At 67.6% G+C, this 57,671-nt stretch carries 47 protein-coding genes and 2 pseudogenes (1 of these 49 running past the window's edge); 31 read left to right on the plus strand and 18 right to left on the minus strand.

All coding sequences use genetic code 11. The annotated features are described in order from the left end of the window. The 11 genes from dnaA (at position 1) to M3M27_RS00055 (ending at position 12,594) form a co-directional block, all read left to right on the plus strand. Positions 1–1,338: a chromosomal replication initiator protein DnaA gene (gene dnaA / locus M3M27_RS00005; RefSeq protein ID WP_140724487.1), complete on the plus strand. Its 1,338-nt coding sequence runs from the start codon at positions 1–3 to the stop codon at positions 1,336–1,338. Positions 1,339–1,612: 274 nt separating this feature from the next. Continuing rightward, the gene (gene dnaN, locus M3M27_RS00010; protein ID WP_140724490.1) at positions 1,613–2,713 is read left to right on the plus strand and encodes a DNA polymerase III subunit beta; all 1,101 of its coding nucleotides are present in this window, start codon (positions 1,613–1,615) and stop codon (positions 2,711–2,713) included. 540 nt (positions 2,714–3,253) lie between these two features. Then, positions 3,254–4,354 (plus strand): DNA replication/repair protein RecF, encoded by a 1,101-nt coding sequence (gene recF / locus M3M27_RS00015; RefSeq protein ID WP_434026755.1) that lies wholly within the window; start codon positions 3,254–3,256, stop codon positions 4,352–4,354. Positions 4,355–4,487: 133 nt separating this feature from the next. Further along, positions 4,488–6,926: a DNA topoisomerase (ATP-hydrolyzing) subunit B gene (gyrB, locus tag M3M27_RS00020; protein WP_434026756.1), complete on the plus strand. Its 2,439-nt coding sequence runs from the start codon at positions 4,488–4,490 to the stop codon at positions 6,924–6,926. 73 nt (positions 6,927–6,999) lie between these two features. After that, the gene (locus M3M27_RS00025; protein WP_434026757.1) at positions 7,000–7,836 is read left to right on the plus strand and encodes a lysostaphin resistance A-like protein; all 837 of its coding nucleotides are present in this window, start codon (positions 7,000–7,002) and stop codon (positions 7,834–7,836) included. 62 nt (positions 7,837–7,898) lie between these two features. Then, positions 7,899–8,705: a M48 family metallopeptidase gene (locus M3M27_RS00030; protein WP_140724503.1), complete on the plus strand. Its 807-nt coding sequence runs from the start codon at positions 7,899–7,901 to the stop codon at positions 8,703–8,705. Positions 8,706–8,839: 134 nt separating this feature from the next. Continuing rightward, complete coding sequence (locus tag M3M27_RS00035) at positions 8,840–10,036, plus strand: tetratricopeptide repeat protein (RefSeq protein WP_434026758.1); 1,197 nt, start codon at positions 8,840–8,842, stop codon at positions 10,034–10,036. Positions 10,037–10,185: 149 nt separating this feature from the next. Further along, a complete protein-coding gene (locus tag M3M27_RS00040) occupies positions 10,186–10,857 on the plus strand; it encodes an energy transducer TonB (RefSeq protein ID WP_140724509.1) in 672 nt (223 codons plus the stop codon). 88 nt (positions 10,858–10,945) lie between these two features. Next, a complete protein-coding gene (exbB, locus tag M3M27_RS00045) occupies positions 10,946–11,707 on the plus strand; it encodes a TonB-system energizer ExbB (protein ID WP_140724513.1) in 762 nt (253 codons plus the stop codon). Between the two features lie 50 nt (positions 11,708–11,757). Then, on the plus strand, positions 11,758–12,180 hold the full coding sequence (locus M3M27_RS00050; RefSeq protein WP_140724516.1) for an ExbD/TolR family protein: 423 nt from the start codon (positions 11,758–11,760) through the stop codon (positions 12,178–12,180). Between the two features lie 3 nt (positions 12,181–12,183). Further along, entirely contained in the window at positions 12,184–12,594 is a 411-nt protein-coding gene (locus M3M27_RS00055; protein ID WP_140724519.1) for an ExbD/TolR family protein, read from the plus strand. A gap of 100 nt (positions 12,595–12,694) precedes the next feature. On the opposite strand, the gene M3M27_RS00060 is transcribed toward M3M27_RS00055, so the two are convergent. From M3M27_RS00060 to cls, 3 genes are all read right to left on the minus strand, one after another. Continuing rightward, entirely contained in the window at positions 12,695–13,462 is a 768-nt protein-coding gene (locus M3M27_RS00060) for a pyridoxine 5'-phosphate synthase (RefSeq protein ID WP_434026759.1), read from the minus strand. Continuing rightward, positions 13,459–13,731, minus strand: coding sequence for a hypothetical protein (locus tag M3M27_RS00065; RefSeq protein WP_140724525.1), 273 nt, complete (start codon positions 13,729–13,731; stop codon positions 13,459–13,461). The genes M3M27_RS00060 and M3M27_RS00065 overlap by 4 nt, the downstream gene beginning before the upstream one ends. A gap of 136 nt (positions 13,732–13,867) precedes the next feature. After that, positions 13,868–15,328 carry a cardiolipin synthase gene (gene cls, locus M3M27_RS00070; protein ID WP_434026760.1) on the minus strand — a complete coding sequence of 487 codons (1,461 nt, stop codon included), beginning with the start codon at positions 15,326–15,328 and terminating at the stop codon, positions 13,868–13,870. Between the two features lie 149 nt (positions 15,329–15,477). On the opposite strand from cls, the gene M3M27_RS00075 reads away from it, so the two are divergent. Beyond that, positions 15,478–16,572, plus strand: coding sequence for a PA0069 family radical SAM protein (locus M3M27_RS00075; RefSeq protein ID WP_434026761.1), 1,095 nt, complete (start codon positions 15,478–15,480; stop codon positions 16,570–16,572). 162 nt (positions 16,573–16,734) lie between these two features. Here M3M27_RS00075 and M3M27_RS00080 read toward each other — a convergent pair whose 3' ends face one another. Next, the gene (locus M3M27_RS00080) at positions 16,735–17,433 is read right to left on the minus strand and encodes a 2OG-Fe(II) oxygenase (protein WP_140724534.1); all 699 of its coding nucleotides are present in this window, start codon (positions 17,431–17,433) and stop codon (positions 16,735–16,737) included. An 88-nt stretch (positions 17,434–17,521) separates the two neighbouring features. After that, positions 17,522–18,949 carry an outer membrane protein transport protein gene (locus tag M3M27_RS00085; protein ID WP_140724537.1) on the minus strand — a complete coding sequence of 476 codons (1,428 nt, stop codon included), beginning with the start codon at positions 18,947–18,949 and terminating at the stop codon, positions 17,522–17,524. Between the two features lie 213 nt (positions 18,950–19,162). Here M3M27_RS00085 and M3M27_RS00090 point away from each other — a divergent pair, with 213 nt between their 5' ends. The 10 genes from M3M27_RS00090 (at position 19,163) to M3M27_RS00135 (ending at position 29,733) form a co-directional block, all read left to right on the plus strand. Further along, the gene (locus M3M27_RS00090) at positions 19,163–19,855 is read left to right on the plus strand and encodes a rhomboid family intramembrane serine protease (protein WP_140724541.1); all 693 of its coding nucleotides are present in this window, start codon (positions 19,163–19,165) and stop codon (positions 19,853–19,855) included. 122 nt (positions 19,856–19,977) lie between these two features. Further along, the gene (locus M3M27_RS00095; protein ID WP_140724544.1) at positions 19,978–20,298 is read left to right on the plus strand and encodes a DUF1820 family protein; all 321 of its coding nucleotides are present in this window, start codon (positions 19,978–19,980) and stop codon (positions 20,296–20,298) included. A gap of 5 nt (positions 20,299–20,303) precedes the next feature. Continuing rightward, on the plus strand, positions 20,304–21,281 hold the full coding sequence (locus tag M3M27_RS00100) for a D-2-hydroxyacid dehydrogenase family protein (RefSeq protein WP_434026762.1): 978 nt from the start codon (positions 20,304–20,306) through the stop codon (positions 21,279–21,281). A 212-nt stretch (positions 21,282–21,493) separates the two neighbouring features. Continuing rightward, positions 21,494–24,331, plus strand: coding sequence for a DUF6531 domain-containing protein (locus M3M27_RS00105; protein ID WP_434026763.1), 2,838 nt, complete (start codon positions 21,494–21,496; stop codon positions 24,329–24,331). A gap of 23 nt (positions 24,332–24,354) precedes the next feature. Then, a protein-coding gene (locus tag M3M27_RS00110) for an IS5 family transposase (RefSeq protein ID WP_130531530.1) occupies positions 24,355–25,160 on the plus strand; the annotation gives its coding sequence in 2 pieces (ribosomal slippage) (positions 24,355–24,685 and positions 24,685–25,160; 807 coding nt in all). 376 nt (positions 25,161–25,536) lie between these two features. Continuing rightward, a complete protein-coding gene (locus tag M3M27_RS00115) occupies positions 25,537–26,790 on the plus strand; it encodes a hypothetical protein (protein WP_434026764.1) in 1,254 nt (417 codons plus the stop codon). A 23-nt stretch (positions 26,791–26,813) separates the two neighbouring features. After that, positions 26,814–27,619, plus strand: a protein-coding gene (locus M3M27_RS00120) for an IS5 family transposase (RefSeq protein WP_130531530.1) whose coding sequence is annotated in 2 segments (ribosomal slippage) — positions 26,814–27,144 and positions 27,144–27,619 — 807 coding nt in all. Because the reading frame shifts where the segments join, the coding sequence is not laid out codon by codon here. Further along, on the plus strand, positions 27,613–28,770 hold the full coding sequence (locus M3M27_RS00125; protein WP_434026765.1) for an RHS repeat-associated core domain-containing protein: 1,158 nt from the start codon (positions 27,613–27,615) through the stop codon (positions 28,768–28,770). Before M3M27_RS00120 ends, M3M27_RS00125 begins: the two co-directional genes overlap by 7 nt. 14 nt (positions 28,771–28,784) lie before the next feature. Next, a complete protein-coding gene (locus tag M3M27_RS00130; protein ID WP_434026766.1) occupies positions 28,785–29,141 on the plus strand; it encodes a hypothetical protein in 357 nt (118 codons plus the stop codon). Positions 29,142–29,349: 208 nt separating this feature from the next. Then, the gene (locus M3M27_RS00135; protein WP_434026767.1) at positions 29,350–29,733 is read left to right on the plus strand and encodes a hypothetical protein; all 384 of its coding nucleotides are present in this window, start codon (positions 29,350–29,352) and stop codon (positions 29,731–29,733) included. Positions 29,734–29,891: 158 nt separating this feature from the next. Here the strand turns inward: M3M27_RS00135 and M3M27_RS00140 are convergent. Both M3M27_RS00140 and M3M27_RS00145 read right to left on the minus strand, forming a co-directional pair. After that, positions 29,892–31,265, minus strand: a pseudogene (locus M3M27_RS00140) (S41 family peptidase); the annotation flags it as partial. A gap of 316 nt (positions 31,266–31,581) precedes the next feature. Then, complete coding sequence (locus M3M27_RS00145) at positions 31,582–32,823, minus strand: murein hydrolase activator EnvC family protein (protein WP_434028060.1); 1,242 nt, start codon at positions 32,821–32,823, stop codon at positions 31,582–31,584. A 125-nt stretch (positions 32,824–32,948) separates the two neighbouring features. Here M3M27_RS00145 and M3M27_RS00150 point away from each other — a divergent pair, with 125 nt between their 5' ends. Together M3M27_RS00150 and M3M27_RS00155 are read left to right on the plus strand one after the other, a co-directional pair. Continuing rightward, entirely contained in the window at positions 32,949–33,611 is a 663-nt protein-coding gene (locus tag M3M27_RS00150; protein WP_140724553.1) for a hypothetical protein, read from the plus strand. Positions 33,612–33,652: 41 nt separating this feature from the next. After that, positions 33,653–35,359: pseudogene (locus M3M27_RS00155) on the plus strand (M28 family metallopeptidase); the annotation flags it as partial. Between the two features lie 71 nt (positions 35,360–35,430). Here the strand turns inward: M3M27_RS00155 and M3M27_RS00160 are convergent. The 4 genes from M3M27_RS00160 to M3M27_RS00175 all read right to left on the minus strand — a co-directional run bounded on the left by M3M27_RS00160 (position 35,431) and on the right by M3M27_RS00175 (position 39,736). Further along, positions 35,431–35,871 carry a PepSY domain-containing protein gene (locus M3M27_RS00160; protein WP_434028061.1) on the minus strand — a complete coding sequence of 147 codons (441 nt, stop codon included), beginning with the start codon at positions 35,869–35,871 and terminating at the stop codon, positions 35,431–35,433. A 161-nt stretch (positions 35,872–36,032) separates the two neighbouring features. After that, the gene (locus M3M27_RS00165) at positions 36,033–37,355 is read right to left on the minus strand and encodes a substrate-binding domain-containing protein (protein WP_434026768.1); all 1,323 of its coding nucleotides are present in this window, start codon (positions 37,353–37,355) and stop codon (positions 36,033–36,035) included. A gap of 312 nt (positions 37,356–37,667) precedes the next feature. Next, positions 37,668–38,552 (minus strand): methylglyoxal synthase, encoded by an 885-nt coding sequence (locus M3M27_RS00170; RefSeq protein ID WP_434026769.1) that lies wholly within the window; start codon positions 38,550–38,552, stop codon positions 37,668–37,670. A 134-nt stretch (positions 38,553–38,686) separates the two neighbouring features. Further along, complete coding sequence (locus M3M27_RS00175; protein ID WP_140724566.1) at positions 38,687–39,736, minus strand: glycoside hydrolase family 5 protein; 1,050 nt, start codon at positions 39,734–39,736, stop codon at positions 38,687–38,689. A gap of 293 nt (positions 39,737–40,029) precedes the next feature. On the opposite strand from M3M27_RS00175, the gene M3M27_RS00180 reads away from it, so the two are divergent. Beyond that, positions 40,030–41,088, plus strand: a complete 1,059-nt coding sequence (locus M3M27_RS00180) for an NAD(P)-dependent alcohol dehydrogenase (protein ID WP_140724569.1) — start codon at positions 40,030–40,032, stop codon at positions 41,086–41,088. Position 41,089: 1 nt separating this feature from the next. Beyond that, positions 41,090–41,488, plus strand: a complete 399-nt coding sequence (gene arsC / locus M3M27_RS00185; protein ID WP_434026770.1) for an arsenate reductase (glutaredoxin) — start codon at positions 41,090–41,092, stop codon at positions 41,486–41,488. Positions 41,489–41,744: 256 nt separating this feature from the next. Here arsC and M3M27_RS00190 read toward each other — a convergent pair whose 3' ends face one another. From M3M27_RS00190 to M3M27_RS00200, 3 genes are all read right to left on the minus strand, one after another. Then, positions 41,745–43,214, minus strand: a complete 1,470-nt coding sequence (locus M3M27_RS00190; RefSeq protein ID WP_140724575.1) for an FAD-dependent oxidoreductase — start codon at positions 43,212–43,214, stop codon at positions 41,745–41,747. A 132-nt stretch (positions 43,215–43,346) separates the two neighbouring features. Further along, positions 43,347–47,819 carry a glutamate synthase large subunit gene (gene gltB / locus M3M27_RS00195; protein WP_434026771.1) on the minus strand — a complete coding sequence of 1,491 codons (4,473 nt, stop codon included), beginning with the start codon at positions 47,817–47,819 and terminating at the stop codon, positions 43,347–43,349. A 206-nt stretch (positions 47,820–48,025) separates the two neighbouring features. Next, the gene (locus M3M27_RS00200; protein WP_434026772.1) at positions 48,026–48,421 is read right to left on the minus strand and encodes an I78 family peptidase inhibitor; all 396 of its coding nucleotides are present in this window, start codon (positions 48,419–48,421) and stop codon (positions 48,026–48,028) included. 135 nt (positions 48,422–48,556) lie between these two features. Between M3M27_RS00200 and M3M27_RS00205 the strand changes: the two genes are divergently transcribed. Further along, positions 48,557–49,636 carry a DNA topoisomerase IB gene (locus tag M3M27_RS00205; protein ID WP_434026773.1) on the plus strand — a complete coding sequence of 360 codons (1,080 nt, stop codon included), beginning with the start codon at positions 48,557–48,559 and terminating at the stop codon, positions 49,634–49,636. 29 nt (positions 49,637–49,665) lie between these two features. On the opposite strand, the gene M3M27_RS00210 is transcribed toward M3M27_RS00205, so the two are convergent. Then, positions 49,666–50,010 carry a hypothetical protein gene (locus M3M27_RS00210; protein ID WP_434026774.1) on the minus strand — a complete coding sequence of 115 codons (345 nt, stop codon included), beginning with the start codon at positions 50,008–50,010 and terminating at the stop codon, positions 49,666–49,668. 145 nt (positions 50,011–50,155) lie between these two features. On the opposite strand from M3M27_RS00210, the gene M3M27_RS00215 reads away from it, so the two are divergent. The 4 genes from M3M27_RS00215 (at position 50,156) to M3M27_RS00230 (ending at position 53,504) form a co-directional block, all read left to right on the plus strand. Continuing rightward, entirely contained in the window at positions 50,156–50,389 is a 234-nt protein-coding gene (locus M3M27_RS00215) for a hypothetical protein (protein WP_140724593.1), read from the plus strand. A gap of 29 nt (positions 50,390–50,418) precedes the next feature. Continuing rightward, positions 50,419–51,423, plus strand: coding sequence for an SDR family oxidoreductase (locus M3M27_RS00220; protein ID WP_434026775.1), 1,005 nt, complete (start codon positions 50,419–50,421; stop codon positions 51,421–51,423). Between the two features lie 110 nt (positions 51,424–51,533). Continuing rightward, the gene (locus M3M27_RS00225) at positions 51,534–51,920 is read left to right on the plus strand and encodes a BlaI/MecI/CopY family transcriptional regulator (RefSeq protein WP_140724599.1); all 387 of its coding nucleotides are present in this window, start codon (positions 51,534–51,536) and stop codon (positions 51,918–51,920) included. 3 nt (positions 51,921–51,923) lie between these two features. Beyond that, positions 51,924–53,504: a M56 family metallopeptidase gene (locus tag M3M27_RS00230; protein ID WP_434026776.1), complete on the plus strand. Its 1,581-nt coding sequence runs from the start codon at positions 51,924–51,926 to the stop codon at positions 53,502–53,504. A 238-nt stretch (positions 53,505–53,742) separates the two neighbouring features. Here M3M27_RS00230 and M3M27_RS00235 read toward each other — a convergent pair whose 3' ends face one another. The 3 genes from M3M27_RS00235 to M3M27_RS00245 all read right to left on the minus strand — a co-directional run. After that, positions 53,743–54,015, minus strand: coding sequence for a hypothetical protein (locus M3M27_RS00235; RefSeq protein ID WP_434026777.1), 273 nt, complete (start codon positions 54,013–54,015; stop codon positions 53,743–53,745). 12 nt (positions 54,016–54,027) lie between these two features. Further along, positions 54,028–54,885: a ribonuclease H-like domain-containing protein gene (locus M3M27_RS00240; RefSeq protein WP_434026778.1), complete on the minus strand. Its 858-nt coding sequence runs from the start codon at positions 54,883–54,885 to the stop codon at positions 54,028–54,030. Positions 54,886–55,238: 353 nt separating this feature from the next. Further along, positions 55,239–57,671: the 3' portion of a DEAD/DEAH box helicase gene (locus M3M27_RS00245; RefSeq protein WP_434026779.1), read on the minus strand. It continues 6 nt past the right edge of the window; 2,433 of the gene's 2,439 nt are visible here — the last part of the coding sequence; the start codon falls outside the window, past its right edge; the stop codon is at positions 55,239–55,241.

Here is a 57,671-nt window from a genome sequence, read left to right on the forward strand (position 1 = left end):
ATGGAAGCTTGGCCCCGCTGCCTTGAACGTCTCGAAGCCGAATTTCCGCCGGAAGACGTCCATACCTGGTTGAAACCGCTGCAGGCCGACGAACGCGCCGACAGCGTCGTGCTGTACGCCCCGAACGCCTTCATCGTCGAGCAGGTGCGCGAGCGCTACCTGGTCCGCATCCGCGAGCTGCTCGCCCACTACGCCGGCAACGGCGAGGTGGCCCTGGCGGTCGGCTCGCGCCCGAAGCCGGCCGAACCGCTGCCGCCGCCCGCGGCGGCGGGCGCCACGCCGCATGCCGCGCCCGCGCCGGCGATGGTGCCGTTCACCAGCAACCTCGATCCGCACTACACCTTCGCCAACTTCGTCGAGGGCCGCAGCAACCAGCTCGGCCTGGCGGCGGCGTTCCAGGCGGCGCAGAAGCCGGGCGACCGCGCGCACAACCCGCTGCTGCTGTACGGCAGCACCGGCCTGGGCAAGACCCACCTGATGTTCGCGGCCGGCAACGCGATGCGCCAGGCCAACCCGAGCGCGCGGATCATGTACCTGCGGTCGGAACAGTTCTTCAGCGCGATGATCCGGGCGCTGCAGGACAAGACCATGGACCAGTTCAAGCGCCAGTTCCAGCAGATCGACGCGCTGCTGATCGACGACATCCAGTTCTTCGCCGGCAAGGACCGCACCCAGGAAGAGTTCTTCCACACCTTCAACGCGCTGTTCGACGGTCGCCAGCAGATCATCCTGACCTGCGACCGCTATCCGCGCGAGGTCGAGGGCCTGGAGCCGCGGCTGAAGTCGCGCCTGGCCTGGGGCCTGTCGGTGGCGATCGATCCTCCCGATTTCGAGACCCGCGCGGCGATCGTGCTGGCCAAGGCGCGCGAGCGCGGCGCGGAGATCCCCGACGACGTGGCGTTCCTGATCGCCAAGAAGATGCGATCCAACGTGCGCGATCTGGAAGGCGCGCTCAACACGCTGGTGGCGCGCGCCAACTTCACCGGCCGCGCGATCACCGTCGAGTTCGCGCAGGAAACCTTGCGCGACCTGTTGCGCGCGCAGCAGCAGGCGATCGGCATTCCCAACATCCAGAAGACCGTAGCCGACTATTACGGGCTGCAGATCAAGGACCTGCTGTCCAAGCGCCGCACCCGCTCGCTGGCGCGCCCGCGCCAGGTCGCGATGGCGCTGGCCAAGGAGTTGACCGAGCACAGCCTGCCGGAGATCGGCGACGCCTTCGCCGGGCGCGACCACACCACGGTCCTGCACGCCTGCAGGCAGATCAAGAGCCTGATGGAGACCGACGGCAAGCTGCGCGAGGACTGGGACAAGCTGATCCGCAAGCTCAGCGAGTGATCCATGCCACGCACCGCGCATCTCAAGGACAATTCGGTGCATGATCGGCGGGCAAATCGGGGAGAATCTGTGGATAAACTGGCGCGCGGGATCCGGGGAAAAACTATCCACAGCTTTTCCCGGAACTCCGCAGGCAGTCATCCAAAGGGTTTCAAGGACGAAAAATCCTTTAAAAACATATAGTTAAGGTAGTTTTCCGCGAAATCTGCAACTACCAGCACCACCAAGCTTTTGATTTATTCCACATCTTTAAAGCATAGGGACACGGAACCACATGCGTTTCACACTGCAGCGCGAAGCCTTTCTCAAGCCGTTGGCCCAGGTCGTCAACGTGGTCGAACGCCGTCAGACCCTGCCGGTCCTTGCCAACTTCCTGGTGCAGGTGCAGAACGGCCAGCTGTCGCTGACCGGCACCGACCTGGAAGTGGAAATGATCTCGCGCGCCGCAGTGGAAGACGCGCAGGACGGCGAGACCACGATCCCGGCGCGCAAGCTGTTCGACATCGTGCGCGCCCTGCCCGACGGCAGCCGCGTCACGGTGACGCAATCGGGCGACAAGGTCACCGTGCAGGCGGGACGCTCCCGCTTCACGCTGGCCACGCTGCCGGCCAACGATTTCCCGTCGGTCGACGAGGTGGAAGCCACCGAGCGCGTGGCCGTGCCGGAAGCTTCGCTCAAGGAGCTGATCGAGCGCACCGCGTTCGCGATGGCGCAGCAGGACGTGCGCTACTACCTCAACGGCCTGCTGTTCGACCTGCGCGACAGCACGCTGCGCTGCGTGGCGACCGATGGCCACCGCCTGGCGCTGTGCGAGACGCCGCTTGAAGGCGAGACCGGCACCAAGCGCCAGATCATCGTGCCGCGCAAGGGCGTGACCGAGCTGCAGCGCCTGCTCGAGGGCGGCGATCGCGAGCTGGAACTGGAAGTCGGCCGCAGCCACGTGCGGGTCAAGCGCGACGACGTGACCTTCACCTCCAAGCTGATCGACGGCCGGTTCCCGGACTACGAGGCGGTGATCCCGATCGGCGCGGATCGCGAGGTCAAGATCGACCGCGAATCCCTGCGCGCGGCGCTGCAGCGTGCGGCGATCCTGTCCAACGAGAAGTACCGCGGCGTGCGCGTGGAAGTCTCGCCGGGCCAGCTGAAGATCAGCGCGCACAACCCCGAGCAGGAAGAAGCGCAGGAAGAAGTCGAGGCCGAGACCAAGGTCAGCGACCTGGCGATCGGCTTCAACGTGAACTACCTGCTGGACGCCTTGTCGGCGCTGCGCGACGAGTTCGTGATCATCCAGCTGCGCGACGCCAACTCCTCGGCGCTGGTGCGTGAGTCGAGCAGCGAGAAATCGCGCCATGTGGTGATGCCGCTGCGCCTGTGACATCCGGTTCCACGTGGAACACGCAGGATCGAACGCCCGGCCATGCCGGGCGTTTCGTTTTTCGGGGCAGCATTGGGCGGGATGCGCGTTGCCATCCGTTGTAGCGCGGCTTCGTTCGACTTCATGCCGGCGGGCGATCGAGCGTACGGGATGCGCCTGGAAGGTCCAGGTTCCGGCATGCGAAGCGATGCCCGGGGTGCCGGGCCGAGCGGCTTCATCATGCTTCAAAGCTTTAAATATCTTGGATATCTGCTGTGGTGGTAGAGCCAGATTTCGTGGAAATCATGCCTATCTGTTTGATATTCAAGATATTTATGGTCCCGAAACCCGGTCTATTTCCCGCCCTGAGGCTGAGGATAGGGTGTGGATAAGCTCATCATGGCCTGGATCTCCCCATTGCCCGCCGGAGTTGTCCACAGCTTGCCTACAGTGGCGGCCGCCGTGCGAGTCGCACCTCCCGCGCCCGGGCAGCCCCGGGACGGTTTCACGTATGCTGTCGCGCCGCGCGGATTCGCGGGCGCGAACCCGTGATCGACCTGCATGCGCATCCACCGTCTCGCTCTCCATCACATGCGCCGCTTCGAGGCGGCCGAGCTGCGTCCCGCCGCCGGGTTGAACCTGATCGTCGGCGACAACGGCGCCGGCAAGACGACGCTGCTGGAAGCACTGCACCTGATGGCCTATGGGCGCAGCTTCCGTGGCCGGGTCCGCGATGGCCTGATCCGGCAAGGCGCACCGGCACTGGACGTGTACGTGGAGTGGGAGGAGCCGCTCGAAGGCGCGGACTCCGGTTTACGGCGACGGGTCGGCCTGCGCCACACCGGTCAGGACTGGAAGGGGCGCCTGGATGGCGAGGACGTCAGCCAGATGAGCAGCTTGTGCGCGGCCTTGGCGGTGGTGACCTTCGAGCCCGGCAGCCATGCGCTGATCAGCGGCGGCGGCGAAGCCCGGCGGCGCTTCCTGGATTGGGGGTTGTTCCACGTGGAACCTGACTTCCTGCCGCTCTGGCGCCGCTATGCGCGGGCCCTCAAGCAGCGCAACGCCCTGCTCAAACAGGGCGGATACGCGAACGCGGCGCTCGACGCCTGGGATCGGGAGCTTTCCGACGCCGGGGAGCTCCTGACCTCGCGGCGCCTGCGTTACCTGGAACGGCTGCAGGAACGGGCGGTGCCGCTGGCGCAACGGATCGCGCCGGGGCTCGAGATCACCGGCCTGGAGTTCGCCCCGGGCTGGCGCCGCCAGGAATTGCCGCTGTCGGACGCCCTGCTCCTCGCCCGCGAGCGCGACCGGCAGTACGGCTACACCTCGGTGGGCCCGCACCGCGCCGACTGGAAGACCGAGTACGCCGCGATCCCCGGCCGCGACGCCCTGTCGCGCGGGCAGGCCAAGCTGACCGCCCTGGCCTGCCTGATGGCGCAGGCGGAGGACTTCGCCGGAGTGCGCGGGCAGTGGCCGGTCGTCGCCCTGGACGACCTCGGCTCCGAACTGGACCGCCACCACCAGCGGCGGGTGCTCGAGCATCTGGCAGAGGCCCCGGCGCAGGTCATGATCACCGCGACCGAAATTCCCGCGGCGATCGCCGAACTGGCCTTGCCGCATGCCTTGTTCCACGTGGAACAAGGCGTCGTGTTGGCGGCCTGACCGGCGTCGCCGCTCGCCCGGGGACCGGCCGGACGGGCCCGGCTGGTATACTCGGCACCACTCCTTCCTTTCTTCCCCGGCGTGTCGCGACAGCCGTCGTGACATGCGGTGCAGTGGAGCCCACGGCAAGCGAATGACCGAAGAACAGAACACCACGCCGTCCAACGGCACCTACGATTCCAGCAAGATCACCGTGCTGCGTGGCCTGGAGGCCGTCCGCAAGCGACCGGGCATGTACATCGGCGACGTCCATGACGGCACGGGCCTGCACCACATGGTGTTCGAGGTGGTCGACAACTCGGTCGACGAGGCCCTGGCCGGGCACGCCGACGACATCGTGGTGAAGATCCTGGCCGACGGCTCGGTCTCGGTCTCCGACAACGGCCGCGGCATCCCGGTCGACATCCACAAGGAAGAAGGCGTCTCCGCGGCGGAGGTGATCCTCACCGTGCTGCACGCCGGCGGCAAGTTCGACGACAACAGCTACAAGGTTTCCGGCGGCCTGCACGGCGTCGGCGTGTCGGTGGTCAACGCCCTGTCCGAGCACCTGTGGCTGGACATCTGGCGCGACGGCTTCCACTGGCAGCAGGAATACGCCCTGGGCGAACCGCAGTACCCGCTCAAGCAGCTGGAGCCCTCGACCAAGCGCGGCACCACGCTGCGCTTCAAGCCGGCGGCGGAGATCTTCACCGACGTCGAGTTCCACTACGAGATCCTGGCGCGGCGCCTGCGCGAGCTGTCGTTCCTCAACTCCGGGGTCAAGATCACCCTGGTCGACGAGCGCGGCGAAGGCCGCCGCGACGATTTCCACTACGAGGGCGGCATCCGCAGCTTCGTCGAGCACCTGGCGCAACTGAAGAACCCGCTGCACCCGAACGTGATCTCGGTGACCGGCGAATCCAACGGCATCGTCGTGGACGTGGCGCTGCAGTGGACCGACGCCTACCAGGAAACGATGTACTGCTTCACCAACAACATCCCGCAGAAGGACGGCGGTACCCACCTGGCCGGCTTCCGCGCGGCGCTGACCCGCACCCTGACCAACTACATCGAGCAGAACGGCATCGCCAAGCAGGCCAAGATCAGCCTGACCGGCGACGACATGCGCGAGGGCATGATCGCGGTGCTGTCGGTGAAGGTGCCCGACCCGAGCTTCTCCTCGCAGACCAAGGAAAAGCTGGTCAGCTCGGACGTCAAGCCGGCGGTGGAAGCCACCTTCGGCGCGCGCCTGGAGGAGTTCCTGCAGGAGAACCCGAACGAGGCCCGCGCGATCGCCGGCAAGATCGTCGACGCCGCCCGCGCCCGCGAAGCGGCGCGCAAGGCCCGCGACCTGACCCGCCGCAAGGGCGCGCTCGACATCGCCGGCCTGCCCGGCAAGCTGGCCGACTGCCAGGAGAAGGACCCGGCGCTGTCCGAGCTGTTCATCGTCGAGGGCGACTCGGCGGGCGGCTCGGCCAAGCAGGGCCGCAACCGCAAGAACCAGGCGGTGCTGCCGCTGCGCGGCAAGATCCTCAACGTGGAACGCGCGCGCTTCGACCGGATGCTGTCCTCCGACCAGGTCGGCACGCTGATCACAGCGCTGGGCACCGGCATCGGCCGCGACGAGTACAACCCGGACAAGCTGCGCTACCACAAGATCATCATCATGACCGACGCCGACGTGGACGGCGCGCACATCCGCACCCTGCTGCTGACGTTCTTCTACCGCCAGATGCCGGAGCTGATCGAGCGCGGCCACGTCTACATCGGCCTGCCGCCGCTGTACAAGATCAAGCAGGGCAAGCAGGAGCTGTACCTGAAGGACGACCCGGCGCTGGACAGCTATCTCGCCAGCAGCGCGGTGGAAGGCGCCTCGCTGGTGCCGGCCGCAGGCGAACCGCCGATCGAGGGCGTGGCCCTGGAGAAGCTGCTCCTGGCCTACGCCGCCGCGCAGGACGCGATCGAGCGCAATGCGCACCGCTACGACCGCAACCTGCTCGAGGCCCTGCTCGACTTCGTGCCGATGGACCTGGAACACCTGCGCGCCGCGGCCGCGGGCGAAGGCCTGCAGGCGCTGGCCACGCGCCTGAACCAGGGCAGCCTGGGCAGCCCGCGCTTCAGCCTGGAGCTGCAGGAGCCGAACGACCAGCGCCCCGCCGCGGTGCTGGTGACCCGCCGCCACATGGGCGAGGAGCACATCCAGGTGCTGCCGCTGTCGGCGTTCGACGGCGGCGAGCTGCGCGCGATCCACCAGGCCGCGCAACTGCTGCACGGCCTGGTCCGCGAAGGCGCGAGCATCGCCCGCGGCGCCAGGTCGGTGGAGGTGACCAGCTTCGGCCAGGCCCAGGCCTGGTTGCTCGAGGAGGCGAAGAAGGGCCGCCAGATCCAGCGCTTCAAGGGCCTGGGCGAAATGAACCCGGAACAGCTGTGGGACACCACCGTCAATCCGGACACGCGCCGCCTGTTGCAGGTCCGGATCGAGGACGCGGTCGCCGCAGACCAGATCTTCAGCACGCTGATGGGCGACGTGGTCGAACCGCGCCGCGACTTCATCGAGGACAACGCGCTGAAGGTCGCCAACCTGGATATCTGACACAATCCGGTGCCGATCGCCGCCGCGCCTCCGGGTGCGGCGGCGTGCACTTCCTGCCCTTCCCGGAATCGCGATGACCGAACCGCAGGCACCTTCTTCCACCGTTACCGTGCCTGCCTTACCGCCCCGCGCGGGAACGCCCGTCCTGGGATTCTTCATCGACCTGCTGATCGGCCTCGGCGTGCTGCTGGTGGTCAGCGTCGCGGCCAGCGTGGCCTGGGGCGTCTTCCGCGGATTCGAACTGGCGATGGCCAGCCACCGCCAGGGTATCGCCCCGGCGCCCGAACGGATCGCCGAGGGCATAGGCCAGCCCGGCGCGATGGCGCAGATGCTGATCGCGCTGGCCAGCACCGCCTCGGCGGCGCTGCTGCTGTACTTCTGGCGCCGCCGCGCCAGCGCGCAGGAGCGGCAGGCCTCGCGCGCCGCGATCGCGCGCCGCTCGACCTGGGGCCTCGTCGTCGCCGTGGCGATCGGCGTGTTCGCGTTCAGCGCCCTGGTCGGCTCGGTGGCCGAGTTCCTGGGGATCCATCCGGTGCCGACCAACCTCGCGTTGATGGAACAGGCCATCGACCAGTATCCGTGGTTCCTGGTCGTGTTCGCGGTGGCGCTCGCGCCGGCCTACGAGGAACTGCTGTTCCGGCGCGTCCTGTTCGGCCGCCTGCTCGCCGCCGGCCGGCCCTGGCTCGGCATGCTGCTGAGCAGCCTGGCGTTCGCGCTGCTGCACGAAGTGCCCGGCATCAGCGGCAACGGCCCCTGGGCGATCCTGCAGCTCTGGCTGGTCTACGGCACGATGGGCGCGGCCTTCGCCTGGCTCTATTGGCGCACCGGCACGTTGTGGGCGCCGATCGTCGCGCACGGCCTGAACAACGCGGTGGCCCTGGCCGCGTTGCACTGGTTCGGCATTCCGTGACGCTTGACGAAAAGTTAAGCCACCGGCGAACACAATGGCGCCGGTTCCACGGGGATATCCAGATGAAACGAGTCCTGCTGGGAGCGCTGGTGGCCCTCGTCGTGGCCGGGTGCGCGACCACCACTTCGCCCACCGGACGCCGGCAGGTGATCGGGGGCGTCTCCCAGCAACAGCTCGACCAACTGGGTGCCCAGGCCTTCGCCGAAACCAAGGCCAAGGAGAAGGTCAGCACCAACGGCCAGCAGAACGCCTACGTGAAGTGCGTGGTCGGTGCCCTGGTCGCGCAGCTGCCGCCGCAATGGCGCAGCACCCCCTGGGAAACCGCGGTGTTCGTCGACAACGAACCCAACGCGTTCGCCCTGCCCGGCGGCAAGGTCGGCGTGAACACCGGCATCTTCACCGTCGCCAAGAACCAGGACCAGCTGGCCGCCGTGCTCGGGCACGAGATCGGCCACGTCATCTCGCGCCACCACGAAGAGCGCATCACCCGCCAGATGGGCGCGCAGACCGGCCTCGGCATCCTCGGCGCCCTGGCCGGCGCCGCCTACGGCAGCGGCGCGGCCAATGCCGTCAACCAGTTCGGCGGCATGACCGCCCAGACCATGTTCCTGCTGCCGGGTTCGCGCACTCAGGAAAGCGAGGCCGACGTGGTCGGCCAGCGGCTGATGGCCCAGGCCGGCTTCGACCCGGCCCAGGCGGTGAACCTCTGGCAGAACATGATCGCCGCCGGCGGATCGCGCCAGCCGCAATGGCTGTCCACCCACCCGGATCCCGCCAACCGCATCCGCGAACTGCAGCGCGACACGCCCGCCCTGGAGCCGGTCTACGCGCAGGCCCGGCGCGACGGCCGCAATCCCCGGTGCGGTTGAGCCGGAATTTTGCCGCAGCACAGCATGGAAATCGTTTTCGCGGCGGAAAAGTTTCTGCTAAGTTTGCCGGCTCACTTTCCGTACAGCCTGCGTTTCACTCCCGTACCGCTGCGTGCGGTCCAGCCGAGGTCACCATGAAACTGCCCATCCGCAAGAAAGCACTGTTGTCCCTGTTCATTGCCGCATCGCTGGGCGGGGCCGTCGTCGCCGATGCGTTCGCGCAGTCCGACAGCCGCTCCTCCGAACGCCAGGGGCGCAAGTCGAAGGACGACAAGGCGAAGGACCTGTACCCGCAGGCCACGCGCGAGGCGCCCAAGGTCAAGAACTCCGCGAAGATGGGCAGCAAGCTGCAGAAGCTCATCGACACGTTCAACAAGGGCGAGGACTACGCGTCGGTGCGCACGCAGGCCGACGAGATCATCGCCAACGCCGGCGCCAACGAGGCCGACAAGGCCCTGGCCGCGCAGCTGGCCGCGCAGGCCGCCTACAACCTCGACGACCCCGCCGCCGCCAAGGCCTATCTCAAGCAGGCGATCGACCTCAACGCGCTGGACAACAACGGCCACTACCAGTCGATGCTGATGCTGGCCCAGCTGCAGCTGCAGGACAACGAGTACGACGCCGGCCTGGCCACGCTCGACAAGTACCTGTCCGAGACCCATTCGCAGCGCCCGGAAGACCTGATCATCAAGGGCCAGGCGCTGTACCAGAACGAGAAGTACGCCGAGGCCATTCCGGTGCTCAAGCAGGCGATCGCCGCCTCGCCGGAACCGAAGGACAGCTGGAACCAGCTGCTGATGGCCGCCTACGCCGAGGCCGGCCAGACCGGCGAGGCGGTCGCCGCCGCCGAGCAGCTGGCCGCCAAGAACCCGAACGACAAGAAGGCCCAGCTCAACCTGGCCAGCATGTACATGCTGGCCGACCAGATGGACAAGGCCGCAGCGGTGATGGACAAGCTGCGCGCCAGCGGCCAGCTCACGGACGAGAAGGAGTACAAGCAGCTGTACTCGATCTACGCCAACACCGACAACCACGAGAAGGACGTCATCGCGGTGATCAACGAAGGCCTGCAGAAGGGCATCCTCAAGCCCGACTACCAGGTCTACCTCGCGCTCGCCCAGTCTTATTACTACACCGACCAGGTCCCGCAGGCGATCGAGAACTGGCAGAAGGCCGCGCCGCTGTCCAAGGACGGCGAGACCTACCTCAACCTGGCCAAGGTGCTGCACTCGGAAGGGCGCATCCCGGAAGCCAAGGAAGCGGCCAGGAAGGCCCTGGACAAGGGCGTGAAGAAGCCGGACGAGGCGAAGAAGATCATCAACCTGAAGTAAGCGGAAAAAATAACCCCCAAAAGCCTGTGCATAAGTGGTTGCAGGCCGCGGGATTGGTATAAGCTTGGAGGTTCCTGCGGCATGAACGCCGCCCTAATAGGGGATCGCCGGAACGGGATCCAGGCCCCCACTGAAAGAGCCATTGGCGCATGACGGAACAATTTGTTGTCCACGGGTACGACCGGGATGCAGGGAACCAGAGCTTGAGCTGGCCCCGCATCGTGGGTATTGCCTTCGTAATCGCTCTCCATCTTGCTGCCCTGATGCTGCTCCTGATCCCGGCCGTGGCGCCCAAGGCCCCGGCGGAGAAGGAACGCAACGTCATGGTGACGATCGTCGACGCGCCGCCGCCGCCGCCGCCTCCGCCGCCGCCGCCGCCGCCGCAGGACAAGCCGCCGCCGCCGGTGAAGAACCTGGCGCCGCCGAAGCCGTCGCCGGTGCCGCCGCCGCCGGAAGCCCCGGTGGTGGACGTGCCGGAACCGCGCCCGGCCGACATCGTCACCCCGCCGTCGCCGCCGGCGCCGCCGCAACCGGCGCAGGATATCGGCGCCAGCGTGGACATCTCGTCGAAGAACATGAACCCGCCCAAGTACCCGCCGGCGGCGTTCCGCGCCGGTATCCAGGGCGAGGTCATCCTGATCATCGACGTCGATGCGAACGGCAACGTGACCAACGTGTCGGTCGAGAAGTCCAGCCGCAACCGCGATCTCGATCGCGCGGCGATGGAAGCGGCCCGCAAATGGAAGTTCAACGCCGCGGTCGTCAATGGGCAGAAGTCCGCCGGTCGCGTCCGCGTCCCGGTCAACTTCGCGCTCAACTGACCGCCAGGGGCCGGCAGCGGCCGGCCCCGATCCCTGTCGTTTTCTTTAGCACCACCCTTCATCACCACACACAACAAAGGTAAGCGTCATGCTGCAGGATCTCTTCATCGCCGCCGCTGCCGGGGGCTCCAACCCGTCGGCTGCCCTCTCGCAGATGGGCTTCGAGCACCTCATCGGCGAAATGACCTCCAACCCGGGTGACTTCGCGGTTTCCTGGGTCGTCCTGATCGCCCTGGTCGTTATGTCGGCGATGTCCTGGTACTGGACCGTCATCAACATCTTCCGCGCCGCCCGCCTGAAGGCCGCTTCGGACCGCGTCGTCAGCGCCTTCTGGGAAGCCCCGAACGCGCAGGAAGCCATCCGCGTGATGGAAGAGCAGCCGGCTTCCGAGCCGTTCTCGAAGATCGCCCTGGACGCCGCCCAGGCCGCCGCCCACCACCAGCGCGCCGAAACCAGCGGCACCGGCCTGGGCGAGAACCTGAGCCGTTCCGAGTTCGTCGACCGCGCCCTGCGCCAGGCCGTGACCCGCGAGAGCGGCAAGCTGCAGTCGGGCATGGTGCTGCTGGCCACCGTCGGCGCGACCTCGCCGTTCGTCGGCCTGCTGGGTACCGTGTGGGGCATCTACGGCGCGCTGATCAAGATCGGTGCCAGCGGCAACGCCGGCATCGAGGCCGTGGCCGGCCCGGTGGGCGAGGCGCTGATCATGACCGCGATCGGCCTGTTCGTCGCGATCCCGGCGGTGTTCGCGTTCAACTTCTTCTCGAAGATCAACAGCTCCACGATCGCGAAGTTCGACACGTTCGCCCACGACCTGCACGACTTCTTCGCCACCGGTTCGCGCGTCAAGTAAGACGCGCCTTCCGGGCAGAAGCTATTGCATTGATTTAGACGGAGCCTGTTATGGCCTTCAGTAGCGGAAACAGCGGCGGCCCCATGGCCGACATCAACGTCACGCCCCTCGTGGACGTGATGCTGGTGTTGCTGATCATCTTCATCATCACCACACCGTTGATGACCCAGAAGGTCAAGGTGGAACTGCCCAAGGCCAACCTCACCAAGCAGGAAGAGGACGACAAGCGCCTGGGGCCGATCACGATCGCGGTGAAGGAGAACGGCGACCTGTTCTTCAACGACGAGCCGATCACCAAGGAAGCCTTGGAGTCGCGCCTGTCGACTGCCGCGCAGCAGACCCCCCAGCCCCCGCTCAACCTGCGTGGCGACCGCACCACCAAGATGAGCACGATCAACGAGGTCATGAAGATCGCGCAGGGCCAGGGCATGCTGGACATCGGCTTCGTCACGACCAAAGACAGAGGGCAGTGAGTTATGGCTTTCAGTAGTGGAACCAGCGGAAAGCCGATGGCCGACATCAACGTCACGCCGCTTATCGACGTGATGCTGGTGTTGCTGATCATCTTCATCGTGACCGCGCCGATCATGACCTACCCGATCGCCGTGGACCTGCCGCAGCGAGTGCTCAACCCCCCGCCGCAGACGGTCGAGCCGCCGCCGCCGATCGACCTGCGCATCGACGCGGGCAACCAGGTCTACTGGAACAACAGCCCGGTCGCGGTCACCGAACTGCAGCAGCGCATGGAAGAGGTGGTCCAGTCGGATCCCACCAACCAGCCGCAGCTGAAGATCGACGCCAACGCGGATGCTGAGTACGAGGTCGTGGCCAAGGTGCTGGCCGCCGCCAAGAACGCGGATATGAAGAAGATCGGTTTCGTCCAGTAAGACGCAACACCGTTTCAAACAGTCATGACGCGACTGCAAACGCCACCGGCAACGGTGGCGTTTTTTTGTGGATGCGGGAACCGGAGGCGCGGGCGTCCGGTCAGGAAGCGGCCGGGCTCTGCCTGAGGATGTCCAGGTAGGCGCGCACGGTGGCGTCGAGGCCGTCGTAGAGGGCTTCGCCGATCAGCGCGTGGCCGATCGATACCTCCAGCACGCCGGGCACGGCCGCGAGGAAGTCGCCGAGGTTGGCTTGCGAAAGATCGTGGCCGGCGTTGATGCCGAGCCCGGCCTCGCGCGCGAGCCGCGCCGAGGCGGCGAACGTGGCGAGGCTGGCCTGGGCCTGGCCGGCGTGGTGGGCTTCCGCGTAGGGGCCGGTGTAGAACTCGACCCGGTCGGCGCCGTAGACGGCCGCCTGCGGCAGGTCCGGGTTGCCGGCATCGACGAACACGCTGACCCGGCAGCCGATCTGCTTGAACGCGGCGATCAGCGGCGGCAGGCGCCCGGCTTCCTGGCGAAAGTCGAAGCCGTGGTCGGAGGTCAGCTGGCCGTCGCTGTCCGGCACCAGGGTGACCTGCTCGGGCCGAACCAGCCGGCACAGTTCCAGCAGGCCCGGGTAGCCCTCGCGGGGTGGCGCGAACGGATTGCCTTCGATGTTGAATTCGACCCCGGCCTCGCGGGTCAGCGCCGACAGCGCGACCACGTCCTCGGCCCGGATGTGCCGGCGGTCGGGGCGCGGGTGCACGGTGATGCCGTGCGCGCCCGCGGCGATGCAGGTGCGCGCCGCGCTCGCCACGTCCGGCTCGTGGCCGCCGCGGGAATTGCGCAGCACCGCGACCTTGTTGACGTTGACGCTGAGCCTGGTGGTCACGGCGCCCCGCCCTCGCCGGACGCCGCCGGGCCCTCCGGTGGCGCCTTGCGCGCCTGCGCCAGTTCGCGCAGCCGGCGCAGTTCGGCCGGGTCGATCATCGTGCCGATGTCGCGTTGCAGGTCGCCCATCCGCGCGGCATACCAGCCGCGGACCCAGGCCAGCAGCAACGCCAGCGCGGCCAGCAGCGACAGCACCAGCAACCACATGTGCGGCGTGCTGAAGGCGAGGACCAGCGCGCCGAGCGCCAGGAGCAGGAACAGCCAGTGCATGTCGATCTCCCCGGATGGTGCGCGCAGTTTAGCGCCGGCCCGGCGAGGGGTTCCATGCGCCCGCGCGGGGATTCCGCCGCAGGTCCGGGGCGCGGCAGCGGCTTCGACCCCGGTCCACGCGAGTCGCCACCAGGCCCTACAGCAGCGGCGACAGCAGCCGCGCGAACGCTTCCGGCAAGCGCGAACGCAGCAACGGGCGATGGCGCTCGAAGCGCACTTCCTGCGCCTGAGCCATCTCGTGGGCGAGCAACCGGGACAGGTCCTGCGCCACGCCACGGTCGCGGAACAGCATCGACACCTCGAAGTTGAGGCGGAAGCTGCGATTGTCGAAGTTGGCGCTGCCGACGATGCAGACGTCGTCGTCGGCCACGAAGGCCTTGGTGTGCAGCATGCGCGGGCCGTACTCGAAAATGCGCACGCCCGCCTCAAGCAGCTCGTCGAAATAGGAACGCGCGGCGTAGGTCACCAGCCGCGAATCGCTCATCCGCGGTACCAGCAAGCGGGCGTCCAGGCCTCCCAGCGCCGCGGAGGTCAGCGCCATCCTGGCGGCCTCGCCCGGGACGAAGTACGGCGTGGCCAGCCAGACCCGTTCGCGCGCCTCGTGGATGGCCGCCACGTGCAGGCGATGGATGGTCTCCCAGGACGAATCCGGGCCGGAGACCAGCACCTGGGCATCGATGGCGCCGTCGCGCCGCCGCGGCGCATGCTCCGGCCAGAGCTGCTGGCCGGCGAACCGCTCGCGTCCCTGCCCGGTCGCGTAGATCCAGTCCTCCAGGAACACCAGCTGCAGGCTGCGCACGACATGCCCTTCCAGGCGCATGTGCAGGTCGCGGTAGGCGTCGGCGCGCAGCGACTCGTCTTCCTCGTCGGTGACGTTGATGCCGCCGGTGAACGCCACCAGGCCGTCGACCACCACGATCTTGCGGTGGGTGCGCATGTTCACCCAGGGGCGCTTGAACGGCTTGAGCAGCTGGGTCGGGTGGAACCAGGCCATCTCGCCGCCCGCATCCAGCAGCGGGCGCAGGAAGCGGCGCTTCACCCGGGACGAACCCACCGCATCGAGCAGCAGGCGCACCTTGACGCCGGCGCGGGCGCGTTCGACCAGGGCGTCGCGGATGCGGGTGCCGGTCCGGTCCGGATTGAAGATGTAGTACTCCAGGTGGATGTGGTCGCGGGCCTGCGAGATCGCCTGCAGGATCGACGCGTAGGTGGCCGCGCCGTCCACCAGCCATTCGGCCCGGGTGGCGGAGCTTGGCGCGACCCCGCAGGTCGATTGCGCGATCTTGCCCAGCTCGGTGCAGTCCGCGTCCGGCGGGCAGACGCTGCTGTAGTGCTCCATGCCCGAACGCGCGCGGCCCCTGCGCAGGCGCTGCCGCTTCACCTTCTGCGGGCCGAGCAGGTAGTAGATGAGCAGCCCGAGGTACGGCAGCGCGGCCAGCGACAGCACCCAGCTCAGCGTGGCGACCGGCTCGCGCTTCTGCAGGATGATCCAGCCGAGGATCCACAGCAGGTACATCACGTAGGCGGCAGTGATGTAGGCGCCGAGGTGGGGAATGCCTGCCAGCCAGTCCCACGCGCCCTGCAGGGTTGCGAGCATGCGGCGATTCTATGTCCCGATCGCCGGCGAGATGAATCGCCCCGCCCGTCCCGCGTGGCGGGACGGCCCCGGCCGCGGCGGATGAACCGCTCATCCGCCGCGCACGCCCGGTCGCGCGGGTTGAGACCGCGACCGCGTAACCTTGCCCGATGGCACAGGCGATCAAGGGACGCGGCGCCACCGGCTTCCTGCCGGGGCGTTTCGAAACCACCGTCAGCGAGGCGGTGGACGATGGCTGGTGGCAGCAGGAAAGCGAGGAGTTCGCCGGTCCCGCGCTGCGCACCCAGGTGACCGAGGAGACCGCGCGCAGCATCATCAGCCGCAACAGCTCGCCGGACATCCCGTTCTCGCAATCGGTGAATCCGTATCGGGGTTGCGAGCACGGCTGCAGCTATTGCTTCGCCCGCCCCAGCCACGCCTACCTCAACCTCTCGCCCGGGCTGGACTTCGAGACCCGGCTGTTCGCCAAGACCAACGCGCCCGAACTGCTGCGAAGGGAACTGGCCCGACCCGGCTACGAGCCCAGCCCGATCGCGCTCGGCATCAATACCGACGCCTACCAGCCGATCGAGCGCAAGCTGCAGTTGACGCGGCGCCTGATCGAGGTGCTGTGGGAAGCCCGGCATCCGTTCACGCTGATCACCAAGAACGCCCTGGTGGTGCGCGACCTGGACCTGCTCGCGCCGCTGGCGCGCGAGCGCCTGGTCAGCGTGCACTTCTCGGTGACCACGCTCGACCCGCGCCTGTCGGCGCGGCTGGAGCCGCGCGCGTCCGCGCCGCACGCGCGCCTGCGCGCGATGCGCACGCTGCACGAAGCGGGCGTGCCGGTCGGCGCGATGGTCGCGCCGGTGATTCCCTGGATCAACGACCACGAACTGGAAGCGGTGCTGCAGGCCGCGGCGGATGCCGGCGCCTGCTCGGCCGGCTACGTGCTGCTGCGATTGCCGCACGAGGTCGCGCCGCTGTTCCGGGACTGGCTGCAGGCGCACCATCCGCAGCGCGCAGCGCACGTGATGAGCACGATCCAGCAACTGCGCGGCGGCAAGGACTACGACAGCGGTTTCGGCACGCGCTTCAGCGGCGAGGGCGTGTACGCCGACCTGCTGGCGCGACGGTTCGCGCTGGCGATGCGCCGCGCGGGCCTGGAGGGCCGGCGCTATCCGCCGCTGGATACGCACAAGTTCCGGCGCCCGCCGATGCCGACCAAGGCGAAGCCGGCATCACCGCAAGGCGAGCTGTTCTGAACCTGCAAGCATGGTTCCTGTGGGAGCGGCTTCAGCCGCGATGGGGCTTTCCCATCTGATCCCTGCACATGATGTGGCGCGACCTTGCATGGGCAGTTCCATGCGGAAAGCCTCGTCGCGGCTGAAGCCGCTCCCACAGGGGGCGGCGGCTGTCCGGCCCGGCTAGCCGCCGTAGAGCTTCTGCGCCGGCTGGAACAGGATCCAGCTGGTGGCGATGAACTTGTCACCCCCGACCGGCCGGTTGCCGCGATGGGTGTGGGTGAATGCGGTCGGCGCGATCAGCAGGCTGCCGGTGCGGGGCTTGGCCTTGCGCTGCTGGAACAGGAACTCGGTCTCGCCCGCGTCGAACTCCTCGTTGAGGTAGAGCGTCCACAGCAGGTGCCGGTGCAGCGTCTCGCCGCCGGGATCGCGGGGATACAGTTCGCAGTGCCAGTACGGATAGCCGCCCTCGCCCGCCGCGTACCACTGCAGGTTGATCGCGCCGGGCCGCAGGCAGGTACGCACCAGCCCGGAAAGCGCCGCATCGTCCATGCCGGGGAAATGCTCGGCCGCCAGGCGGTGGACCTGTCCGTCCTCGCCGGTGACCTGCAGCATCAGCGGCGAGATCAGCGCCTGCGGGTAGCGGCGCAGGTAGCGCAGCAGGCCGGCGAACACCGCCTGCTGCAGGCGCTGCTCGACCTCGCGCCAATCGGCCATGCCGCTGATGCGCAGGTCGCGGCTGCGCTTGAGTTCGGGGTACACGCCGCCGCCGACCTGGCCGGGCTGCAGGCGGTCGCTGTCGCGAAGGCGTTGCACGATCGCCGCGCACTCCGCGCGCGGCACCGCGTCGTCGATGATCTCGATGAAGTCGGGCTGGTCCATGGTCGCCGACCATAGCAACCGCGCCGGTCGCGTGCACGCAAAAGAAAACCCCGCCGAGGCGGGGTTTTCCGGGATCGCACGGGTCCGATCAGAACTTGTACTTGAACGCGCCGGCCAGGATGTCGCCGGAGACGTCGTACGTGCCGGCGACCACGCTGTTGGTCGAGCTGGTCGAACGGACGTTCGGGTCGCTGGTGAACAGGTGGGTGTAGCCGACGGTGTACTCGGTGTTCGCCGAGGGGGTCCAGCTCAGGCCGAGCGAGAGCCACTTGCGGGTGGTGTCCGGCACGCGGACGTCGCGGTGGGCGTCGGTGGTCGGGGTCTGGTCGTAGGCCAGGCCGCCGCGCAGGGTGAGCGCATCGCTGACGCGGTAGTCGGCACCGATCGAGGCGAAGGTGGTGTCGCGGTAGTGGAACGGCAGCACGTTGTCGGGCTGGTTGGACGAGAAGTCCACCGTGACCTGGTCGAACTTGCTCCACGCGGTGCGGGTCACGTCCGCCATGATCGACCACTGGTCGTTGATGCGGTGGGTGAAGCTGACCGTGGCGCTGGCCGGCAGGGTGATCGTGGCGCGGCCCTTGCTGTCGATGAAGGTGCCCGGGGCGGTGGTCGCCAGCAGCGCGGCGGCATTGGCCGGCACGGTGAAGTCGGCGGTGCCGTCGGTGATCTTGTGCTCGACCTTGGAGCGGTAGCTGAAGCCGATGTTGGTGCCTTCCACCGGGGTCAGCAACGTGCCCAGGGTGTAGCCGACCGACACCTCGTCGCCCTTGATGCGCAGGTAGCCGTCGGCGGTGCCCGGGGCGAAGCCCAGCGCGGCCATCTGCTGCGCGGCGGCGCGGGCGGCGGCGGCGGCCTGGGCGGCGGTGGCGCCCTGCGCCAGGGCGGTGGCCGCCGCGCGCTGCTGGGCGGTGCCGCTGATGACGCTGCCCATGTCCAGCGCGCTGGACAGGTCCACGTTCAGGCGCTCGGCGAACACCGACGCGCCGAACGACACGTACGGGTTCACGTCGTAGGAGAACGCGAAGTTCAGGTCGATCGTCTCCAGCTCGGTCTTGACGCCGTTGTAGCGGCCCTTCCAGGTGCGGTCGTACTCGGTCTTGAAGCCGTACGGCACCGTCAGCGAGGTGCCGAAGTGCATGTTGTCCTTCTCGCCGAACGGCACGTGGAAGTAGAGCGCCGGCACCGGCGCGATCGTGCCGGCATCGCCGCCGTTGCCGCCGGATATCGGGGCGCCGTTGGCATAGGTGGCGTCGCCCTTGAACTTGGCGCCGAAGCTGATCGCGCTGACATTGGCCTCGAACTGGCGGCCATCCAGCAGGCGCATGCCGGCCGGGTTGTTGACGATGATCGCCGCGTCGTCCGGGGCGCTGCCGGAACCGGCGAAGGCGCGGCCCTGGCCCTTGGCGCTGTTTTCCTTGAGCTGGAAGGCGGCGCCGTGGGCCTGGCCGAAGGCCAGGACGCCGGCGATGCCGACGGCCAGCGCGGTGATGCGGCTGAATTGGGAAATGTTCGACATGTAGTGCTCTCCGGAGACCTTGGAATTGTTCTTCACGCGCGCCTGCGACGGCCAGCCCGGTGGCTTGGCCATCGCGCCGGAGACCCCTCCCGACATACGACGCCGTATGCAGTATACCCATGTGGGTTAACCGAACAATAACGACCAACGTCATGCCCGGCCTCCCAGGTTGGGGATGGGTTCAGGCCGATGAAGCCGGTATCGTGCCGGCCCATGTTCGTGTCGATTCCATCGCGCCGCAAACCCGCGCACCGCTGGGCGGTGCCGCTGCTGTTCGCGGCGATCTGGCTGGCCTTCCTGTGGTCGATCAGCCGGCCCGGCGAGGCCCGCAATACCCTGTGGCTGGATTGGGGCGCCCTTTCCAGCGGCGTTTCGCGGCCCGGCGACTGGTGGGCGATGCTGGAGGACGGCAGCGTGATGCGCCTGTTCACCGCCCTGTTCCTGCATGCGGACTGGTCGCACCTGATCGGCAACCTGGTGTTCCTGCTGATCTTCGGCCTGCCGGCCGAGCGCATCCTCGGGCCCTGGCGATTGCTGCTGCTGTTCCTGGTCGGCGGGGCGGCCTCCAACCTGGCGGCGATCGTGGCGATCGGCACGCCCGACCAGGTGGTGATCGGGGCGTCCGGGGCGGTGTCGGCGCTGATCGGGACCTACCTGGCCCTGTTTCCCGGCGCCAAGCTCGGCGTGGTGCTGCCGCTGGGGCTGTTCCTGGAATTCATCCGGGTGCCGGCGCCGCTGCTGATCGGGGCGTGGGCGCTGCTGCAGGTGGTGTTCGCCTGGATCGGGCCGGCGTTCGGCGCGGTGGCCTGGTCGGCGCACGTGGCCGGGTTCCTGTTCGGCGTGGCCTACGGCATCTACGTGCGCGCGGCGATCGCGCGGCGCCTGCGCAAGCGGCACGGGTTCTGAGCGGCTTCCCCGGGGATCCGCGACCGTCCGCTTCCTGGCCCGGCATGCGCCCGGCCCGCTCTTGCGTCGCGGCGCGCGCAACCCCATTTTGCGGACGTTCCCAGGCAGACCTCGCATCGCCCATGTCCAAGCCGCTGTACAAAGTGACGTTCCTCAACCACGGCAAGGTGTACGAGCTGTACGCACGCCATGTCGGCAGCAGCCACCTGTGGGGATTCAACGAGATCGGCGAGCTGGTGTTCGACGTGCACGACGGGCTGGTGGTCGATCCCACCGAGGAGCGGCTGCGTGAGGAGTTCGGCAACACCAAGACGCTGCACCTGCCGATGCAGAGCATCGTGCGCATCGAGGAAGTGGAGAAGAAGGGCCAGTCGGCGATCCGCGACGCGGCCACCGGTGAGAAGGTGGTGACGCCGTTCCCGATCCCGGCCAAGCCGCGCTGAGCGCGATGCGCATCCTGGTCCCCGACGATTACCAGGACGCGGTCCGCCACCTGGCTTGTTTCGAACGCCTGCGCGGCCACGAGGCGACCGTGCTCGGGCATGGCCTGGCGGAAACGCCCGATGCGGTGCTCGCGCAGGTGGAAGCGCTGGTCCTGGTCCGCGAGCGCTCGCGCGTCGATGCGGCGCTGCTGCGACGCATGCCGCGACTGAAGCTGGTCAGCCAGACCGGCAGGATCTCCGCGCACATCGACCTCGATGCCTGCACGGCGCGCGGCGTGGCGGTGGCCGAGGGCACCGGATCGCCGGTGGCGCCCGCCGAGCTGACCTGGGCGCTGGTGATGGCGGCGAGCCGCCGCCTGCCCGCCTACGTGCAGGCGCTGCAGGCCGGGCGCTGGCAACGGACCGGCGATCCCGGCCTGGGGCGCGTGCTGCGGGGCCTGACGCTGGGCATCTGGAGCTACGGCAAGATCGGCCGGCAGGTCGCCGGATACGGCCGCGCGTTCGGCATGGACGTGCGGGTCTGGGGCAGCGAGGCGTCGCGCGCGCAGGCACGGGCCGAGGGCTTTGCCGCGTTCGCCAGCCGCGAGGAACTGTTCGAGGCCAGCGACGTGCTCAGCCTGCACCGGCGCTTGGTCGAGGCGACGCGCCACGACGTCGGTCCGGCCGACCTGGCGCGGATGAAGCCGGACGCCTTGCTGGTGAACACCAGCCGCGCCGAGCTGGTGGCGCCGGGCGCGCTGCTGGCGGCGCTGGAGGCCCGCCGGCCCGGCGCCGCGGCGATCGACGTGTTCGAGCACGAGCCGCTGCTGGACGTCGACGACCCGCTGCTGCGCCACCCGCGCGTGCTGGCGACGCCGCACCTGGGCTACGTCGAGGCCGGCAGCTACGAGCTGTACTTCGGAACGGCGTTCGACAACGTGCTCGCGTTCGCCGAAGGGCGGCCGCAGGGCATCGCCAATCCCGAGGTATTGGTGCCGTCGTAGGCGCGGCTTTGTCGCAATGACCGGAAATTTCTCATTGTGGCTAGTACCACTCCTATGAAAACTGGCCCATGCCGTGACCAAAACCTGTTTTGCTTGGTAACATTCAAAAGCGCAGTCAATTGAATCGACATTGACGATACTTCGGGGTCTCCCGAAGAAGGGACGCGGCGCCGCCGGGGGATGCCGCAAGATAATGACAAAGGAACTGAGTAATGTGGATGGATCTAAGGGGAATGGACAGAAACAGGCAAGTTGCGGCAGTGAGTAATGAGGGCAAGGAAAAAAACGCTTGCAGAAAACGGGATGGAATGAGATTGGCTACAACCGCGGTATTGGGTGTAGCTGGCTTGTTTGCATTTGATGTGCTGGCTGGCGATGCTGCCCCTCGTTCACGAGGATTCTTGGCACAGGAGGCTGGGTTCGCGACTGCCCCGGGGCTAACAGAAACTGCTGCTGAGCGACTGAGTGGGATCGAGCGTCAGAATCTGACTGACACCCTGCGCGGTGATCAGGTTGATATTGCCTCGGGAAATAAGCTGGACAGCCAATTGGATTTCTCGACAGGAGGTGAATTACCACTGTACTTGCAGCGAACCTATAATCTGAATTGGTCGGGAAATGGGTTATTTGGCTTTCATTGGGTCAGCAACTTTGATTATCAATTGAAATTCGGAGCAGCGCAGGACTATCAGTGCTATGCCAGTCCTGGGGCAAAGCCATGTGCGGATACCAGCACCTATACCGAGGTATGGTTGTTCCGACCTGATGGGCGCAAGATCCAGCTAAAAAAATCTGCCGATGGGGTGTTCTACCAGAACATTGGTTTGCGGTTTGAGAACAAGCCAGGAGGCTATCTCCGCATGACGCGACAAGGAGATGGATCCTGGCTGGTGAATGGCGAGCAAGGGCAAACCGAGCTTTATTCGTCAGCGGGGTTTCCGTTGCGTTTGACCAATGAAGCTGGACTTAGCTGGACCTATACTTATGGTGGTATCAATGGCAGCCAGTTACAGACCGTCACGCATACTAGTGGGCGGGCAGTTACGTTCATTTGGGACGGTGCTTATCTGAAAGAAGTACGGGATCCTGCGGGCAATCGCTACCAGTATGGCTATGCCGCTTTGTCGGGTTTAACTCCAAACGCAAAGGCTGGATTGGTGAGCGTGACTTATCCGGACGGCATGCAAATCGGCTATCAGTATGCAGGTGCGAGCCAGCCATGGGGATTAGCAAGGAAACTCTACAACGGTATATTGTATTCCTCATTCAGCTACGATGCTAAGGGTAATACTCAGAGATCTGAACGTTCAGGTGGTACGGATAAGTACAGCTTTGTCTACAAGGACAACAGCGATGGAACGGTGACAGTCACCGAAACGAATCCATTAGGGAAAATTTCCATCTATGTTTTCAAAAGTAGTCGTCTACTGAATGTTACGCGCATGGCCAGCGCTTCGACGTCGGCCGAATATAAAGAAATTACCTATGACGGCAACGGCTATCTGGATAAAGTCGCGGATTTCAACGGTAATTTTACCGATTACGACTTTAATGCTAGAGGGCAGCTTTTGCGCGTTGTCGAGGGCGCCGGCTCCGCGGTGGCCAAGACCACGACATATACATGGCAGGACCCACAAAACAGGCTCACCAGTATCACGGTCGAAGGGGTGTTGCGCACGGAGTACGGCTATACAAATGGTGGTCGGCTGGCCTTGGTCAAAGAAACGAATTTATCCCCAAAAGGGGTGACCAATCAAACCCGCACCACGACATATAACTACAGCTTCCATTCAAACGGCATGCCGGCCACAGTCACGATGGATGGACCTCTGGCGCAGGACAAGGTCATATGGAGCTACGACGGCAGTGGCAACCTGACAAGCATGCGCAATGAGTTAGGTCACACCACAACCTATGCTAACTACAATGGCTTGGGGCAGCCAGGTAAAGTTACAGGTCCGAATGGTGAGGTGATTGAGACCAGTTATGACGCGCGAGGACGGGTAACGAGCCAACGGCAATCAGTGAACAACTCTGGCAACTGGGCCACGACCGCCATAACGTACAACGGGGTCGGCGATATCGCTAGCATTACAGAGCCTTCGGGTTTGAACCGACGTTACTATTACGACGCAGCCCGTCGATTGACGGAGGAATTAGAGCCGGAAACTGGCGATACTTTCGCGCACAGGCGATACATCCGCGATGCGATGTCGAATGTAATCAAGGTCGAGATTAGTCGGACCGACTATCCGCCAGGCACTGTGGTCACAGGTAATATCGATGAAGTGACGCATGATGCGAACTGGAATTGGTTCGTGCGTGGTTGGGCCTGTTCGACCGGAATGAATCGCTCTATTGATGTCCACGCATATGCTGGCAGCACGTTTTTGGTGGCTGGTACTGCCAACGTGGCCAGTGAGCCGGAGGTGGCTGCAGTTTGCCAGGCCAGCGGTGCGGCATATCGATTCCAATTGCCACTCACGTTGGCACAGCGACAACAGTTGGGTGGGCAGGCGATCACGATCTACGGGATCTCGCCGGTTGGTGAAAATCGGGCGCTAAACGGTTCGGGACTTTATGCGGTTCCCAAGGCTGAGATCATCGGGGATACGGCCGGAATAACCCAGGATGCCAATTGGAACTATGCAGTAGAGGGATGGGCTTGCTCGGTGGGAGCGAACACTCCGACACAAGTGCATGTCTATGTGGGCGGTCCGGCCGGCAGTGGTACTTATATTGGAAGCGTGACAGGGAGCCTGGTGGCGAACGCGGATGTACAGGCGGCTTGTCAGTCGCAAGGTGCCTACTGGTTCAGGTTTCCATTGGGAATGGATATTCGAGCGTCACATGGCGGCAAGGCGATCTACGTGCATGGCATTTCGCCTTCTGGGCAGGCGAATCTGCTAATCAATCGGTCGGGTAACTTCACGGTACCGGCGATTGTACGCAGTGCGGAGATCGTCAGTTTCACGGCATCTCCAAATCTCATTATCAATGGAGATAGAAGTCAACTAAGAGCGGCTAACAAAACCGCCTTGTACACCTGAGCGGTGATGACAAAATCGCCTGCATGGCACGTCGCAAAGAGATTCCCGCCGCGCTGTGGAAGCGCATCGAACCTTTGATCCCGCCCGTGAAGCCCTCGCCCAAGGGAGGGCGACCGCGCGTGAGCGACCAACAAGCCCTCAACGGTATCGTCTATGTCCTGCGCACCGGCATCCCGTGGGAGGAGTTGCCCCAGGAACTGGGCTACGGCAGCGGCATGACCTGCTGGCGGCGGTTGCGCGACTGGCAAGCCGCCGGGGTCTGGCATCGTCTGCATCAGGTCCTGTTGGCCGAACTGCGCCGGGCCGACAAGCTGGACCTGAGTCGAGCCAGCCTGGACGCGGCCAGTGTGGCCGCCCCCCGGGGGGCGCCTACACCGGGCCGAACCCGACCGATCGCGGTAAGCTCGGTAGCAAGCGGCACCTGATCACCGACTGCAACGGCATTCCCTTGGCGTTCTGTGTCACCGGAGCCCACCGGCACGACTCGGTGGTATTCGAGGAGTTGGTTGATGCACTGCCCCCGATCGCTGGCAAGCCGGGGCGTCCGCAACGCTGGCCGGGCAAGCTGCACGCCGACAAGGCCTACGACATCGACCGCTGCCGCGATCACCTCAACCAGCGAGGTATCACCCCGCGTATCGCCCGCAAGGGGATAGAACGCAACGATAGGCTGGGACGCTATCGTTGGGTAGTCGAGCGCACTCATGCTTGGTTCGCGGGCATGGGCAAGCTGCGCATCCGTTTCGAACGCCGGATCGATATCCATCTGGCCCTGCTGTCTCTCGCCTGCTCGGTCATCTGTCTTCGCCATCTTCCCGGGTTTTGTTAGCCGCTCTAAAGCTGGAAGTGCGCAATACCGGCAACGTGGTATGGGGCGCGGCCGATACTGGCAATACCTATGCAGCTTGGGGAACAGCCAGTCTTTCCAATGCCTGGGGGCTGAGTGGACCGATACCTCCTGGTGGGATAGCCACATTTACAGGGGGAGTTTCACCGGTACATTCAGGGAGCGGCGTGGGGCGGTACGGCTATATCGCGCAAATGGCAACAGATGGTGTGGCATGGGGGCCCCGCGGTAGCTTGACTATCGAAGTGGAAAACAACCGTGTGTCGTGTCGTCCCAACAAGCCCTGCGAAGTACCAAGGTCAGTTGAACTTACAACAAAGCAGCTAGAAAGCCAGAAAGCCATGGAAGGAGCACATTGATGTCCGCGACCACGTTGACCTTGCTGGCATTGAATGCCGTGACGTTCAGCAGCACTACCGACTACGATGACTTGGGGCGAGTGGTGGCCGTGCGTGGTAACAATGGTCAGAATGTGCGCTATGCCTATGATGCGGAAGGAAGAATTACGGAGATAACTGATTCGCAAGGCCGAAAGACCGTTCGAGCCTATGATGCGCGCGGTCGATTGGTTACCTCGACGGATGCCAATGGTGGAGTGATCACGTTCGCCTACGATGCTGATGACAATGTCGCGCAAGTGATCGATCCGCGGGGGCTGGTAACCGCCTACGAGTACGATGGCTTTGGTCAGTTATGGAAGCAGATTAGCCCGGATACCGGCACGACTACCTATCAGTACGATGCAGCGGGCCAACGCACTGGGATGACACGCAATGATGGGGGCACTACTGTCTATCAGTATGACGGTTTGGGCCGGTTGGTGGGCGCCCTGGCTGATGACCAGAGCCAGAGCTACAGTTACGACTGGTGTAGTCGAGGTATAGGACGGCTATGCGGTATTTCAGCGCCAAATAATTCGACGCATTTTGCATATACACCGGAAGGTCAATTAACCATTCGGCGCGATTTCATCATTGTCGGTGGACAGCAGAGCGATGACTGGACGCTCTATGGTTATGACAGTATCGGGCGGCTGAACAGTATTACCTATCCGGACGGGGTCGCGGTCGGTTATGGCTACAGCGGTGGCTATCTGAGCGCAATGTCTGTGAATATGAACGGCAATTTGCGGCCCGTCATTAACAATGTCAACTTTCAACCTTTCGGGCAACGTCGCAGCTTCAATTATGGCAATGGTGCGTACCGTGGCTATGAGTTCGATCTGGATGGCCGATTGACCACCATGTCGGTACGACAGGGGAATGAAGTCGGTACACCGCTAAGCTATTGGGATTATCGCTATACAGCCGATAATCAGATCAGTCAGATAGCTGATGCGGTAAATTCGAACTTGACCCAGGATTTTGGTTACGACGCGTTGGGTCGACTGACGAAAGTGGTGCGATATGGGGTGACGAACCAGTTGTCCTATGATCGCAACGGGAACCACGATCGATTCATCGATGGAACGAACACCACGCAGTACACCATTGAGCCGGACAGTAACCGGGTACTGAGTTATGCATCTACCGCCTATGGCGCTCGACAATACCAGTATGATGCATTGGGGAACAGGCTTAGAGCGGCTAACAAAACCGCCTTGTACACCTGAGCGGTGATGACAAAATCGCCTGCATGGCACGTCGCAAAGAGATTCCCGCCGCGCTGTGGAAGCGCATCGAACCTTTGATCCCGCCCGTGAAGCCCTCGCCCAAGGGAGGGCGACCGCGCGTGAGCGACCAACAAGCCCTCAACGGTATCGTCTATGTCCTGCGCACCGGCATCCCGTGGGAGGAGTTGCCCCAGGAACTGGGCTACGGCAGCGGCATGACCTGCTGGCGGCGGTTGCGCGACTGGCAAGCCGCCGGGGTCTGGCATCGTCTGCATCAGGTCCTGTTGGCCGAACTGCGCCGGGCCGACAAGCTGGACCTGAGTCGAGCCAGCCTGGACGCGGCCAGTGTGGCCGCCCCCCGGGGGGCGCCTACACCGGGCCGAACCCGACCGATCGCGGTAAGCTCGGTAGCAAGCGGCACCTGATCACCGACTGCAACGGCATTCCCTTGGCGTTCTGTGTCACCGGAGCCCACCGGCACGACTCGGTGGTATTCGAGGAGTTGGTTGATGCACTGCCCCCGATCGCTGGCAAGCCGGGGCGTCCGCAACGCTGGCCGGGCAAGCTGCACGCCGACAAGGCCTACGACATCGACCGCTGCCGCGATCACCTCAACCAGCGAGGTATCACCCCGCGTATCGCCCGCAAGGGGATAGAACGCAACGATAGGCTGGGACGCTATCGTTGGGTAGTCGAGCGCACTCATGCTTGGTTCGCGGGCATGGGCAAGCTGCGCATCCGTTTCGAACGCCGGATCGATATCCATCTGGCCCTGCTGTCTCTCGCCTGCTCGGTCATCTGTCTTCGCCATCTTCCCGGGTTTTGTTAGCCGCTCTTAGCGAGACAGCCGGGGGTAACACGACCACATTCAGTTATACCCCCTTCAATCGACTAGGACAGGTCAATGTAAACGGCCAGATCACCAATTACCTGCTCAATGCACAGGGCCAACGGATAGCCAAAACCAAGGGCGGTACAATCACACGGTACTACTATGCTGGGCAGAATCAATTGCTCAGCGAGAAAACAGGCACCACCAGCACTAACTACCTATGGTTCGGTGGCGAGTTGGTCGGAATGACACGAAATGGTCAGTTGAGCTACATCCACACCGACCATTTGGGGCGGCCGGAACTCGTCACCAATGCAAACCAGGCGGTGGTGTGGCGTGCGTACAATTACGCGTATGGCCGAAGCGTGCAGCAGGACAGTATTGGCGGCCTGAATCTGGGATTTCCCGGGCAGTACTACGATGAGGAAACAGGGTTGTGGTACAACGGATTCCGGACCTACGACGCCAGTATTGCTCGTTACCTGGAGTCGGACCCGATTGGGTTGCGTGGGGGAATCAGTACCTATGCATATGCTGGAGGAAATCCAGTTTCGCAAATCGATCCTTACGGGCTTTGGGGAGTCGTGATTAGTTTTAATGCTGCAGGAGGAGCGTTTTCTGGCGGGGTGGCCGGATCGGGGCAATTCTTTATAGGTTCTGGTGGATTTGGTGCCATGCGATCTGGTAGTGCTCTCGCAGGTGTGAACGTTTCGTCAGGAGTTGGCCTTTCAATTGGTCTCACAAGTGCTAGTACTGCTGGGATGCTGGCGGGGGCAAGTACTGGTTCCGGAGGAAGCGTGAATCTGCCTGGAACAGCAGTTTCAGCTGGTGTTGATGTGTCGAATATATGTTCAGGATGTCCCAAAGTTTATTCCTTTGGTGTGGGAACGAAGTTGACAGTACTTCCGGCGAGTTTTTATACGTCTGTTTCGCATACTAAAGTGCTGGCGGATGGTTCATGGAGCGATCTGTGGGGAGGCGATGAGGATCATTACGGAACAGTTGGAGAGGTTGAAGTCATAAAAGAGCAACCATCGGGCGGTGGTCGTGAAGGCGGGGGCGGTGCTCTAGGTACAGGAGGCGGTGGATTTGGTACCGGTTCAGTTTCTGTGGGAAAACCTAAACCGGTAGAGACTAAAGATAAATAGGATGAAGAAATTCTATGAGTGATTTTCAGTTAGGTCTGTTCTTCTTTGGCGGAGGATTCTTCGGATTCATGATGATAGTGAGATTAGCTATTAAAATGAATCGGCTTTATTCCGCCATAATGCATCTGGAATTCTTGAAGATGAGAAGCGCGACTGTTGATCGTAATGTGAGCCCGCTTTATGGGTTTTCAAAATGGAGCAATATAAAAATAAATGAAGGGGATGATGATGAATTGGTTTGCAAGAAGCAAGAGTTTCTTAGAGAAAAGGAGCGGAGCCTTGGAGTCGTCGTACGCTGGTATATTGTGACGGTTATCGGAGGGCTCATAGGAGCTGGCGTAGGCGCAACGATTTACGGCATGCCCAACTGACACTGTTTAATGAAGGTTGGAAGCTAGTTAATCGACTCAGATGCCTGATGCTACATTTCATCCGCAGTTTCGAGCGGTATGGAAAATGCACTTCTAGCGTTACTGTCGGTCCCGAGACAAAGGCAAATTAACGACGGCATAGCCCGCTATAGCTCTCTTCATGTGTTGCAGAGAGAGCTATAGCGTCACTGATAATCTCGGAGGAGCAGTGACAGGATTTCAAGTTTTTTTGGGTGGGTTCTTGCTAGGTGCAGTACCCGGACCCTTTATCATCCTGGTCAATATTCTCAGGGCACTTTCCAGTGGACGCCAGGTGCAGAAAATCGCGCTTGAGGAGCGGCGCTTTTCCGATCCGATTTTCGAACTTTCCTCTGGATCGTCCCGTATGCGTATGGACTATGCTCGAAAACCAGAGACACTGCTGTGCGATGATGACAGTGAGCGGCTTCGGAAGGCAAAGCTGGCGATGATTTCTGAGCGTCCTCGTATCCTTAGGAATTGTCGCCGCGCAGTTTGGTTATTTCTTCTTGGTGCCCCGTCAGGAGCCCTGCTTGGCCATTACCTCGCTGTCTATCTAGGGCTGGCCGCGTAGACGAGGTTGGATGAAACTAGTTTTATCTCAGAATCCCTGAGTCGTCGTTCCCGCGCAGGGAACGAAGCACTGCGTCGCCGCCTTCGTGGGGCGACAGTTGTTGTTGCTATCGAAGCGGCGACCGGTACGCGGTCGCCGCAGGCAACTCATTTGGTCGGTGCCGGCACCGGCTTGTTAGGTTTTGCCGGGGTCTTCGCCTTTGCCTTCGCTGCTTCGGCTTTCGCCACCGCGCCGGGCTGCTTCAGCTCGGCCAACGCGGAGGCGATCGGGCCGTCGCCGGGCAGCACGTCGCCGGCCTTGTAGCCTTCCTCGCCTTCGGCATCGCCATGCAGGTGTCCGGGCAGCGAGGCTTCGCTGTAGTCGGCCAAGCTGGCCGGGGCGTCGGCATCGGGCTCGCCGCCCTCGGGCTGCAGCACCACGTCCGGCACGATGCCGCTGGCCTGGATCGACTTGCCGCTCGGGGTGTAGTAGCGCGCGGTGGTCAGCTTGACCGAGTCGCCATTGTCCAGCGGCAACACCGTCTGCACCGAACCCTTGCCGAAGGTGCGGCTGCCGACGATGCGCGCGCGCTGGTTGTCGCGCAGCGCGCCGGCCAGCACCTCCGAGGCGCTGGCCGAGCCGGCGTCCACCAGCACCACCACCGGCGCGCCCTGCAGCAGGTCGCCGGGCGTGGCCTCGAACTTGGCGTCGCTGATCGAGATGCGCCCGCGCGTGCTGACGATGGTGCCCTTGTCGAGCAGGTCGTCGGCCACCTGCACCGCCGAGGTGAGCAAGCCGCCGGGGTTGCTGCGCAGGTCCAGCACCAGGCCCTTGAGCTTGCCGCCGGCCTGCTGCCTGAGCTTCTCCAGGTTCTTCTGGAAGTCGGTGCCGGTATCGGCCTGGAAGGTGCTGATGCGGATGTAGGCGTAGCCGGGCTCGAGCATCCTCGAGCGCACGCTGGCGACGCGGATGGTCTCGCGCTGCAGGGTGACGTCGAACGGCTTGTCGACCTTCTCGCGCACGATGGTCAGCGTAACCTTGCTGCCCGGGTCGCCGCGCAGGGGTTCCATCGAGTCCACCGTGCTGATCGGCTTGCCGTCGATCGCCACGATCAGGTCGCCGGCGCGGATGCCGGCGCGCGCGGCCGGCGTGTCGTCGATCGGCGCGATCACCTTCAGCGTGTTGTCGGGTTGCTGCAGCAGCTCCACGCCGATGCCGTCGTAGGCGCCGTTGGTCTGTTCGTCGAAGGCCTCGGCGTCTTCCTTGTCGAAATAGGTGCTGTGCGGATCCAGGTCCAAAAGCAGGCCGCGGACCGCCGAGTGCATCAGCTTCTTGTCGTCCACCGGGTCGACATAGGCTTGCCGCACCGCGTTGTAGACGGCGACGAAGCGGCGGATCTCGTCGAGCGGGACCTTGCTGGCCGCGGATTCGTCGGCATCGGGATCGTTCTGGGCGGTGTCGGCGCTGTCCGTGGCCGGAGCGGCGTCCTGGGCGAGGACGGCGGGCGAAAGCAGGGCGAGCGAAAGGGCGAGGGACAGGACGGCTACGCGCATGAAGCACTCCGGGGAAGACAGCGCCCCACCAGCGCGGGGTTGCCCGGATTATGCGCGAAGCGGCGGTAAATTCCTGTTGAACGAGGACACCGGGAACCGGAGGCGGGGACCCGGAACGCGAAAAGCCTGTGGGGTCCTGGAAGAGCGGCAAGCCTGCTTCGGGTCGAGTGCTGCCGTGGGAGGGACTTCAGTCCCGACGGGCTTTGCTGGCTTGCCGTCTGGACTGAAGTCCCTCCTGCGGAAAAGCCGAAAACAGAAAGGCATTGGGTCGCTCGATTCCTGCCCCGGGCTTGTCGCCCTTCCGGATCCCGGCTTCTCAGCGCCGCTGCAGCCAGGACGAGGGATCGACCGGCTGGCCGTTGCGGCGCAGCTCGAAGTACAGCGCCGGGACGCCCTGCCCGCCCGAGTTGCCGACCTTGGCCACGGCTTCGCCGCGCTTCACCGCCGTGCCGGCGTCGCGCAACAGCGATTCGTTGTGCGCGTACAGGCTCATGTAGCCGTTGCCGTGATCGATGATCAGGATCATGCCGTAGCCGGTCATCCAGTCGGAGAACACCACGGTGCCGTCGGCGACGGCGCCGACGGTGCTGCCGAGCGGTGCGCCGATCAGCACGCCGTTGCTGGTGCGCCCGTCCGGCAGGGTGCCGCCGAAGCGCGCGAGCAGGTTGCCCGAGACCGGCCAGCTCAGGCCGCCGACCTTGGGCGCCGGCGCGTTGGCGACGACCTTCGGCGGCGTCTTGCCGGGCTTGCGGCTGCCCCCGGCCTTGGCTTCGGCGGCGGCCTGCTCGGCGGCGCGCTTGGCCGCGGCACGGCGTTCGGCTTCGGCCCGCGCGGCCGCGGCGCGCAGGTTCGCCAGCAGCTTCTCCAGCGCCTTGGTGTCCTCGCCGAGCGCCTTCTCGCGCTCGCTGCGCTCCTTGTAGCGATCGTCCAGCTGGGCGACGGTGCTGGCCTGTTGCTTGCGGTCGCGCTGCAGCGCGCCGGTCTGCTGCTGTTGCTGTTGCCTGGCCTCGGCCAGCGCCTGCTGGCGCGACTGGATCTCCTGCTCGACCTGCTGCAGCGACTGCAGGTCGGCGGTCAGGCCCTGGATCTTCGCGGCGCGCTCGTTCTGCACGTAGCGGTGGTAGGCCAGCACGCGATTGGCGTCGGCGGCGCTGTCCTGCGACAACAGCAGCTTGAGCGGCGCGTTGCCGCCGACCTGGTAGGCCGCGCGCAGCAGCGCGGCCAGCTGCGCGCGCTGCGCCTCCAGGCTCCTGCGCAGGCGCTCGCGCCTGTCCTGCAGCTCGGCCAGCGTCTGCTGCTGCTCGCGCAGGGCGCTTTCGGTCTGCGCCAGCTGGCGCGCCGAGCGGGCCACCTTCTCGTCCGCTTCACGCAGCTTGCGCGCGGCTTCGCCGCGCTGGCCTTCGAGTTTGCGCCGCTCCTCGCTGATGCTCTTCAGCTCGCGTTGCATCTGTGCGAGCTTGCGCTCGGTCTCGCGCTGGTTCTGCGCCTGGCCGGGACCGGCGATCCCGCTGGCCAGGACCGCGGCCAGGGTCAGGCCGGCGGCGAGCCGGAGCGGCATGTCCTTGCGGCGGGAAGGCGGATGCAAGCGGGAAGGTCCAGTGACTTCAGACAGGTGCGGATTGTAGCCAAGCGTGGTGTGATCGCCGCGGAATCAGGCAATGCCGCCACCGGCGGGAGGTAGCGATGAACCGTTTGCATCTGGCGCTGGGGCTGGCGGTCGCCCTGGCCGCGGGCCCGGCCTGGGCCGACGAGGACATCAGCAAGGTCAACGGCCGCATCGTCGCCGAGGCCGGCCGGCAGTACGGCGACCTGGACACGGTCAACGGCAGCATCGAGATCGGCGAGGGCGCGAAGGTGCGCGAGGCGCAGACCGTGAACGGCGGCATCTCGGTCGGCGCGCATGCGCAGACCCGCGGGCTGTCCACCGTCAACGGCAGCATCAACGTGGGCGCGCAGGCGATCGTCGACGGCGGCATCGAGACGGTCAACGGCGGGGTGTTCATCGACCGCGGCAGTGAGGTGCGCGGCGGCCTGGAGACCGTCAACGGCAGCATCGGGCTGGTCGACACCCGGCTGCAAGGCGGCATCGAGACGGTCAGCGGCGACATCACCGTCGGCGTCGGTTCGCACGTGACCGGCGACATCGCGATCCGCAAGCCCGGCTTCAGCCTCTCGTTCAAGCCGGCGCGCAAGCCGCGGGTGGTGATCGGGCCGAACGCGGTGGTCGACGGCTCGCTCGAGTTCGAGCGCGAGGTCACCCTGTACGTGCATCGCACCGCCAAGGTCGGCAGCGTCAGCGGCGCCACCGCGCAGACCTTCGACAGCGAGGTCGCCCCGGGCGATTGACACGTCCTAGAATCGGGGCTTCGTCGAACCGAGGAGTCCCGATGTCCCGCAAGATCCTGCTCTGCCTGGCCGCGACCGCGGCGCTGGCAGCGTGCAAGCGCGAACCGGAGGCGGCGCCCGCCGCGCCCGCGCAACCCGACACCGCCGCGAGCGCGGCCGCCCCGGCCAGCGCGCACGCGTTCTCGCCGGAGATCACCCAGGGCGATTTCGCCGAGCTGGTGAAGACCCTGGCCTCCGACGACTTCGAGGGCCGCGGCCCCGGCACCGCCGGCGAGGAAAAGACCGTCAACTACATCCGCGACCAGATGCAGCGCATCGGCCTGCAGCCGGGCAACGGCGACAGCTGGTTCCAGGAAGTACCGATGGTGGAGACCACCGCCGACGAGCGCACCGCGCCGGTCCTGGTGTCCGGCGGCAAGAGCCGCACGCTGAAGTTCGGCGACGACATCGTGGTGGGCACGCGCACCGGCCAGCCGGAGGTGAAGATCGACGGCAGCGAGCTGGTGTTCGTCGGCTATGGCGTGGACGCGCCCGAGCAGCGGTGGAACGACTACGCCGGGCAGGACTGGAAGGGCAAGACGGTGGTGATGTTCGTCAACGACCCGGGCTTCCACACCGGCGACGACACGCTGTTCGAAGGCAAGCGCATGACCTACTACGGGCGCTGGACCTACAAGTTCGAGGAAGCCGCGCGCAAGGGTGCGGCGGCGGCGCTGATCGTCCACGACACGCCCGGCGCCAGCTACGGCTGGGACGTGGTCAAGAACTCCTGGTCCGGCGCGCAGTACGACCTGCCGGCCAAGGACGACCCGGCGCCGCGCCTGCCGGTGCAGGGCTGGATCACCCGCGACGTGGCGCGCCAGCTGTTCGCCGACGCCGGGCTCGACCTCGACGAGGAGTACAAGGCGGCGAGCAAGCGCGGCTTCAAGCCGGTGCCGCTGAAGGCCACCTGGTCGGTGGACCTGAAGAGCACGATCGCGCAGAAGACCTCGCGCAACGTGGTCGGCGTGCTGCCGGGCAGCAGCCGTGCCGACGAGGCGGTGCTGTACATGGCGCACTGGGACCACCTCGGCAAGCACGAGGGCGAGAGCGGCGACAACATCTACAACGGCGCCGTGGACAACGCGACCGGCGTGGCCGGCATCCTCGAGGTCGCCGAGGCGTTCGCGCACCAGGACCCGAAGCCGCAGCGCTCGGTGGTGTTCCTGGCGGTGACGCTGGAGGAGTCGGGCCTGCTCGGTTCGCAGTACTACGTCGCGCACCCGACCTTCCCGCTCGACAAGATCGCAGGCGTGATCAACATCGACGCCATGTCGATCGCCGGGCGGGCCAAGGACATCACCGTGGTCGGCATGGGCAGCTCGGAACTGGAGGACATCCTCAAGCCGATCGCCGCGATGCAGGGCCGCGTGCTGCACGGCGAGGCCTCGCCGCAGAACGGCTCGTACTTCCGCTCGGACCACTTCAACTTCGCCAAGGCCGGCGTGCCGGCGCTGTACGCCGACGGCGGCGAGGACCTGCGCGAGGGCGGCACCGCGGCCGGCCGCAAGGCCGCCGAGGACTACGCCAGGTGCTACCACGCGCCGTGCGACCAGTTCGACCCGGCCACCTGGAAGCTCGACGGCAACGTCGAGGACCTGCAGGCGCTGTACGGCGTCGGCAAGGAACTGGCGGCGGGCGACCGCTGGCCCAACTGGTACCAGGGCAATCCGTTCAAGGCCGCGCGCGACCGCATGATGGCGGGCAAGGCCGCCAAGTGATCCCGGCGCCCCTCTCCCGCGGGGAGAGGGGCGTTCCCGCCGTGCCGGGCGAGGCGGGCTCAGTCGTTCTGCGAGCCGATCACCCGGCCGTCGTTGGGATCCACGTACACCACGGCGTCCTGGCCGCCGGGGCGCTCCGCCTCGGCCTGCCACAGGCCGTCCCCGAACTTGAGGTCGTGGACCTTGGAATAGCCGCCGGCCGCCAGCGCCGCGCGGATGTCGGCCTCGCCCAGGCGCGAGGTCTTCTGGTCGCCGTAGATGCGGCCGCTCACCGGGTCGATCCTCAGGTCCACGTCCTTGCCGTCGCCGCTGTCGGCATCGGCCTGCCACAGGCCGTGCTCGAACTTCACGTCATGGACGTTCCGGAAACCCTTGCCGGCCAGCAGCGCGGTGACCTGGGCCTCGGTCATCGCTTCGCCCGCGGGCGCCTGCCCCTGGGCGAAGGCGCTGGGGACGGCGCCGGCCATGGCCAGCGCGGTGGCCAGCAGGGTCGTATGCATCGTCGTGCGCATCGGCATCTCCTCCTGGGAGTGTGGGAGAGGCCATCGTCGGCAGCCGGGGATCGCGCGCGGGTGAAAACCGCGCCGGCCCGGGAGCGGGGGTTCAGCCAGGTGAACCCGGCCTGGCCGGCGCGATCCCGCCGCGACGGCACGCGCGGACGCTAGAGCAGCCAGATCTCCACGCGTTCGTTGCGCTGGCGCGCGGCCGGGTCGGACGCGCCGGCCAGCGGCCGGACCGCGCCCAGGCCGCGCGCGCGCTGCACCACGATGCCGCGCTCGGCGAGGTAGCCGGCCACGATGTCGGCGCGATCGTTGCTGGCGATGGTCGGGAACAGCTTGTTCGCCGGGTCCGCGTTGGCGAAGCCGACCACCGCCAGCGGCCGGTGCCGGTATTGCGGCTGCTGCATCCAGGCCACCAGCCGGTCCAGGTCCTGGGCCGAGCCGCCCTCGAACATCGTGCTGAGCGAGCGCAGGTCGAAGCGCACGCCCAGCGGCAGGCGCACCGCGCCGGCGACGGCCTGGCCATACGCGTCGTCCGCGGCCGCGGCGGGCGCCGCATCGCCGGCCGGGGGAGGCAGCGTCATCGCGTCGAATCCCTGGCGCGCCACCACGCGCTGCGCCGAGGGGCCGAGCAGGTACAGCGCCAGGCTGCGGCCCAGCGCGGACATCATCTGGCCGCCGTAGACGGTGTAGCGCTGCACCAGCGGATAGTCCTCGCTGCGCACGCCGACCGCGTCCGGCCGCACGGCGATGCCGCCGTCGGAAACCGCCAGCGCGCGCGTGCCGGCGACCGCCGGCGTGGCCAGCTCGACCAGCGCGATCGCCTGCGGGTCGGCGGCCACGGCGGCCGCGACCGCGCGCAGGTCGCGCAGCGTGCGGGTGCAGGCGCGCCGCTCCAGCGCCCCGACGCGCTGGCGCAGGTAGTCGGCCAGCCCGGCACCGCCATCGCTGCAGAGCAGGTGCAACGGGCGGTCGGCGCCGCCGAGCTGCTTCCAGTTGCCGACGCGTCCGGCCAGCAGCGCGCGCAGTTGCTCGAGATCGAGCTGGCGCAGCGGGTTGTCCTGCGCGACCAGCACGCGCGCGCCGTTGCGCGCGAGCACGAACTGCTGGTCGGGCGAGGACAGGTCGCCGAGCTGCCAGCCGGCCTCGCGCTCGGCGGCGTTCGGCGGGCGCGTGCTCATGGCCAGTTCGGCCTGGCCCTGGACCAGCGCTTGCAGGCCGTGGGTCGAGCCGCGCCGGTCGATCTGCACGAGCAGGGACTGGCCGTCGCGCACGGCGCGTATTTCGGTGAGCGCCGCGGAGGGCGAGGCGCGTTGCAGGTCGCCGTAGCCGATGGAACGCAGCCAGTCCTCCACCAGGGCGGGCATCAGCCGTTCGCCGATGGTGTTGGAGCCGTGGATGCGCAGGCGTTCGGGTTCCTGCGCCTGGGCGCACAAGGGCAATGCCAGGCAAGCGGCCAGGACGACGCGACGAAGCAACCCCACCACCATGCATTCCCCCTGCACCGTGAAAAGGCGGGGATTTTCGTGGCGGGGGATGACATGGCGATGACGGGGAATGGAGCGTACGGTGGGCGGGTTCTTTTAGGGCGGCGGCATGTGTCTTCCCTGCCTCCTCATCGTCGTTCCCAGGCGGAGCCTGGCGGCTTGCTCGCGATCCGTCTCGCCCGTGCCATCTCCCTGCTCGCGTAATCTCGACTGTCGGCATCCCCGAGGAAGCGAGAAGCGCTTTTCAGCAGCCGAACGGCCGATCAAGCGCACACCGCCCACGCGCCCGCAGCTGCGCTTGCGTATCGGTCAGGCGGCTGTTGTCCGCTCCCGGCGCAATTGCACGGCCTTGGCCCAGCGTGCGGCGACAGCCGGGGAGGTGATGCACACGGCGTGGTCGGTGACGGTGGTGACGGCGCGTTCCAGCAGTTGGATGTCGGCTTCGTGCTGGCGGGCGACGTGCGGGTCCTCGAAGAACACCGCGCGCTGGCAGTCCTTTTCCAGCACGCGGTCGGCGATCTGGGCGTCGCCGCCCATCGGACCGCTTTCGTAGCGCTGCACCCAGGGGCGGTCCTGCGGCCAGCCGCGGCTCCAGGCCATCTCGTTGAGGCGCTGGCCGGTGGTGCCGGTGCCGACCCGGTGCGCGAAGCGCGACAGCAGGTCGAAGTGCTCGGCGGCGAAGGCCAGCATCTGCGGCTTCATCGCGTCGTGCGCGATCAGCGCCAGCGTCTGCGCTTCCAGCGCGTGCAGGTCGTCGGCGCCCGGGTCCGGGGCCAGGCCGGCATGGATGCGTTCCATCTCGACCCAGTCGCGCGCCGAAGCGACGGTCGATATGAACGGCTTGCCATGGATCACGCACTGGCGCTTGAGCGCGATCGCCTCGGGGAAGATCGAGGACGGGTCGACCGGATCGATCAGGTAGACCGCGCCGTCGAGCGTGCGCTCGGCGCCTTCCAGCCCGACCACTTCGGCGACCAGCTTCATCAGGCCGCCCTCGCGCCCGTAGGGATAGCGCTTCAGGCCGGGGTGGCCGCGCAGCAGGCCGGCGCGTTCGATGGCGTCGTAGGTGCGGCCGACCGCATGCAGGCCGAGGCCGAGCTCGCGGATGCCGGCTTCGCAGGCGCGCAGCCAGCGGAACAGCGCGGCATCCTCGCCCTGGTGGTGGAGTTGGTTGGCGGCCAGTCCCAGACGCATGCGTGCGATCCCCTCGGCGTGATGGAGAGGGAAGTCTAGTGCGCAGGCGCGGAGATAGCTTCTGTGGGAGCGACTTCGGTCGCGACTGAAGTCGCTCCCACAGCGCGCTTGCGGCAGGCCGGGTGACGGAACCGCTACGGCGCCCCCGTCACCTTCTTCGCGTGCGGTACCAGGATCTCCATCTGCGGCTTGTCGGCGCCTTCCTTGCTGGGCTGCACGTTGAACGGATAGTCCGGCCTCCACCAGGCGCCGGCGGCCCAGTAGGTCCAGCCCAGCCAGACGTCGCGGTTCTCCTCGAGGAAGGCGAGCAGGCCGTCCAGGGCCTGGCGGCAGGTCTCGTTGTCGGCGGCGCCGAACTCGCCGAGGAAGCCCTGCTTGCCCTGCTCGCGCAGCCAGGCGGTGACGCCGCGCAGCTTGTCCGCGCCGATGGTCGGGCTGGCGCAGTCGGCGCTGGTGCCGCTGTAGTTGGCGTCCAGGTACTGGTGCAGCTCGACCGCGTAGCGGTTCAGCGGATCGTGCAGGTCGTCCTGCGCCTGGGCGTTGGTGGTGGCGCCGTAACCGCCGCTGACCCAGTTGTGGGCGCCGGTATAGGCCGTGCCCGGCACCAGGATCAGGTTGCGCGCGCCGGCGGTGCGGATCGCGTTGATCGAGGCCTGCGCGACGGCGGCCCAGTCGGTGGCGGAGATGCCGTTGGGCTCGTTCATCAGGCCGAAGATCACCGCATCGTCGTTGCCGAACTCGCCGGCCAGCCGCTTCCACAGGTCGGCCAGCGCGGCGCTGCCGCCTTCGAGCTGGTCGATCCGGGTGCCGTTGTACTTGGCGTAGTTGTGCACGTCCAGGATCAGGTGCAGGCCGTTGGCCTTGGCCTGCTCGACCGCCTTCTTCAGCAGCGCGAGCTGCTCAGCGTCCAGCTCGCCTCCCGCCTGGGGCTGCAGGCGCTCCCACAGGAACGGCAGGCGCACGATGTTCATGCCCTTGCCGGCGAAGTAGGCGTAGTCGGAGGCGGCCGGATAGGTGTAGTCCTTGTAGAGCACGCCGGGGCGCTTGCCGGAATTGAACTCGGCGCCGGCGAGGTTGACGCCGGCGTACTTCAGCGCGTCGGCGGCATGCGCCAGCGGCGCGGACAGCAGGGCCAGTGCCAGCAACAGGGCGGATCGCCGGCGCGAGCGGGAACGGATCGTCATGGGGCGGGACTCCTGACAGCGGGGGAAATGTCGGGATGGCGTGCCGCGCGGGGGCGGACACAACCGACCAGAGCCTAGGCGCGGTTTCGTTAGCGCGGCATGGACGACGCCATCCCGTGCGCGGTTCTGCGGAACGGTTCGCGGAACCGATGCGACCGCGACCGCAAGCGCCTGGGCACAACGCTGTGTCATGCCGCCGCAACGCGGCAGTGGTCTAAGCTTGGCGCATCCCCTCACCTGCCCGGCACGGTACGCGCACGCCACCGTGGCCGTGCCCTTTCCGGAGATCCACCATGAGCCATGCCCACGGCTATGCCGCCCGTTCCGCCGACCAGGCGCTCGCCCCGTTCTCCTTCGAGCGCCGCGAGCCCGGCCCGCACGACGTTCGCATCGACATCCTCTATTGCGGCGTCTGCCATTCCGACCTGCACACCGTGCGCAACGAATGGCAGAACACGCTCTATCCGTCGGTGCCGGGCCACGAGATCGTCGGCCGGGTCAGCGCGGTCGGCAGCGAGGTGAAGGGCTTCAAGGTCGGCGACATCGCCGGCGTCGGCTGCATGGTCGACAGCTGCCGCACCTGCCCGTCCTGCCGGGAAGGCGAGGAGCAGTACTGCGAGGCCGGCTTCACCGGCACCTACAACGGGCCGATGTTCGGCGGCGAGAACACCTACGGCGGCTACTCCGACCACATCGTCGTGGACGAGAACTACGTGCTGCAGATCCGCCACGGCGAAGACGAGCTGGCCGCGGTGGCGCCGCTGCTGTGCGCCGGCATCACCACGTATTCGCCGCTGGCGCACTGGAAGGTCGGTCCCGGTCAGAAGGTCGGCATCGTCGGCCTGGGCGGCCTGGGCCACATGGGCGTGAAGATCGCCAAGGCGATGGGCGCCAAGGTCGTGCTGTTCACCACCTCCGAGCAAAAGCGCGCCGATGCGCTGCGCCTGGGGGCGGACGAGGTGGTGGTGTCGAAGGACCCCGAGCAGATGGCCGCGCAGGCGAACTCGCTGGATTTCATCCTCAACACCGTGGCCGCGCAGCACAACCTCGATCCGTTCCTCAACGCGCTCAAGCGCGACGGCGCGATGGTGCTGGTCGGCGCGCCCGAGCATCCGCACCCGGCGCCGACCGTGTTCAACCTGATCATGAAGCGCCGCACCCTGGCCGGCTCGCTGATCGGCGGCATCCGCCAGACCCAGGAGATGCTGGATTTCTGCGCCAGGCACGGCATCGTCTCCGACATCGAGATGATCCGCATGGACGAGATCGAGCAGGCCTATGCGCGCATGCTCAAGGGCGACGTGAAATACCGCTTCGTGATCGACATGGCCACGCTCGGCAAGGCGGCCTGACATGCGCGCGACGATCTGGCACAACCCGCGCTGCGGCACCTCGCGCAACGTGCTGGCGCTGCTGCGCCATGCCGGCATCGAGCCGGAAGTGATCGAGTACCTCAAGCAGCCGCCCGACCGCGGGCGGCTGAAGGCGATGATCGCCGCGGCCGGGCTGGGCGTGCGCGAGGCGATCCGCGCCAAGGAGCCGGCCTACCGCGAGCGCGGGCTGGACGATCCGGCGCTGGACGAGGAGGCGTTGCTCGACGCGATGCTGGCCGAGCCGGTCCTGATCAACCGGCCCTTCGTCGAGACCGAGCTGGGCACGCGGCTGTGCCGGCCATCGGAAGTGACGCTGCAGATCCTGCCGCCGCTGGCGACGCCGTTCGTCAAGGAAGATGGGCAGGTGGTCGGGGGGTAGAAGCGGTAGCGGGAATCGGTGCGGTCGAAATGATCGTGGTGAGGCCACCTTCGATCTTTCTATCGTCGTCCCCGCGCAGGCGGGGACCCAGTGCCTTTGGCTCTCCGCGCGGCATGCTCCAAGTCAATGGGTCCCCGTCTGCGCGGAGGACGATGGCTGGGGCATCCCGGCTGCAGCGGATAGATGACATCCGATTCCCACGACAGCCATCCTCACCTCGTAGAGCGCAGCAAGCTCTACGAGGCGATGGGCATCTTCAGGCCGCCACGGCCTGATCGGCCACTGCCACGCCCAGCCACTGCGCGATGCTGGCGGCCGCGTCGCGGCCCTCGGCCACCGCGGTGACCACCAGGTCGGCGCCGCGCACGCAGTCGCCGCCGGCGAACAGCTTGGGATTGGCGGTCTGGTACGGCAGCTTGCTGCCGCCCACCGCGATGCGTCCGTTCTGCGCCGCCTGCACGCCCTGCGCCGAGAGCCACTCCGGCAGCGTCGGCGAGAAGCCGAAGGCGATGATCACCACGTCGGCCTCCAGCAGCGATTCGCTGCCCTCGATCGGCTCGGCGTTGCGGCGGCCGCGTTCGTCCGGCTCGCCGAGCCGGGTCTCGACCACGGTCACGCCGATCGCCTCGTCGTCGGCGCCGCCCTCGATCGACAGCGGCTGGCGGTTGAACAGGAAGCGCACGCCTTCCTCGCGCGCGTTGGCCACCTCGCGCGCGCTGCCCGGCATGTTGGCCTCGTCGCGGCGGTAGGCGCAGGTCACCTTGGCCGCGCCCAGGCGGATCGCGCTGCGCACGCAGTCCATGCCGGTGTCGCCGCCGCCGAGCACGACCACGCGCTTGCCGGCCAGGTCGGGCAGTTCGACCTTGTCCTCCCAGCCGGCGATCGGCCGGCCCCACGGGTCGTTGCCGGAGACGATGCGGCTGTTCTGCACCAGGAACGGCAGTGCCGGCAGCACGTTCTTCAGGTCCTGCCCCGGCAGGCCGCCGTCGGTGTAGCGGTAGGCGCCGGTGCCGACGAAGACCGCATCGAACTCGTCCACCAGCGCGTCGATGGTCAGGTCCTTGCCGATCTCCATGCCGAGCCGGAATTGCACGCCCATGCCTTCCAGCACCTCGCGGCGCTTGGCGATCACGCTCTTGTCGAGCTTGAAGCTGGGGATGCCGAACTGCAGCAGGCCGCCGATCTGCTCGTAGCGGTCGAACACCACCGCCTGGATGCCGGCGCGCGCCAGCCGGTCGGCGCAGGCCAGGCCGGCCGGACCGGCGCCGATCACCGCCACGCGCTTGCCGGTCGGCTCGACCGCGCCCAGGTCCGGGCGCCAGCCCGACGCCAGCGCGGTATCGACGATGTACTTCTCGACCGCGCCGATGGTGACCGCGCCGAACTCCTCCAGCGTGCAGCTGCCCTCGCACAGGCGGTCCTGCGGGCAGACCCGGCCGCACACCTCCGGCAGCGGGTTGGTCGAATGGCACAGCGCCGCGGCCTCCTCGATGCGGTTCTCCTGCACCAGCTGCAGCCACTGCGGGATGGCGTTGTGCACCGGGCACTTCCAGCTGCAGTAGGGATTGCCGCAGTCCAGGCAGCGGCCGGCCTGGTACTGGGCTTCCTCCTTGCCGAACTTGCCGTACAGCTCGCCCCAGTCGCCGGAGGTGCGCAGCTCCACCGGGATGCGCTGCGGCATCTGGCGCGGGAGGTCTAGGAATTGGAAGACGTGCTTGCGGCTCATGGGGTGTGTCCGTGATTCGTGATTGGTGATTCGTGATTCGCAACGGCAGTGGATCGTGATCGGATAGTGGGCAGCCGCCCCTGCGAATCACCAATCACGAATCACGAATCACGTCGTTGCGACGGGCCGCCGTCAGGCGGCTCGGCGCAACGATTCGCTCAGCGACTCGATGCTGGCCGCCTTGGGCTTGACCAGCCAGAACTTGCCGACGTAATCGCGGAACTCGTCGAGGATCTGCTGCGCCCAGATGCTGCCGGTCAGCTCGCGGTGCCGGCCGATCAACCCGTGCAGGTGCTGGCGGTGGCTCTCGAAGCCCTCGGCCGAGATGCGGTGGATGTCGATCAGCTCGTGGTTGTAGCGGTCCACGAAGTCGCGCTCCACGTCCAGCACGTAGGCCATGCCGCCGGTGAAGCCGGCGCCGAAGTTCAGGCCGACCCGGCCCAGCACCAGCACGATGCCGTCGGTCATGTACTCGCAGCAGTGGTCGCCGGCGCCCTCGATCACCGCCAGCGCGCCGGAGTTGCGCACCGCGAAGCGCTCGCCGGCGCGGCCGGCCGCGAACAGCTCGCCGCCGGTGGCGCCGTACAGGCAGGTGTTGCCGATGATCGCGGTGTTGCGCGCCTCGAAGCGCGCCCCGCGCGGCGGGCGGACCACCAGCCGGCCGCCGGCCATGCCCTTGCCGACGTAGTCGTTGGCCTCGCCTTCGATCTCCATGTGCAGGCCGCCGGCGTTGAACGCGCCGAAGCTCTGCCCGGCGGTGCCGCGGAAGCGCAGCGTGATCGGCGCCTCGTCCATGCCGTGGTTGCCGTGCGCGCGCGCGATCGCGCCGGACAGGCGCGCGCCGATCGAGCGGTCGGTGTTGTGGATCAGGAAGCGGTGCTCGCCGCCGCGCTTGTTCGCGATCGCGTCGGCGAGCAGGCCGTCCATCTGCGTGGCCAGGCTGTCCGGCGATTCGTACAGGCGCTGCGCGGCGCAGTGCGCGGCGTCGTAGCGGGCGTTCTTGAGCAGCCGCGACAGGTCGACGCCGACGCCTTCGCGCGGCGCCACCTGCAGCTGCTCGAGCAGGTCGGTGCGGCCGACGATCTCGTCCAGCGACTTCGCGCCCAGGTACGACAGCCAGCCGCGCACCTCCTCGGCGAGCAGGCGGAAGAAGTTCTCCACGCGCTCGGGCAGGCCGGTGAAATAGCCCTCGCGCAGGCGCTCGTCCTGGGTGGCCACGCCGGTCGCGCAGTTGTTGAGGTGGCAGATGCGCAGGTACTTGCAGCCGAGCACGATCATCGGCGCGGTGCCGAAGCCGAAGCTGTCCGCGCCCAGCAGCGCCGCCTTGACCACGTCCAGGCCGGTCTTCAGGCCGCCGTCGGTCTGCAGGATGGTGCGCTCGCGCAGGTCGTTGGCGACCAGCGCCTGGTGCGACTCGGCCACGCCCAGCTCCCACGGCACGCCGGCGTAGCGGATCGAGCTGACCGGCGAGGCGCCGGTGCCGCCGTCGTGGCCGGACACGGTGATCAGGTCGGCGCCGGCCTTGACCACGCCGGCGGCGATCGTACCCACGCCGGCGTGCGAGACCAGCTTCACCGACACCAGCGCGGTCGGGTTGACCTGCTTGAGGTCGTAGATCAGCTGCGCCAGGTCCTCGATCGAATAGATGTCGTGGTGCGGCGGCGGCGAGATCAGGCCGATGCCCGGCTTGGCGTAGCGCAGCCGCGCGATCAGCTCGTTGACCTTGTGGCCGGGCAGCTGGCCGCCCTCGCCCGGCTTGGCGCCCTGGGCGACCTTGATCTGCAGCACCTCGGCGTTGACCAGGTACTCGGGGGTGACGCCGAAGCGGCCGGAGGCGACCTGCTTGATCTTGGAGCGCTTCTCGGTGCCGTAGCGGACCGGGTCCTCGCCGCCCTCGCCGGAGTTGGAGCGCCCGCCCAGGCGGTTCATCGCGATCGCCAGCGCCTCGTGCGCCTCGGGCGAGAGCGCGCCGAGCGAGATCGCGGCGGTGTCGAAGCGGCGCAGCACGTCCTCGGCCGGGGCGACCTGGTCCAGCGGCGTCGGCGCGTCGGCCTTCTTCAGCTGCAGCAGGTCGCGCAGCGCCGACGGCGGGCGCGCGTGCACCGCCTCGGTGTAGCGCTGCCAGTCCGCCGCGCTGCCGGTGCGGGTCGCGCGCTGCAGGGTCAGCACCACGTCCGGGTTGTACATGTGGTACTCGCCGCCATGCACGTACTTGAGCAGCCCGCCGACCTCCGGCTTGAGCTGGTCGTTCCAGGCGCGCGCGGCCAGCTCGCGCGCCTCGGTGTCCAGCCGCGCCAGGTTGGCGCCGCCGATGCGCGAGACGGTGCCGGGGAAGCACAGCGCGACCACGTCCGCGTCGAGGCCGACGATCTCGAACAGCTGCGCGCCGCGGTAGCTGGCGATGGTGGCGATGCCCATCTTGGAGATGATCTTGCTCAGCCCCTTGATGATGCCCTTGCGGTAGCTCGGGCCGATCTGCATCGGCTCGCCGCTGCCGCGCTTGAGCTTGAGGATGCCGCGGCGATTGAGGTCGAACAGGGTCTGGTAGGCCAGGTACGGGTACACCGCGGTGGCGCCGAAGCCGAGCAGGCACGCCATGTGGTGCGGGTCGCGCGCGGTGCCGGTCTCGATGATCAGGTTGACGTCGCAGCGCAGGCCCTTGGCCGAGAGGTGGTGGTGGACCGCGCCGGTGGCGAGCAATGCGTGCACCATCGGACGGTCCGGCACCGGGTAGCGGTCGGACAGCAGCAGCATCACCGCGCCGTCGCGCGCGGCCTGCTCGGCCTCGCGGCAGATCCGCTCGATGCCGGCCTTCAGCCCTTCCTCGACCGAGTAGGACAAATCGATCAGGCGGTTGCGCTCGACGTACTGCTCCATCTTCAGCAGCTGGCGCAGCTTGCGCTGGCTCAGCACCGGCGAGTTCAGGATGACGTGGTTGACCGTCTCCGGGCCGGCGTGGAAGACGTTGGTCTCCTTGCCGAGCTGGGTGGTCAGCGACATCACGCAGTTCTCGCGCAGCGGATCGATCGGCGGGTTGGTGACCTGCGCGAACGCCTGGCGGAAGTAGTCGTACAGCGGCCGGGTGTGCTGGCTGAGCACCGCCATCGGGGTGTCGTCGCCCATCGAGCCGGTGGCTTCCTGCTCGGTCTCGGCGAGCGGGCGCAGCACCTGTTCCACTTCCTCGGTGCTGAGCTGGAACAGCTTGTGGTAGCTGCGCAGGGTCTTCTCGTCGAACGGCTCCTCGGCCAGCGACGGGTCGATCAGCTCGGTCTGCAGGTAGGTCACGCCCTGCTGCAGCCATTGCTTGTACGGCGCGCGCGCGCGGTTGATGCGGTCGATCGCGTCGCTGTCGAGCAGGTCGCCGCGCTTGAGGTCGATCGCCATCATCTCGCCGGGGCCGAGCTTGCCCTTGCGGGTGACGCGCTCGGCCGGCAGTTCCCACACGCCGGCCTCGGAGGCGACCAGGAAGTGGCGGTCGGAGGTCAGCATCCAGCGCGCCGGGCGCAGGCCGTTGCGGTCGAGCGTGCAGGCGGCATAGCGGCCGTCGCAGGCGACGATGCCGGCCGGGCCGTCCCACGGTTCGGTGTTCAGGCCGTGGAACTCGTAGAACGCGGCCAGGTCGGCGTCCTTGAACTCCAGCGACTGGGTGGCCGGCGGCACCAGGATGCGCAGCGCCTGCAGCAGGTCCATGCCGCCGGCGACCAGCAGCTCGAGCATGTTGTCCAGGCTCTGCGAGTCCGAGCCGTGCATCGAGATCACCGGGTCGAACTCGGCGATGTCGAACCTCGGGGTCTTCCAGACCTTGCTGCGCGCCTGCGCCCAGCGGCGGTTGCCCTCGATGGTGTTGATCTCGCCGTTGTGCGCCAGCATCCGGAACGGGTGCGCCAGCGGCCAGCGCGGCAGCGTGTTGGTGGAGAAGCGCTGGTGGAACACCACCGCGCTGGAGGCCAGTTCGCTGCGCTGCAGGTCCGGGTAGAACGTGCTCAGCTTGTCCGGCAGCACCATGCCCTTGTAGCTGACCGCGCTCGGCGAGAGCGTGGTGACGTAGAAGTCGGCGTGCCCGCGCAGCGCCTGCTCGGCGCGGCGGCGGGCCAGGAACAGCGAGAGCGCGAAGGCGTCGTCGCCCTGCCCGGCGCCGGCGTCGACGAACACCTGCTCGATGCGCGGCAGGGTGTCCTTGGCCAGTTCTCCGCAGACGCGGTCGTCGGTCGGCACCACGCGCCAGCCGCGCGGCTCGGCGCCGGCGCGGCGCAGCTGCGCCTCCAGTTCCTCGCGGCAGCGCGCGGCGTCGGCCTCGGCGTGCGGCAGGAACACCACGCCGGCCGCGTAGCGCGCGCCGATCGCGATGCCGGCCTCGCGCGCCAGCGCGCGCAGGAACGGGTCGGGTTTGCGGATCAGCAGGCCGCAGCCGTCGCCGGTGAGGCCGTCGGCGGCGACGCCGCCGCGGTGGGTCATGCGCGAGAGCGCGGCGATCGCGGTGTCCACCAGCGATCGGGACGGCTGGTCGTCCAGCTGGACGACCATGCCGAAGCCACACGCATCGCGTTCGTCGCGTGCGTCGTAGAGACCTGGGTCTTGGAGCCCTTGGCGAGTGCGGGGGGCCATGCGTGCCTCGTTGCGATCCGGAGAAGCGGCGACTGACGTCCCCGCTCATTCCGTGGAGCGCATTCGTTAGGTCACCGGACGACCGACTACATCACATGTTGGTGCGGTGCCGCAACTGCGGTTGCAAGTGCAACGAGAACGCCCGGAAACCGTTGCTGCGCTTGGCTTTCGCGGGCCCCGCGCGCACCCCTTCCGGAGGGCGCCGGTCAGCCGCAGCGCACGCCGGTGACGACGTTGTCCGCGTCGACCTCGATGTTGAGCCGCTCGCCGTCGAATTCCATCGTCACGGCCTGCCCGGGCTTGAGCACGCGCACGTGCTTGGCCTGGGTGTCCTGTTGCGCTTGCCGGGTCGCCTCGTCGGTGAGCGGCTGGCCGACCAGCGCCTGCGCCTGGGTGGCATCGCAGGTGCCGACCGGGGGCGCCTCGGGCGCGGTGGCGGGGGCCGGGGTGGCGGCCGCCTCCGCGGCCTGCTGGGCGCGGGCGCCGACGGCTTCCTGTTCGTCCGGCGCCGGCGGTTGGCAGGCGGCCAACGACAGGACCAGGGCGGACACCAGCAGCAGGCCGGTGGCACGCGGACGGAAGGCGGTCAGCTCGTTCCTCATCGGGATCTCCGGAGTGGGGGCGGGCCGACAGCATAAGCACAAGCCGCGGGCGATGCAGGCGTGGCCGCGCGCGTTGACGCCTTCTGCGCACCGGCCCGCCAACAATCCGGCCGGGTACCCCCTCGCCCGTCCCGCATGAAATCCACCGTTTCCGCGCGCGCCATCGCCGATGCCCTGCACGAAGTGCGCCAGGCCGCGCGCGCCGCGGGGCTGGTCTACGTCAGCGACGACCAGCCCGGGATCCGGCGCCGGCGCGCCGGCAAGGGCTTCAGCTACCACGACGCGGACGGCGCCCGCATCGCCGACCGCGAGACGTTGCAGCGGATCCGCGCGCTGGCCATTCCCCCAGCCTACACCGAGGTGTGGATCTGCCGGCGCGCCGACGGCCACCTGCAGGCGACCGGGCGCGATGCGCGGCGGCGCAAGCAGTACCGCTACCACCCCGACTGGGCGCAGGTGCGCGGCGACGGCAAGTTCGAGCGCGTGGCCGCCTTCGGCCGGGCGCTGCCGAAGCTGCGCCGCCGCCTGCGCCGCGACCTGGCGCTGCCGGGCTTCCCGCGCGGGAAGGTGCTGGCGATCGTGGTCGCGCTGATGGCCGAGACGCTGGTGCGCGTCGGCAACGCCGAGTACGCCCGCAGCAACCGTTCCTACGGCCTGACCACGCTGCGCAACCGGCACCTGGAGTTCCTGAGCGGCGGCCGGGCGCGGCTGAAGTTCCGCGGCAAGGGCGGGCAGGAACACGACGTCGCGATCGACGACGCGCGCCTGGTCAAGCTGGTGCGCGCCTGCCAGCAACTGCCTGGCCAGGCGCTGTTCCAATACCGCGACGACGACGGGACGCTGCAGCCGGTCGACTCGGGCATGGTCAACGACTACCTGCGCGAGGCCACCGGCGAGGACTTCACCGCCAAGGACTTCCGGACCTGGGGCGGCACGCTGGCCGCGCTGCAGCGGCTGGCGCGGCGGCCCCTGCCCGAGCCGCGCAGCGAGCGCGCGCTGCGGCAGGCGCAGAACGAGGTGGTCCGCGAGGTCGCGCAGGCGCTGAGCAACACGCCGGCGGTGTGCCGCAAGGCCTACATCGATCCTTGCGTGTTCGAGGCGTGGCGCGAGGGCGCGTTGCAATCGCTCGCCGCCGGGGGGCGCGGCGAGCGGCAGTGGGAGCAGGCCGCGTTGCGGTTCCTGGCGCGCGCGCACCGGCGGCGCAGGTCCTCCTGATCCGTGCGCCCCGGCCGGAGCGGTGCCGGTCAGCCGCAGTAGATCGCGGTGATGTTGTTGGTCGGGCCCTTCTCGATGACCAGGCGGTCGCCGCCGGATTCGCTGGCGCCCTGGGCCGGATCGGCCGCGCCGCTGGCCGTGCCGCCGGTAGCGGCGCGCGTGCCGCGCCTCACGTCGACGGAAAGGCTGTCGCTGTCCACGCGCGCGCGTTCGACGGTCTGCGGCGCGGCCGCCAACCCCACCGCGCCGCGGACCTTGTCGGTATGGCACTGCCCGGAGATGACGCCGTCGATGGGCTGCACCTGGGCTACTTGCGCGGTGCTGCAGGCGGACAGGAGCACCGCGGCGGCGGCCAGGGCGAAATGGCGGGACATGGCGTTTCTCCGTGCGTTTTTCCGGCGAGCTTGGCCCGGCGCGCGTGTGCGCGGCATGAAGGTGTTGCCCGCGTTCGTCACCGGGCCTGATCGATCCGGCCGGCAGGCTGCAATGCGATCCCACGCGCGATGGAGGATTCCCGCCATGCCCGTCTGCGACGTCTGCGGCAACGACTACGACAAGGCGTTCACCCTGTCCCAGGGGGGGCGCAGCGGCACGTTCGACTCGTTCGAGTGCGCCATCCACGCGTTCGCCCCGGCCTGCGCGCATTGCCAGTGCCGCATCGTCGGCCATGGCGTGGAGAGCGATGGCGCCATTTACTGCTGCGCCAGCTGCGCGCGCCACGCCGGCGTGCAGGGCGTGGCCGATCGCGCCTGACTGTTCCCCCACACGGAGATCACCGCCCCATGGCCACTCGCAAGACCGCCTCCGCCGCCGCCGGAAAGACCGCCGGCCGCCAGCGCACCCTGCAGCGCAAGGTCGATCGCAAGGACGCCGCCAAGACCGCCAGGAAGGCGTCCAAGAAGGCGGCCAAGAAACCGACCCAGGCCGGCGCGCGCCGCCAGCCGGAGAACCCGTTGCCGGCCCAGCACCTGCGCAAGCCCGGCAACGAGCACGAGCTGGCGGTCGAACCGCGCTATCTCGCGCCCGACTACCTGGGCAGCGACAAGCTCAAGGGCATGCGCGCGATCGTCACCGGCGGCGACTCCGGCATCGGCCGCGCGGTGGCGGTGCTGTTCGCGCGCGAGGGCGCCGACGTGGCGCTGGTCTACCTCGACGAACACGAGGATGCGCAGGCCACCTGCCGGCAGGTCGAGGCCGAAGGCCGGCGCTGCCTGCTGCTGCCGGGCGACGTGCGCGACAGCGCGTTCTGCGAGGACGCGGTGCGGCAGACGGTGGAAGCGTTCGGCGGGCTCGACATCCTGGTCAACAACGCGGCGTTCCAGCTGCACGCCGACGCCATCGAGGACCTCACCGACGAGCACCTGCAGATGACGCTGGACACCAACATCGGCGGCTACTTCCGCATGGCGCGCGCAGCGGTGCCGCACCTCGGCCGCGGCGGCTGCATCATCAACACCGGTTCGGAGACCGGCCTGTTCGGCAGCAAGGCGCTGCTGGACTACTCGGCGACCAAGGGCGCCATCCATGCCTTCACGATGGCACTGGCCGGCCAGCTGCAACCGCGCGGCATCCGCGTCAACGCGGTCGCGCCCGGCCCGGTATGGACCCCGCTCAATCCCGCCGACAAGCCGGCCGAGGCGGTGGCCGAGTTCGGCAAGGACAGCGCGATGGGCCGCCCGGCGCAGCCGGAGGAGCTGTCGCCGGCCTACGTGTTCCTGGCCTCGCCGGTCACCGCCAGCTACATCTCCGGCGCGATCCTGCCGGTCATGGGCGGGCCGCAGGGCTGATCCCGCCCCACGGTGTGACCACGGTCGCATTCCGATGTGCCGAACGACCTATTGACTACAGATGTCGCCACCACGTAGCGTGGCGACATCTGTAGTCATGGAGGCGGGCCATGCGCCGCAAGACGATCGGGGACCAGGAACTGGCCCTGCTGCAGTACATCGACGAACACGGCGAGGCCAGCGTCGGCGAGGTCGCCGCCGGCTTCGGCGAGGCGCGCGGGCTGGCGCGCTCGACCGTGCTGACCATGATGGAGCGCCTGCGCGCCAAGGCCTACCTGCGCCGCCGCCGGGTCGACGGCGTGTACCGCTACGCCGCCACCGCGCAACAGGACGAAGTGCTCGGCAACACCATCGGGCATTTCGTCGAGAAGACCCTGCAAGGCTCGCTGTCGCCGTTCGTGGCGTGGATGTCCGAGCGGGCCGAGGTCAGCGACGACGAGCTGGCCGAACTGGAAGCGCTGGTGAGCAAGCTGCAATCGCAGCGGCGGGAGGGCTGAACGATGGACACGTTCCTGGACATGCTGTTGGGACGCCTGGCCGCGACCAGCGTGCAGACGCTGCTGCTCGCCGGCCTGGTCTGGCTGGTGTGCCGCGGCTTCAAGCGCCTGCCTGCCGCCAGCCAGTGCTGGCTGTGGTGGCTGGTCGCGCTGCAGGCGCTGGTCGGCCTGTTCGCGCCGGGCGCGGTCGAGCTGCCGCTGTTGCCGGCGGCGCAGGTCGAGGCCATGGTCGTGCCGGCGCTGGCCGCTGCCGATGCCGCGCCGGCGGCCGGCGCAATGCGGTTCGACTGGACCCATGCCGTGGCGGCGCTGTGGCTGGCCGGCGTGCTGGTGCTGGCCTTGCGCACCGCGTTCGCCTTCCGCGCCAGCCGTCGCCTGCTGCGCGATGCGCGACCGTGCCCGGACGCGCGCCTCGATGCGGCGCTGCGCCTGGCCGCCGAGGCGCACGGGCTGCGCCAGGCACCGCAACTGCGGGTCAGCGATGCGATCGATTCGCCGCAGCTGGTGGGACCGTGGCGGCCGGTGCTGCTGCTGCCGGCGCGCCGGTTCGCCACGATGAACGACGACGACCTCGACATGGCGCTGACCCATGAGCTGGTCCACCTGGGCCGCCGCGACCTGTGGCTGGGCCTGGTGCCGGCGCTGGCCCAGCACCTGTTCTTCTTCCATCCGGCGGTGCACCTGGCCGTGCGCGAGTACGGCATCGCGCGCGAGGCCGCCTGCGATGCGGCGGTGGTCGCGGGCAACCGCCGCTGCGCGCACGACTACGGACGCCTGCTGGTGCAGCTCGGCGTGGCGCGGCGCCCGCACGCCGGCCTGGCCAGCGCCTCGCCCAGTTTCCTCAGCCTCAAGCGCCGCCTGACGTTGCTGCAACACGCCGCCGGCACGCCGGGCTGGGGCACGCGCCTGCTGCTCGGCGCGGTGGCCATCGCGGCGATCACGCCGCTGCGGCTGGTCGCCGGCACCGCCGCGCCGGGCGAAACGCCAGCGGTCACCGTGCCTGCCGGGGCCGATCGCAGCCCTGCGCCGGTGGCTCCGCTGCCGCCGGCGGCGCCGGCCCAGGCGGCCGCTCCCGCCGCGCCGCCTGCCCCGCCACCGGCGGTCGCGGCCGCGCCCATGCCGGCGGCCGCTCCCGCGCCAAGCGTGCAGGGTGGATGGCTGAGCGAGGAAGATCGCCGCGAGATCGGCCGCGCCATCGCGGATGCCCGCCGCGAGGCCCACGATGCCGTGCTCGCTGAACTCGGCCCGGAGCATGCCGCGCTGGCCGACAGTGCGGGCGAGCTGGGTATCCAGGCCGCGCAGCTGGCGTTGCAGGAGGTCGGCCGGCAGATGGAGCTGCTGGGACCGCAGCTGCGCCAGGCCGCGGAGGAAGCGCGCCGCGCCGGCGTCGAGGCGAGCCGTGCGCAGGCGGTGGCGATGCGCGAGCAGAAGCAGGCGATGGCGCAGGCCCGGGAGCAGGTCCGCGCCGCGACCCGTGCGGCGGCGGCTGCGACGCGCAGCATGGATGCGGCGCAGCGTGCCAACGAGGCGGCGGCGGAGCGGGCCGAGCGGGCGGCCGATGCGGCGGAGGCGCGTGCGCGCTGAGGGAGTTGTTTCGCGGGGCCGATCGGGAGGTTGGCTCCACTGGCGCTAAGAACCCTTCGCGCAATGTCTCCGCGGTTGCGCTCGCGAAGGCGGGCGAAGGTCGCTGCTTGCGGCTGCTGGTTTGCCGCTGCTGGATGCCATCGGGTTGGGCTCGGTGGCCGGGGGGATCGAAGATCCATGGACGTTGCTTTTGCTTCTTCTGTCTGGGGTAGTAGCAAAAGCTTTCGCCTTCGGCGAGTCACTTTTCTTTGCTTGTGCAAAGAAAAGTAACCAAAAGAAAGCACACCCCGCCTGCGCGCCCGCAGCTGCGCTGCGGGTCCGCGGAGCCAATGGGATTTTCGGACGCGGCATCCTGCCGCGGCCGAAAACGGCGCACATCCTTGTGCGCCGCCCTTCGGGTTTTTCCCATTGTCTCCGCCGCTTCGGAGGGGCCCCGGCAAGTCAAAGTCAAAAGCTCAAGCAAAATCGCGAGCAACAGCAACAGCAACAGCAACAGCAACAGCAACAGCACGGGCGCCTTCATTCATTCGCTGAAGCTGATGGGCGGATCGCTTTCACTCATGCCGGCTTCCTGCAACCGCAAAGCCGTCCGCTCCTCCGCTTCCGCTTCCACCAGGCGCCGGAACAGCAACGCCAGCGTCACTACGTCCTGGTGGTTGTGCGCGGCGACGCGGTGCAGGCTGCGCGCGCTGCCGCCGCGCAGCCAGGTGAGCCAGGCGGCCGGGGCTTCCGAGCCGGGGAGGTCGTCCTCGCGCACGATCCGCAGCAGGTGCCGCTCGATCGTGGCCAGGCGGCAGTTCTCCCAGTGGCCGCCATAGCGGCGGCGGGTGGGGAACAGCAGGTCGACGTGGTCGAGCGCGCCCAGCGGTTCGGCCAACCTGGCCAGCCGGAAGCGCGTCTTCAGCAGCGGGGCGTCGTAGCAGCGGCCGTTGTAGCTGGAGAGTACCGTGGCCGGGCCCAGCCAGCCGGCGAACTCGCGCAGCATCGCGGTCTCCGCCGCCATCGTCGCCATCAGCAGCTGGCGCACGCGCAGGCCTTCGCGGCCCGCGGCGTCCACGTGCCAGTCGGCGGCACCGATCATGAAGGCGCGCGTACCGGTGCCGCCGGCCAGGCCGGTGGTCTCGGTGTCGAAGAACAGCAGGTCGCGCGGGGCCACGGCGTCGTCCGGGCGCCGCGCGAACGCCAGCGACAGCGGCGCGGCCGGGATCGGCTGCGGCAGGAAGGCTTCGATCCGCCACAGGCCCGGGGCGATCTCCTGCCCCGGCAGCGTGCGGTCGACCGCGGCCGGGCGGGCCGGCGCGGAGGCGCTTGCGGTTGGCTTGCGTTCGCGCAGGCCGAGCAGGCGACGCAAGGCGTCGAGGTCATGGGAGGCATTGCGCACGGGAGCCGCGGGACTCGCGGATGCGTCGATCCAGGCGAATGCCGAACCCTGCGGGGCGGGTGTGTTTTGTGGGAGGGACTTCTGTGGGAGGGACTTCAGTCCCGACGGGCTTTTGTGCGGGCTCTCTGCATCAGAGGGAAGCCTTGTCGAGACTGAAGTCCCTCCCACAAGACAGCCCTCGTCGGAAGCATCGCCCCGCGCGGCGGCGCGCCGAGCATCGTGGCGGGTCGATGTCGCCGGGGCGCGGCCATTTTCCCGGGCGGTGGCGTGGACGGCAGGCTCGGAAGCTTCCGCCGGTTTCACCGCTCCGCCCGCTTGCTTCCGCAGCGCGCGCAGCTTGTCCAGGCTGATGCTCATCGCAGCGCGTCGGCCTCGCGCAGCAGGGCCAGCACCTTCAGCGCGAGCGTCTTCGGCGAGTCGCCGCGGCCTTCCTCCTGCGCCGCCAGCACCGGGCCGACGCAGGCCGGGCAGCCGGCCTTGCAGTCGCAGCGCTGCACCAGCTCGCCCGCGCGCTGCACCAGTTCCGCCTGGCGCCGCCACAGCGGTTCGCTCAGGCCCACGCCGCCGGGGAAGTTGTCGTACAGGTACACGGTCGGCACGAAGCTCTGCTGCAGCTCCACCCCGCCCTCGCGCTCGGCGCCACGCACCTGGCCGCGCCCGCTCTCGTCGGCGATCGCGAACCAGGCGCCGTCGCCGTTGCCGACCGCCTTCTGCAGGTCGCGCGCGTCGGCCATCACCGCGACCGTGGCGACGATGTGCAGCGCGTAGGCCGCGCCGAGGAAACCGTCCAGCGCGGCCTGGCGATCGGCGAACTCGCGCAGCAGCGTGGCCTGCGGCAGCTGCCACCACACCGCGGTCGTGTGCAGTTCCTGGTCGGGCAGGTTGACCGGGCCGTAGCCGATGTTCTCGTGGGTGTAGTAGCGGATCTTCTTGTAGCCGGCCACGCGCCGCACCACGTGCACCTCGCCGTGGTGGCTGTCGCCGCGCCCGGCCGCGCTGCCGTCGAAGCGGTCGAGCACCTTCAGCTTGGTGTAGTCGATGCTGTCGGTGTAGTAGTCCACGTGCGTGCGCGTGACGTAGGCCTTGCGGCCGTCCCAATCGAGCCTTTCCACCTGGTAGGGCGTGGACTGCACCATGTGGATCGCGCCCTCGTACAGGGTCAGCGCGGCGGCCGAATAGTCCACCTCGGCGATGATCTGCTGCTTGCCGTCGCTGCGGTCCACCACCACGAAGTTGCCTTCGGCCACCGAGCGCAGGCTCACCGCGTTGGCCGGGTAGCTGTCGGCGATCCACTCCCAGCGCTCGCCCTCCTGGTGCACCACGCCGCTCTCGGCCAGTGCCTCCAGGAACACCGCCGGGTCGACCGGGCCGAACGCCTCGCCGGCCAGGAACGGCAGCTCGAACGCGGCGCAGCGGATGTGGTCGAACAGGATCAGCGGCTGGTCCGGCGCGATCCGCGCATGTTCGGGCGAAGCGTCGGCGAAGAAGTCCGGATGCCGCACCACGTACTGGTCCAGCGGCTGCGAACTGGCCACCAGCACGCCCAGCGCCGGCTGCCGGCGGCGCCCGGCGCGCCCGAAGCGCTGCCAGGTCGCGGCCACGCTGCCCGGATAGCCGTTGAGGATCACCACGTCGAGCGCGCCGATGTCCACGCCCAGCTCCAGCGCGGAGGTCGAGACGATGCCGTCGATGTCGCCGGCGCGCATCGCCCGCTCCACCTCGCGCCGCTCGGTCGGCAGGTAGCCGCCGCGATAGGCGCGGATGCGCGCCGGCTTGCGCGGGTCGTGGTCGAAGATGTCCTTCAGGTACTTGGTCAGCACCTCCACCATCAGCCGCGTCTGCGCGAACACCAGCGTCTTCAGCCCGCTCTTGATCGCGATGCGCGCGATGCGGTTGCTCTGCGAGCGCGCCGACGCGCGCAGGCCCAGGTCCGGGTTCACCACCGGCGGGTTCCACAGCAGCATGTGCTTGTCGCCGCTCGGCGCGCCCGATTCGACGATGGCGTGCACGCGCTGCTCGACCAGCGCCTCGGCATGCGCGTGCGGGTTGCCGATCGTCGCCGAGCACAGGATGAACTGCGGCTCGGCGCCGTAGAACGCGCAGATGCGCTTGAGCCGGCGCAGCACGTTGGTGACGTGGCTGCCGAACACGCCGCGGTAGGTGTGGATCTCGTCGATCACCACGTAGCGCAGGTTCTCGAAGAACTGCGCCCACTTGGTGTGGTGCGGCAGGATCGCCTGGTGCAGCATGTCCGGGTTGCTGACCACGATGTCGCCGTGCAGCCGGATCGCCTGGCGCGCGTCCCCCGGCGTGTCGCCGTCGAAGGTGAAGGCCTTCACGCCCAGGTCGCCGGCGCGGTTGAGCTCCAGCAGCTCGGCCACCTGGTCCTGCGCCAGTGCCTTGGTCGGGAACAGGTACAGCGCCTTCGCATCGCCCTGCATCGCCGCGCTGACCACCGGCAGCGTGTAGCACAGCGACTTGCCCGAGGCGGTGGGCGTGACGATGGCGACGTGCTCGCCGCGCTGCGTCGCCTCCCAGGCCTCGGCCTGGTGCGAGTACAGCCGCTCGATCCCGCGCGCCCGCAGCGCCGCCTTCAGCTCGGCCGGCACGTCGTCCGGGATCGGCGCATAGCGTCCCTCGCGCCCGGGGATGGTGAAGCTGCCGGTGATCCGGTCGCGATAGCGCCGCTCCAGGCGCCGGCTCAGCAGCGCCCCGTCCCGCGACGGCCGGCCATCGGTGGTCGCCAGCGCCCGTTCGCTGGCTTCGGTGCGGGGGGCGAGGGAGAA

The organism is Xanthomonas boreopolis (assembly GCF_046529185.1).
Lineage (GTDB): Bacteria > Pseudomonadota > Gammaproteobacteria > Xanthomonadales > Xanthomonadaceae > Pseudomonas_S > Pseudomonas_S boreopolis.

Bases quoted from the DNA above. Each gene is read 5' to 3' on its own strand.
- dnaA (WP_140724487.1), top strand. From the start codon at position 1: ATGGAAGCTTGGCCCCGCTGCCTTGAACGTCTCGAAGCCGAATTTCCG.
- dnaN (WP_140724490.1), top strand. From the start codon at position 1,613: ATGCGTTTCACACTGCAGCGCGAAGCCTTTCTCAAGCCGTTGGCCCAG.
- recF (WP_434026755.1), top strand. From the start codon at position 3,254: ATGCGCATCCACCGTCTCGCTCTCCATCACATGCGCCGCTTCGAGGCG.
- gyrB (WP_434026756.1), top strand. From the start codon at position 4,488: ATGACCGAAGAACAGAACACCACGCCGTCCAACGGCACCTACGATTCC.
- M3M27_RS00025 (WP_434026757.1), top strand. From the start codon at position 7,000: ATGACCGAACCGCAGGCACCTTCTTCCACCGTTACCGTGCCTGCCTTA.
- M3M27_RS00030 (WP_140724503.1), top strand. From the start codon at position 7,899: ATGAAACGAGTCCTGCTGGGAGCGCTGGTGGCCCTCGTCGTGGCCGGG.
- M3M27_RS00035 (WP_434026758.1), top strand. From the start codon at position 8,840: ATGAAACTGCCCATCCGCAAGAAAGCACTGTTGTCCCTGTTCATTGCC.
- M3M27_RS00040 (WP_140724509.1), top strand. From the start codon at position 10,186: ATGACGGAACAATTTGTTGTCCACGGGTACGACCGGGATGCAGGGAAC.
- exbB (WP_140724513.1), top strand. From the start codon at position 10,946: ATGCTGCAGGATCTCTTCATCGCCGCCGCTGCCGGGGGCTCCAACCCG.
- M3M27_RS00050 (WP_140724516.1), top strand. From the start codon at position 11,758: ATGGCCTTCAGTAGCGGAAACAGCGGCGGCCCCATGGCCGACATCAAC.
- M3M27_RS00055 (WP_140724519.1), top strand. From the start codon at position 12,184: ATGGCTTTCAGTAGTGGAACCAGCGGAAAGCCGATGGCCGACATCAAC.
- M3M27_RS00065 (WP_140724525.1), bottom strand. From the start codon at position 13,731: ATGCACTGGCTGTTCCTGCTCCTGGCGCTCGGCGCGCTGGTCCTCGCC.
- cls (WP_434026760.1), bottom strand. From the start codon at position 15,328: ATGCTCGCAACCCTGCAGGGCGCGTGGGACTGGCTGGCAGGCATTCCC.
- M3M27_RS00075 (WP_434026761.1), top strand. From the start codon at position 15,478: ATGGCACAGGCGATCAAGGGACGCGGCGCCACCGGCTTCCTGCCGGGG.
- M3M27_RS00080 (WP_140724534.1), bottom strand. From the start codon at position 17,433: ATGGACCAGCCCGACTTCATCGAGATCATCGACGACGCGGTGCCGCGC.
- M3M27_RS00085 (WP_140724537.1), bottom strand. From the start codon at position 18,949: ATGTCGAACATTTCCCAATTCAGCCGCATCACCGCGCTGGCCGTCGGC.
- M3M27_RS00090 (WP_140724541.1), top strand. From the start codon at position 19,163: ATGTTCGTGTCGATTCCATCGCGCCGCAAACCCGCGCACCGCTGGGCG.
- M3M27_RS00095 (WP_140724544.1), top strand. From the start codon at position 19,978: ATGTCCAAGCCGCTGTACAAAGTGACGTTCCTCAACCACGGCAAGGTG.
- M3M27_RS00100 (WP_434026762.1), top strand. From the start codon at position 20,304: ATGCGCATCCTGGTCCCCGACGATTACCAGGACGCGGTCCGCCACCTG.
- M3M27_RS00105 (WP_434026763.1), top strand. From the start codon at position 21,494: ATGTGGATGGATCTAAGGGGAATGGACAGAAACAGGCAAGTTGCGGCA.
- M3M27_RS00115 (WP_434026764.1), top strand. From the start codon at position 25,537: ATGTCCGCGACCACGTTGACCTTGCTGGCATTGAATGCCGTGACGTTC.
- M3M27_RS00130 (WP_434026766.1), top strand. From the start codon at position 28,785: ATGAGTGATTTTCAGTTAGGTCTGTTCTTCTTTGGCGGAGGATTCTTC.
- M3M27_RS00145 (WP_434028060.1), bottom strand. From the start codon at position 32,823: ATGCCGCTCCGGCTCGCCGCCGGCCTGACCCTGGCCGCGGTCCTGGCC.
- M3M27_RS00150 (WP_140724553.1), top strand. From the start codon at position 32,949: ATGAACCGTTTGCATCTGGCGCTGGGGCTGGCGGTCGCCCTGGCCGCG.
- M3M27_RS00160 (WP_434028061.1), bottom strand. From the start codon at position 35,871: ATGCATACGACCCTGCTGGCCACCGCGCTGGCCATGGCCGGCGCCGTC.
- M3M27_RS00170 (WP_434026769.1), bottom strand. From the start codon at position 38,552: ATGCGTCTGGGACTGGCCGCCAACCAACTCCACCACCAGGGCGAGGAT.
- M3M27_RS00175 (WP_140724566.1), bottom strand. From the start codon at position 39,736: ATGACGATCCGTTCCCGCTCGCGCCGGCGATCCGCCCTGTTGCTGGCA.
- M3M27_RS00180 (WP_140724569.1), top strand. From the start codon at position 40,030: ATGAGCCATGCCCACGGCTATGCCGCCCGTTCCGCCGACCAGGCGCTC.
- arsC (WP_434026770.1), top strand. From the start codon at position 41,090: ATGCGCGCGACGATCTGGCACAACCCGCGCTGCGGCACCTCGCGCAAC.
- M3M27_RS00190 (WP_140724575.1), bottom strand. From the start codon at position 43,214: ATGAGCCGCAAGCACGTCTTCCAATTCCTAGACCTCCCGCGCCAGATG.
- gltB (WP_434026771.1), bottom strand. From the start codon at position 47,819: ATGGCCCCCCGCACTCGCCAAGGGCTCCAAGACCCAGGTCTCTACGAC.
- M3M27_RS00200 (WP_434026772.1), bottom strand. From the start codon at position 48,421: ATGAGGAACGAGCTGACCGCCTTCCGTCCGCGTGCCACCGGCCTGCTG.
- M3M27_RS00205 (WP_434026773.1), top strand. From the start codon at position 48,557: ATGAAATCCACCGTTTCCGCGCGCGCCATCGCCGATGCCCTGCACGAA.
- M3M27_RS00210 (WP_434026774.1), bottom strand. From the start codon at position 50,010: ATGTCCCGCCATTTCGCCCTGGCCGCCGCCGCGGTGCTCCTGTCCGCC.
- M3M27_RS00215 (WP_140724593.1), top strand. From the start codon at position 50,156: ATGCCCGTCTGCGACGTCTGCGGCAACGACTACGACAAGGCGTTCACC.
- M3M27_RS00220 (WP_434026775.1), top strand. From the start codon at position 50,419: ATGGCCACTCGCAAGACCGCCTCCGCCGCCGCCGGAAAGACCGCCGGC.
- M3M27_RS00225 (WP_140724599.1), top strand. From the start codon at position 51,534: ATGCGCCGCAAGACGATCGGGGACCAGGAACTGGCCCTGCTGCAGTAC.
- M3M27_RS00230 (WP_434026776.1), top strand. From the start codon at position 51,924: ATGGACACGTTCCTGGACATGCTGTTGGGACGCCTGGCCGCGACCAGC.